Origin of the sequence: Curtobacterium sp. MCBD17_032, from assembly GCF_003234855.1 — a bacterium.
GTDB lineage: Bacteria > Actinomycetota > Actinomycetes > Actinomycetales > Microbacteriaceae > Curtobacterium.
Genome location: NZ_QKTO01000004.1, coordinates 1 through 57,671, shown reverse-complemented (window position 1 = coordinate 57,671; position 57,671 = coordinate 1). Strand labels below are relative to the sequence as shown.

50 protein-coding genes and 1 tRNA gene (1 of these 51 running past the window's edge) are annotated in these 57,671 nt (G+C 72.1%); 4 read left to right on the top strand and 47 right to left on the bottom strand.

Annotation, left to right across the window (positions count from 1 at the left end; translation table 11 throughout):
- The 6 genes from DEI91_RS07890 to polA all read right to left on the bottom strand — a co-directional run.
- Positions 1-166 carry the 5' end (the start) of a class I adenylate-forming enzyme family protein gene (locus tag DEI91_RS07890; protein ID WP_181439530.1) on the bottom strand. The gene continues 1,400 nt to the left of window position 1, outside the view, so only the first 166 of its 1,566 coding nucleotides appear in the window; it begins with the start codon at positions 164-166; its stop codon lies off the left edge, out of view.
- A 22-nt stretch (positions 167-188) separates the two neighbouring features.
- Positions 189-1,256 (bottom strand): hypothetical protein, encoded by a 1,068-nt coding sequence (locus tag DEI91_RS16230; protein WP_181439529.1) that lies wholly within the window; start codon positions 1,254-1,256, stop codon positions 189-191.
- Positions 1,253-1,855 carry a dephospho-CoA kinase gene (gene coaE / locus DEI91_RS07885; RefSeq protein WP_111051772.1) on the bottom strand — a complete coding sequence of 201 codons (603 nt, stop codon included), beginning with the start codon at positions 1,853-1,855 and terminating at the stop codon, positions 1,253-1,255. Before coaE ends, DEI91_RS16230 begins: the two co-directional genes overlap by 4 nt.
- 119 nt (positions 1,856-1,974) lie before the next feature.
- A complete protein-coding gene (gene rpsA, locus DEI91_RS07880) occupies positions 1,975-3,432 on the bottom strand; it encodes a 30S ribosomal protein S1 (protein ID WP_111051771.1) in 1,458 nt (485 codons plus the stop codon).
- 194 nt (positions 3,433-3,626) lie between these two features.
- Entirely contained in the window at positions 3,627-5,306 is a 1,680-nt protein-coding gene (locus DEI91_RS07875; protein ID WP_111051770.1) for a DUF885 domain-containing protein, read from the bottom strand.
- A 95-nt stretch (positions 5,307-5,401) separates the two neighbouring features.
- A complete protein-coding gene (gene polA, locus DEI91_RS07870; protein ID WP_111051769.1) occupies positions 5,402-8,074 on the bottom strand; it encodes a DNA polymerase I in 2,673 nt (890 codons plus the stop codon).
- Positions 8,075-8,159: 85 nt separating this feature from the next.
- On the opposite strand from polA, the gene DEI91_RS07865 reads away from it, so the two are divergent.
- The gene (locus tag DEI91_RS07865; protein ID WP_110825038.1) at positions 8,160-8,591 is read left to right on the top strand and encodes a PaaI family thioesterase; all 432 of its coding nucleotides are present in this window, start codon (positions 8,160-8,162) and stop codon (positions 8,589-8,591) included.
- Positions 8,592-8,617: 26 nt separating this feature from the next.
- Here the strand turns inward: DEI91_RS07865 and DEI91_RS07860 are convergent, their stop codons facing one another.
- The 3 genes from DEI91_RS07860 to DEI91_RS07850 form a co-directional block, all read right to left on the bottom strand.
- Complete coding sequence (locus DEI91_RS07860) at positions 8,618-9,085, bottom strand: GNAT family N-acetyltransferase (RefSeq protein WP_111051768.1); 468 nt, start codon at positions 9,083-9,085, stop codon at positions 8,618-8,620.
- 115 nt (positions 9,086-9,200) lie between these two features.
- Complete coding sequence (locus tag DEI91_RS07855) at positions 9,201-9,806, bottom strand: ANTAR domain-containing response regulator (protein WP_110825040.1); 606 nt, start codon at positions 9,804-9,806, stop codon at positions 9,201-9,203.
- A gap of 97 nt (positions 9,807-9,903) precedes the next feature.
- Positions 9,904-9,983, bottom strand: a tRNA-Leu gene (locus DEI91_RS07850).
- A gap of 105 nt (positions 9,984-10,088) precedes the next feature.
- Here DEI91_RS07850 and DEI91_RS07845 point away from each other — a divergent pair.
- Entirely contained in the window at positions 10,089-10,628 is a 540-nt protein-coding gene (locus tag DEI91_RS07845) for an HdeD family acid-resistance protein (protein WP_181439528.1), read from the top strand.
- Positions 10,629-10,741: 113 nt separating this feature from the next.
- On the opposite strand, the gene DEI91_RS07840 is transcribed toward DEI91_RS07845, so the two are convergent.
- The 18 genes from DEI91_RS07840 to DEI91_RS07755 form a co-directional block, all read right to left on the bottom strand.
- Positions 10,742-11,881, bottom strand: a complete 1,140-nt coding sequence (locus tag DEI91_RS07840; protein ID WP_111051766.1) for a VIT1/CCC1 transporter family protein — start codon at positions 11,879-11,881, stop codon at positions 10,742-10,744.
- 178 nt (positions 11,882-12,059) lie between these two features.
- Positions 12,060-13,505, bottom strand: coding sequence for a pyruvate kinase (gene pyk / locus DEI91_RS07835; RefSeq protein WP_111051765.1), 1,446 nt, complete (start codon positions 13,503-13,505; stop codon positions 12,060-12,062).
- A 99-nt stretch (positions 13,506-13,604) separates the two neighbouring features.
- Positions 13,605-15,062, bottom strand: coding sequence for a glutamate synthase subunit beta (locus tag DEI91_RS07830; RefSeq protein ID WP_111051764.1), 1,458 nt, complete (start codon positions 15,060-15,062; stop codon positions 13,605-13,607).
- Between the two features lie 62 nt (positions 15,063-15,124).
- The gene (gene gltB, locus DEI91_RS07825; protein WP_111051915.1) at positions 15,125-19,642 is read right to left on the bottom strand and encodes a glutamate synthase large subunit; all 4,518 of its coding nucleotides are present in this window, start codon (positions 19,640-19,642) and stop codon (positions 15,125-15,127) included.
- 304 nt (positions 19,643-19,946) lie between these two features.
- Positions 19,947-20,936 (bottom strand): prolipoprotein diacylglyceryl transferase, encoded by a 990-nt coding sequence (gene lgt / locus DEI91_RS07820; RefSeq protein ID WP_111051763.1) that lies wholly within the window; start codon positions 20,934-20,936, stop codon positions 19,947-19,949.
- Between the two features lie 96 nt (positions 20,937-21,032).
- The gene (trpA, locus tag DEI91_RS07815; RefSeq protein ID WP_111051762.1) at positions 21,033-21,827 is read right to left on the bottom strand and encodes a tryptophan synthase subunit alpha; all 795 of its coding nucleotides are present in this window, start codon (positions 21,825-21,827) and stop codon (positions 21,033-21,035) included.
- Entirely contained in the window at positions 21,824-23,038 is a 1,215-nt protein-coding gene (gene trpB, locus DEI91_RS07810; RefSeq protein ID WP_111051761.1) for a tryptophan synthase subunit beta, read from the bottom strand. The genes trpA and trpB overlap by 4 nt, the downstream gene beginning before the upstream one ends.
- Before the next feature lie 44 nt (positions 23,039-23,082).
- Positions 23,083-23,877, bottom strand: a complete 795-nt coding sequence (trpC, locus tag DEI91_RS07805) for an indole-3-glycerol phosphate synthase TrpC (protein WP_111051760.1) — start codon at positions 23,875-23,877, stop codon at positions 23,083-23,085.
- A gap of 4 nt (positions 23,878-23,881) precedes the next feature.
- Positions 23,882-24,121, bottom strand: a complete 240-nt coding sequence (locus tag DEI91_RS07800; protein ID WP_111051759.1) for a DUF6704 family protein — start codon at positions 24,119-24,121, stop codon at positions 23,882-23,884.
- Positions 24,108-24,899 (bottom strand): Trp biosynthesis-associated membrane protein, encoded by a 792-nt coding sequence (locus DEI91_RS07795; protein WP_111051758.1) that lies wholly within the window; start codon positions 24,897-24,899, stop codon positions 24,108-24,110. The genes DEI91_RS07800 and DEI91_RS07795 overlap by 14 nt, the downstream gene beginning before the upstream one ends.
- Positions 24,896-26,428, bottom strand: coding sequence for an anthranilate synthase component I (locus DEI91_RS07790; protein ID WP_111051757.1), 1,533 nt, complete (start codon positions 26,426-26,428; stop codon positions 24,896-24,898). Before DEI91_RS07790 ends, DEI91_RS07795 begins: the two co-directional genes overlap by 4 nt.
- Positions 26,425-26,853, bottom strand: a complete 429-nt coding sequence (gene hisI / locus DEI91_RS07785; RefSeq protein ID WP_111051756.1) for a phosphoribosyl-AMP cyclohydrolase — start codon at positions 26,851-26,853, stop codon at positions 26,425-26,427. Before hisI ends, DEI91_RS07790 begins: the two co-directional genes overlap by 4 nt.
- A gap of 89 nt (positions 26,854-26,942) precedes the next feature.
- Complete coding sequence (gene hisF, locus DEI91_RS07780) at positions 26,943-27,734, bottom strand: imidazole glycerol phosphate synthase subunit HisF (protein ID WP_258365882.1); 792 nt, start codon at positions 27,732-27,734, stop codon at positions 26,943-26,945.
- On the bottom strand, positions 27,731-28,570 hold the full coding sequence (hisG, locus tag DEI91_RS07775) for an ATP phosphoribosyltransferase (RefSeq protein ID WP_111051755.1): 840 nt from the start codon (positions 28,568-28,570) through the stop codon (positions 27,731-27,733). The genes hisF and hisG overlap by 4 nt, the downstream gene beginning before the upstream one ends.
- Positions 28,571-28,632: 62 nt before the next feature.
- Complete coding sequence (locus DEI91_RS07770; RefSeq protein WP_111051754.1) at positions 28,633-28,896, bottom strand: phosphoribosyl-ATP diphosphatase; 264 nt, start codon at positions 28,894-28,896, stop codon at positions 28,633-28,635.
- Between the two features lie 9 nt (positions 28,897-28,905).
- Positions 28,906-29,571 (bottom strand): ribulose-phosphate 3-epimerase, encoded by a 666-nt coding sequence (gene rpe / locus DEI91_RS07765; RefSeq protein ID WP_111051753.1) that lies wholly within the window; start codon positions 29,569-29,571, stop codon positions 28,906-28,908.
- Positions 29,572-29,594: 23 nt separating this feature from the next.
- On the bottom strand, positions 29,595-31,241 hold the full coding sequence (locus DEI91_RS07760) for an RsmB/NOP family class I SAM-dependent RNA methyltransferase (RefSeq protein ID WP_111051752.1): 1,647 nt from the start codon (positions 31,239-31,241) through the stop codon (positions 29,595-29,597).
- Positions 31,238-32,176, bottom strand: coding sequence for a methionyl-tRNA formyltransferase (locus DEI91_RS07755; protein ID WP_111051751.1), 939 nt, complete (start codon positions 32,174-32,176; stop codon positions 31,238-31,240). Before DEI91_RS07755 ends, DEI91_RS07760 begins: the two co-directional genes overlap by 4 nt.
- Before the next feature lie 126 nt (positions 32,177-32,302).
- On the opposite strand from DEI91_RS07755, the gene DEI91_RS07750 reads away from it, so the two are divergent.
- On the top strand, positions 32,303-32,629 hold the full coding sequence (locus DEI91_RS07750) for a hypothetical protein (RefSeq protein ID WP_111051750.1): 327 nt from the start codon (positions 32,303-32,305) through the stop codon (positions 32,627-32,629).
- 118 nt (positions 32,630-32,747) lie between these two features.
- Positions 32,748-33,224 carry a DUF4383 domain-containing protein gene (locus DEI91_RS07745; protein ID WP_110825058.1) on the top strand — a complete coding sequence of 159 codons (477 nt, stop codon included), beginning with the start codon at positions 32,748-32,750 and terminating at the stop codon, positions 33,222-33,224.
- Between the two features lie 127 nt (positions 33,225-33,351).
- Here DEI91_RS07745 and DEI91_RS07740 read toward each other — a convergent pair whose 3' ends face one another.
- The 20 genes from DEI91_RS07740 to alaS all read right to left on the bottom strand — a co-directional run bounded on the left by DEI91_RS07740 (position 33,352) and on the right by alaS (position 57,609).
- Positions 33,352-35,490: a primosomal protein N' gene (locus DEI91_RS07740; RefSeq protein ID WP_111051749.1), complete on the bottom strand. Its 2,139-nt coding sequence runs from the start codon at positions 35,488-35,490 to the stop codon at positions 33,352-33,354.
- Positions 35,491-35,498: 8 nt separating this feature from the next.
- Positions 35,499-36,710: a methionine adenosyltransferase gene (gene metK / locus DEI91_RS07735; protein WP_111051748.1), complete on the bottom strand. Its 1,212-nt coding sequence runs from the start codon at positions 36,708-36,710 to the stop codon at positions 35,499-35,501.
- Between the two features lie 5 nt (positions 36,711-36,715).
- Positions 36,716-36,976, bottom strand: coding sequence for a DNA-directed RNA polymerase subunit omega (gene rpoZ, locus DEI91_RS07730; RefSeq protein WP_111051747.1), 261 nt, complete (start codon positions 36,974-36,976; stop codon positions 36,716-36,718).
- Positions 36,977-37,006: 30 nt separating this feature from the next.
- Positions 37,007-37,915, bottom strand: coding sequence for a guanylate kinase (gene gmk / locus DEI91_RS07725; RefSeq protein WP_111051914.1), 909 nt, complete (start codon positions 37,913-37,915; stop codon positions 37,007-37,009).
- Positions 37,916-37,965: 50 nt separating this feature from the next.
- Complete coding sequence (pyrF, locus tag DEI91_RS07720; RefSeq protein ID WP_111051746.1) at positions 37,966-38,844, bottom strand: orotidine-5'-phosphate decarboxylase; 879 nt, start codon at positions 38,842-38,844, stop codon at positions 37,966-37,968.
- 32 nt (positions 38,845-38,876) lie between these two features.
- A complete protein-coding gene (gene carB, locus DEI91_RS07715; protein ID WP_111051745.1) occupies positions 38,877-42,155 on the bottom strand; it encodes a carbamoyl-phosphate synthase large subunit in 3,279 nt (1,092 codons plus the stop codon).
- Positions 42,155-43,369: a glutamine-hydrolyzing carbamoyl-phosphate synthase small subunit gene (gene carA / locus DEI91_RS07710; protein ID WP_111051744.1), complete on the bottom strand. Its 1,215-nt coding sequence runs from the start codon at positions 43,367-43,369 to the stop codon at positions 42,155-42,157. Before carA ends, carB begins: the two co-directional genes overlap by 1 nt.
- The gene (locus DEI91_RS07705; RefSeq protein WP_111051743.1) at positions 43,369-43,911 is read right to left on the bottom strand and encodes a hypothetical protein; all 543 of its coding nucleotides are present in this window, start codon (positions 43,909-43,911) and stop codon (positions 43,369-43,371) included. The genes carA and DEI91_RS07705 overlap by 1 nt, the downstream gene beginning before the upstream one ends.
- A complete protein-coding gene (locus DEI91_RS07700) occupies positions 43,908-45,263 on the bottom strand; it encodes a dihydroorotase (protein ID WP_111051742.1) in 1,356 nt (451 codons plus the stop codon). The genes DEI91_RS07705 and DEI91_RS07700 overlap by 4 nt, the downstream gene beginning before the upstream one ends.
- The gene (locus DEI91_RS07695; protein ID WP_111051741.1) at positions 45,260-46,219 is read right to left on the bottom strand and encodes an aspartate carbamoyltransferase catalytic subunit; all 960 of its coding nucleotides are present in this window, start codon (positions 46,217-46,219) and stop codon (positions 45,260-45,262) included. The genes DEI91_RS07700 and DEI91_RS07695 overlap by 4 nt, the downstream gene beginning before the upstream one ends.
- Positions 46,216-46,785 (bottom strand): bifunctional pyr operon transcriptional regulator/uracil phosphoribosyltransferase PyrR, encoded by a 570-nt coding sequence (gene pyrR / locus DEI91_RS07690; protein ID WP_111051740.1) that lies wholly within the window; start codon positions 46,783-46,785, stop codon positions 46,216-46,218. Before pyrR ends, DEI91_RS07695 begins: the two co-directional genes overlap by 4 nt.
- Before the next feature lie 77 nt (positions 46,786-46,862).
- Positions 46,863-47,315: a transcription antitermination factor NusB gene (gene nusB / locus DEI91_RS07685; RefSeq protein ID WP_111051739.1), complete on the bottom strand. Its 453-nt coding sequence runs from the start codon at positions 47,313-47,315 to the stop codon at positions 46,863-46,865.
- A gap of 11 nt (positions 47,316-47,326) precedes the next feature.
- Positions 47,327-47,887: an elongation factor P gene (efp, locus tag DEI91_RS07680; protein WP_110825070.1), complete on the bottom strand. Its 561-nt coding sequence runs from the start codon at positions 47,885-47,887 to the stop codon at positions 47,327-47,329.
- Positions 47,888-47,986: 99 nt separating this feature from the next.
- Positions 47,987-49,678 (bottom strand): AarF/ABC1/UbiB kinase family protein, encoded by a 1,692-nt coding sequence (locus DEI91_RS07675; protein ID WP_111051738.1) that lies wholly within the window; start codon positions 49,676-49,678, stop codon positions 47,987-47,989.
- Between the two features lie 57 nt (positions 49,679-49,735).
- Positions 49,736-50,818 (bottom strand): 3-dehydroquinate synthase, encoded by a 1,083-nt coding sequence (aroB, locus tag DEI91_RS07670; protein WP_111051913.1) that lies wholly within the window; start codon positions 50,816-50,818, stop codon positions 49,736-49,738.
- Between the two features lie 11 nt (positions 50,819-50,829).
- A complete protein-coding gene (locus DEI91_RS07665; protein WP_111051912.1) occupies positions 50,830-51,351 on the bottom strand; it encodes a shikimate kinase in 522 nt (173 codons plus the stop codon).
- Positions 51,352-51,389: 38 nt separating this feature from the next.
- A complete protein-coding gene (aroC, locus tag DEI91_RS07660) occupies positions 51,390-52,604 on the bottom strand; it encodes a chorismate synthase (protein ID WP_111051737.1) in 1,215 nt (404 codons plus the stop codon).
- 55 nt (positions 52,605-52,659) lie between these two features.
- Positions 52,660-54,429: an endolytic transglycosylase MltG gene (gene mltG, locus DEI91_RS07655; protein WP_181439527.1), complete on the bottom strand. Its 1,770-nt coding sequence runs from the start codon at positions 54,427-54,429 to the stop codon at positions 52,660-52,662.
- 70 nt (positions 54,430-54,499) lie between these two features.
- Positions 54,500-54,952 (bottom strand): Holliday junction resolvase RuvX, encoded by a 453-nt coding sequence (gene ruvX, locus DEI91_RS07650; protein WP_111051735.1) that lies wholly within the window; start codon positions 54,950-54,952, stop codon positions 54,500-54,502.
- Entirely contained in the window at positions 54,952-57,609 is a 2,658-nt protein-coding gene (gene alaS, locus DEI91_RS07645; protein ID WP_111051734.1) for an alanine--tRNA ligase, read from the bottom strand. Before alaS ends, ruvX begins: the two co-directional genes overlap by 1 nt.
- Positions 57,610-57,671: the final 62 nt, after the last annotated feature.

Genomic DNA, 57,671 nt, shown 5'->3' with positions numbered 1-57,671 from the left:
GGGCGTCCTCCAGGTACGGGCGGTCGCCGTCCTGTTCTGCACGCAGTCGGACGAGGTCGGCGAGGTCGGGCCCCGACGGCGCTCCGTCCACCGCGGGCGCCGCGGGGTCCTCGCGGTCCGGGGCGGGCGGAGCGGAGTGGATGGAGGGATCGCCGTCGTGCTGCACCGTCCCATCGTATTTCCGGCACCTATGACCGCGCGGAGGGAAGGTCCGGGGTGGGGAACCGGTGCAGCATCCACTGCCAGAGCGGGAGCATGCGCGGGTCCCCGTGCTCGTCGAGCGGGGTCGAGTCCTTGATGATCCGCGAGTGGGCGGACCGGGCGTCGCCGCCGGGCAGATCGGTGAGGATCGCGTGCGGATCGGCCCCCGGTGGAGGCGGCGCGGTGTCGGTCCGCCACGGACGGCTCCCACCGGCGGCGCCACCGGGTCCGTCGAGACCGAGCGCCGTCCACGACCCGGTGATCCGGGGACCGTAGTGGTCGCGGACGTCGTCGATCGCGTACACCCGGCTCGCCGGGGTCCTGCCCGGCCGGTCCATCCAGGCCGCGTGGACCGGGCCGACGGACTCCACCGGTGCCGAGAAGGCCAGGGCGCCGAGGACGGGTCGGATGTGGGCGATGTACGCGGCCTCACCGCCGCCCTGGGAGTGCCCGGCGACGACGATGTCCTCCCAGGCGATGTCCTCGTCCCCGCGCACGAACCGCCCCCAGCCGCCGTCGGGGTCCACTTCGTCCAGGTGCGCCACCGCGTCACGGAACCGCGACACGATCGAGCCCGCCGGGGTGACCCTGCTGTACCCGGAACTCCGCGTCCCGTCGAACCGGTTCCGTTGGACCTGTCCGTAGCAGCGCGCGTCGGCCTCGCAGGTGGCCGACAGCGTCTTGCCCAGGTTCCAGTAGTCGAGACCGAGCACGTGGTACCCGTCGCCGAGCGCCGTCGTCAGGAAGCGCTGGTAGTCGGCCGGCTTCGACCGGGTGGCCGGCAGGAACAGCAGCAGCGGCCCGTCCGGTGACGTCCGTGCGGCGAAGTCGTCACGGTTCGGCGACAGACGCTCCCCGTCGATGGACCCGAGGCGGAAGCGGTGGAAGTCGTCGTGCGGTGCCTCGCCCGGTTCGAGCGTGCGGTGCGGCTGCCCCGGTCGTCCGCCCTCGGCGACCCGCTCGGCGCCGAGCACGTTCGCGCCGACGAGCGATGCCAGGCCGATCGCGACCAGGACGAGCACGGCGACGACGAGCAGCCGGTGGTGTGCCCTCATCGGGTGAGACGGGCCCAGACCTCGTCCGCCGAGCGGATCGTGTCCGCGACCGAACCGGTGGCGTCGACCACGTGGTCGGCGAGGGCGAGGCGGTCCGCGTCGGACGCTTGAGCCGCCACCCGACGCTCGGCGTCCGCTCGCGACATGCCCCGGTGTCCGACGAGCCGGTCGACACGGACCGCGGCCGGCGCGTCGACGACCACGACCGCGTCGAAGCGCAGGGGACGGGAGCCCGCCGCCTCGGCCAGCAGCGGCACGTCGTACACGACGAGCGCATCCGGGTCGGCCGCCGCAGCGGCATCGAAGCGCTCCTGAGCGAGGCGCCAGACCTCCGGGTGGGTGATTCCCTCGAGGTCCTTCCGTGCCGCCGGGTCCGCGAACACGATCGAGCCGAGTGCGGGGCGGTCGAGCGCACCGTCGGCCGTCACGACGGCAGGGCCGAAGCGCTCCCGCACCGCGGCGAGGCCCGCGCTGCCGGGGGCGACGGCGTCCCGCGCGAGCTGGTCGGCGTCCACCACCACCGCGCCGTGCTCGGCGAACCGCCTCGAGACCGTCGACTTGCCCGCGGCGATGCCGCCCGTGAGTCCGATGATGCGCACGACGACAGCGTGGCACGGTCGTCTCCGGGAACGCCGGAAGCCCGGCCCCGTCCGTCCCGTGCGGGACGATCAGGACCGGGCTCCGGTCAGTGCGACTCGATCAGTCGATCGAGCGGTGCTCAGTTGGTCGAGCTGAGCTTCTCACGGAGTGCCGCGAGGGACGCGTCGTCGGCGAGGGTGCCGGCGCCGGTCGTCTCGCTCGTGAACGACGACGAAGCGGCGGCCGGGAGGTCGAAGCCACCCTGCGCCTCTTCGGTGAGGGACTTGGCGACCTGGGCCTTGTGGGCCTCCCAGCGGGCCTGGGCGGCAGCGTACTGACGCTCCCACTCCTCGCGCTGGGTGTCGTAGCCCTCGAGCCACTCGTTGGTCTCCGGGTCGAAGCCCTCGGGGTACTTGTAGTCGCCCTTCTCGTCGTACTCGGTCGGCATCCCGTAGAGCGCCGGGTCGAACTCGGTGCTCTCCGGGTCGACGCCCTCGTTGGCCTGCTTGAGGCTGAGCGAGATACGGCGACGGTCGAGGTCGATGTCGATGATCTTGACGAACACCTCGTCGCCCACGGACACGACCTGCTCGGCGAGCTCGACGTGCTTGTTCGAGAGCTCCGAGATGTGCACGAGACCCTCGATGCCGTCCGCGACGCGGACGAAGGCACCGAACGGCACGAGCTTCGTGACCTTGCCCGGCGCGATCTGACCGATCGCGTGGGTGCGGGCGAAGACCTGCCACGGGTCCTCCTGCGTGGCCTTGAGCGAGAGCGACACGCGCTCGCGGTCCAGGTCCACCTCGAGGATCTCGACGGTGACTTCCTGACCGACCTCGACGACCTCGCTGGCGTGCTCGATGTGCTTCCAGCTGAGCTCGGAGACGTGGACGAGGCCGTCGACGCCACCGAGGTCGACGAACGCACCGAAGTTGACGATCGACGAGACGACGCCCTTGCGGACCTGGCCCTTGTGGAGGTTGTTGAGGAACGTGGTGCGCGACTCGGACTGCGTCTGCTCGAGCAGGGCGCGGCGCGAGAGGACCACGTTGTTGCGGTTCTTGTCGAGTTCGAGGATCTTCGCCTCGAGCTCCTGACCGAGGTACGGCGTCAGGTCGCGGACACGGCGCAGCTCGATGAGCGAGGCCGGGAGGAAGCCGCGGAGGCCGATGTCGACGATCAGACCGCCCTTGACGACCTCGATGACCGTACCGGTCACGACGCCGTCGGACTCCTTGATCTTCTCGACGTCGCCCCATGCACGCTCGTACTGTGCACGCTTCTTCGACAGGATCAGGCGGCCTTCCTTGTCCTCCTTCTGGAGGACCAGGGCCTCGACCTCGTCACCGACGTTGACGACCTCGTTGGGGTCGACGTCGTGCTTGATCGAGAGCTCGCGCGAGGGGATGACGCCCTCGGTCTTGTACCCGACGTCGAGGAGGACCTCGTCGCGGTCGATCTTCACGACGGTGCCGGAGATGAGGTCTCCGTCGTTGAAGAACTTCAGGGTCTTCTCGACCTCGGCCAGGAAGTCATCAGCCGAGCCGATGTCGTTGATGGCGACCTGCTTGGGAGCCTTGGTCGTGGTGGTTGTCATGTAGAGATTGCTCCGAACGGACATGAGTCGGGCCAGGCGGCGAGGGAGCGACCCCCGGTCCGCGGTCCGGTCCTGCAGGCCGTGTGACCTGTCGGGCCCGGTGCGAGCCACCGTGGCGATGTGTGTTGTTGGCGCGGATTGCGCCGCACAAGTCTATCCAGCGGGACCGGCGCCCACAACCGGGCGTGTCGCCCTCAGCCGACGAGCGCACTCCGCAGGGTGTCGAGCCCGACCCCGCCCAGCGCGAGGGCCCGGTGGTGGAACGCCTTGAGGTCGAACGACGAGCCCTCGCGGGCCGCCACCTCGTCCCGGATCGACTCCCAGACGCGCTGCCCGACCTTGTACGACGGGGCCTGGCCCGGCCACCCGAAGTAGCGGGCGACCTCGAACTGCACGAACGCGGGGTCCATGTTGACGTTCCGTCCCATGAAGTCGAGGGCGTACTCCCACGTCCACCCGCCCCCGTCGGGGTTGGTCTTCTGCAGGTGCACGCCGATGTCGAGGACCACGCGGGCCGCCCGCATGCGCTGCCCGTCGAGCATGCCGAGGCGGTCCCCGTCGTCGTCGAGGAACCCGAGCTGCTCCATCAGGCGCTCGGCGTACAGCGCCCAGCCCTCGACGTGTCCGGACGGACCGGCGAGCTGGCGCCGCCAGGTGTTGAGCTCGCCGCGGTTGTGCACGGCCTGGCTGATCTGCAGGTGGTGCCCGGGGACGCCCTCGTGGTAGACCGTGGTCTTCTCCCGCCAGGTGCCGAACTCGGTGACGCCCTGCGGGACGGACCACCACATGCGCCCCGGGCGCGAGAAGTCGTCGGACGGGCCCGTGTAGTAGATCCCGCCCTCCTGGGTGGGGGCGATCCGGCACTCCAGGCGCTTTATCGGGTCGGCGATGTCGAAGTACCGGCCGTCCATCGCCCGGATCGACTCGTCGCTGGTCTCCTGCATCCAGGCGCGGAGGGCCTCCGTGCCGTGCAGGGTGCGCGACGGGTCGGCGTCGAGCACCTCGATCGCCCGGGCCACGCTCGCGCCGGACTCGATCCGGTCCGCGATCCGTTCCTGCTCGTCCCGCATCCGGGCCAGTTCCTCGATCCCCCACTCGTACGTCTCGTCGAGGTCGACGACCGCGCCGAGGAACCGGCGGGAGTGCAGGGCGTAGTCCTCCCGACCGACCGCGTCGACCGGGGTCGAGAGCGGCAGGACGTCGTGCTGCAGGAACGCGCCGAAGGACCGGTAGGCGGCCGCCGCGATCTCGGCTCCGCGCGTCAGGTCGGCGCGCAGCTCGTCCGGGACCGGCGCACCGCCCTCGAGCGCGGCGCCGTCGACGAGCTGGCGGAAGAACCCGTCGGCAGCACCGTTCCGGGCGGCCTGCTCGGCGATGAGCTCGACCTGGCGCTTCGCCGCGGTCACCCCCTCGCGGGTGCCCTCGAGCAGGGTCTCCCGGTAGCCCTCGAGGGCGTCCGGCAGGGCGTGCAGCCGCCCGGCGACGTCCTGCCAGTCGTCCGCCGTGGCGGTCGGCATGAGGTCGAACACGTCGCGGAGGGACTGCGCGGGGCTCTGGATGACGTTGAGGTCACGCAGGTGGAGCTTCCGCTCGACAGACTCGACGGTCAGGTCGAGCTCCGCGCCGAGGTCGGTCTTCGTCACGCGGTCGATGTCGTCGCGGGCTCCGGCCGCGTCGAGCGCTCGGCGGGCGGCGCGAGCGGCGTCGGCGAGGGCCGCGGCACCCGCCGGCGACGTGTCGCCGTAGGAGTCGGTGCGCCCGGGGACCCCGATGTACGTGGCGACCGTCGGGTCGAGCTCGACGAGGGTGGTGACCCACTCCTCGGCGACCTGGTCGACGGCGGACGGCTGACGGACGGGACGGTCATCGCTCATGTCCCCGACCCTACCCACCAGCACGGAGCGAGCGGCGGGACGGACGGGAGGCGCGCCTCCCGTCCGTCCCGCCGCTCACCCGGGTGCGACCGCGCTCAGTGCGCCGCAGCCTCCCAGTTCGTGCCGAGCCCGACCGACACGTCGAGCGGGACGGTCAGTTCGGCTGCCCCACCCATGCGGGTGCGGAGGATCTCCTCGACCCGGTCTTGCTCACCGGGCGCGACCTCGAGGATGAGTTCGTCGTGCACCTGCAGCAGCAGCCGGGAGCCGAGGTCGCCGTCGCGCAGGTCCGCGTCGACCCCGAGCATCGCGATCTTCATGATGTCCGCCGCGGACCCCTGGATCGGAGCGTTCAGCGCCGCGCGCTCGGCGTTCTCGCGGAGCACCCGGTTCGGGCTCTTCAGGTCCGGGAACGGGCGGCGCCGGCCGAAGATCGTCTCGGTGTAGCCGTCCTCACGCGCCTGCTCGACCACGTTGCGGAGGTAGTCGCGTACCGCGCCGAACCGGGCGAAGTACTCCGTCATGAGGGTGCGGGCCTCGCTCTGCTCGATGCGGAGCTGCTTCGAGAGCCCGAACGCGCTGAGGCCGTACGCCAGGCCGTAGGACATGGCCTTGACCTTCGTGCGCATCTCCGGGCTGACGTCCGCCGGTTCGACGCCGAACACGCGGGCACCGACGAAGCGGTGCAGGTCCTCGCCCTCGTTGAACGCCTGGATCAGACCGGCGTCCCCCGACAGGTGCGCCATGATCCGCATCTCGATCTGCGAGTAGTCGGCGGTGAGCAGGGTCGTGTACGGCTCGGCCACGGCGAACGCCGACCGGATACGACGCCCGACGGCCGTCTTCACCGGGATGTTCTGCAGGTTCGGGTCGGTCGAGGACACCCGCCCGGTGCTCGTGCCGGTCTGCTCGTACCGGGTGTGGATGCGACCGTCGACGACCGCTGCGTCGAGGGTGTCGACGATCTGCCGGAGCTTCGTGGCGTCGCGGTGCTGCAGCAGCAGACCGAGGAACGGGTGCGGGTGCTGCTCCTGCAGGTCGGCCAGGCTCGCGGCGTCCGTGGAGAACCCGGTCTTCGTCTTCCGGGTCTTCGGCATCGCGAGCTCGGTGAACAGGACCTCCTGCAGCTGCTTCGGCGACCCGAGGTTGACCTCGTGCCCGATCTCCGCGAAGGCCTGCTGCGCGAGGTCGGCGGCGCGCTCCCCCAGCTCGTGCGACAGCCCGGTGAGCACCGGTCGGTCGATCCCGACACCCGTGGTCTCCATCCGCGCGAGCACGGCCGTCAGCGGGAGTTCGATGTCGTCGAGCACGGTCAGCGAGCTCGGGTCGATCCGGGCACGGAGGGCCGTGGTGACGCGGAGCACGTACCAGGCGTGCACGCCGACGTTGACCGGGTCCGTCTCCGGCACGAGCTGGTTCGGGTCGGCGGTCGGAAGCTCCTCGCCCAGTTCCTGGTACACGAGGTCCGCGAGGGGCTGCCCCTGCTTGCCGGGGTTCGCGAGCCACCCGGTGATGCGGGCGTCTCCTGCGACGCCCGCGACCGTGAACCCCGCGGTCCCGAGCGCCTTGATCGCGGCTTTGGCGTCGTGGAAGTGCTTCGGGGCGTCCGAGGCGAACCACGTGGCCAACTGCTCGTAGTCGAGCGCCCCGCTGCCGCCCGGCACGAGGACGGCGTCGTCGTGGGTGGCGATGCCGATCGCGCTGAGCCGACCGTCGATGACCTCGACCGCGACGCCGTACCCGTTCTCGGCGTCGGCCGCGCCCTTCCGCTCGAGCCAGTGGCCGAGTTCCTCGTCGATGAGGGTCTTCACCGGCGGGGGCGTGGGTCCGGCGTCCTCGACGGAGCCCTCGGTCGTGCCGGCCTCGGTCGACTCGCTCCCACCGATGACCTTGAACACGCGGTCGAGCAGCGTGCGGAACTGCAGCGTCGCGAAGAGCTCGCGCACCGCGGTCTCGTCGAGCGGGCGGAGGGCGACGTCACCGGGTCCGACCGGCAGCTCGACGTCGGTGACGAGCCGGTTGAGCTTCCGGTTCCGGATCGCCCGGTCCTTCTGCTCGCGCAGGTTGTTCCCGACGACGCCCTTGATCTCGTCGGCGTGTTCGAGCACGCCGTCGAGCGACCCGTACTGCGTGATCCACTTGACGGCGGTCTTCTCGCCGACCTTGTCGATGCCGATCAGGTTGTCGCTGGTCTCGCCGACCAAGGCGGCGATGTCCGGGTACTGGTGCGGCTCGATGCCGTAGCGCTCGTACACCTTGTCGCGGTCGTACCGGGTGAGCTCGGACACGCCGCGGACGGACGGGTACAGCAGCGTGACGTCGTCGTTCACGAGCTGGATGGAGTCGCGGTCGCCGGACACGACGTACACCTGGTACCCCTGGTCGGCGCCCTGCTTCGAGAGGGTCGCGAGGATGTCGTCGGCCTCGAAGTCCTCCTTCGTGACGGTGGTGATGCCCATCGCCTCGAGCGCCTGCTGCAGGAGCGGGATCTGGCCCTTGAACTCCGCGGGGGTCTCGGAGCGCGTGCCCTTGTAGTCCTCGTACTCCCGCGTGCGGAACGAGAACCGGGAGATGTCGAACGCGACCGCCAGGTGCGTCGGCTTCTCGCGCTGGAGGAGCATGAGCAGCATCGAGATGAAGCCGTGGATGGCGTTCGTGTGCTGCCCCTCGCGGTTCACGAAACTGTCGACCGGGAGGGCGTAGAACGCCCGGAACGCGAGCGAGTGGCCGTCGATGACCATGAGGGTAGGCTTTGCGGAGTCCGACACCCGGACAGCCTACCGACGGCCCCCGACGGCCGGCCCCGGGCCGGCTCCGAGGACGGCGGGCAGGACCACCGCCCGAGGAGCACGCATGACCGACGCGACCACCACCACCGGCTCCCCCGAGGGCCTCGCCGAGTACGCCGACCGCGGCATGGGCGAACTCGCGGAGAAGATGGGCATGGTCTTCACCGAACTCTCCGCCGAGCGTGCCGTCGCGAGCATCCCCGTCGAGGGCAACCGCCAGCCGGTCGGGCTCCTGCACGGTGGCGCGTACGTCGTCCTCGCCGAGAGCCTCGGGTCGATGGCGGCGAACATCCACGCTGGCCCGGGCCGCTACGCCATGGGCATCGAGCTGAGCGCCTCGCACTCGCGCAGCGCGACGAGCGGCCGTGTGACCGGCACGTGCACCGCGATCCACCTCGGCGGCACGCTCACCACGCACGAGATCGTCCTGACCGACGACGAGGGTCGCCGCTGCTCGACCGTGCGCATCACGAACATCATCCGCGACGCCCGCTGACCGGGTCGACCGCGCCCGCGCGCCGGTCAGTCCTCCGGTGGCGCCTGCAGCAGCCGCGGGGCATCCCCGAACCCGAGCCGCCGGTACAACGACTCACCCACCACGCTCGAGTGCACCGTCGTGCGCTCCGCCCCGGCCTCGTCGGCCAGGTCGAGCACCGCCCGGACCAGCCGCTGCGCGATGCCGCGGCCCCTGGCCTCCGGTGCGACGTAGACCGTCTGCACGTCCGCCGTGCTGCGCGCCGGCCGGTCCGGCGTCGGCGGCCGGGCGACGATCGCCAGCCAGGCCATGCCCACGACGACCCCGCCGTGCTCGGCGACCACGCACCGATGCGTCTCCGGGTGGGCCGCCGCGAACCGCGTCACCGCCACCCGGTAGGACGCGGGCGTCCCGACCGGCGCGATGCCGTCCTCGTCCACGCGCCACCGCCACCGCAGGTCGGCCACCGCCGGCATGTCGTCGGCCCGGGAGGCCCGGATCACCACGTCGTCCATGCCTCCAGCCTGCCAGGTGGTCGCGCGGGGAGGGAAGGCCGCCCCGGTCGGGGCAGGACGCACGGAAGGCGCCGTCCCGGTCCGGGAGGGCGCCTTCCTGAGCGGTCGCGGGCGACTACTTCTTCGCGCTGAGCTGCTCGATGATCGCCTTGGCGACGTCGTGCATCGTCAGCCGGCGGTCCATCGAGGCCTTCTGGATCCAGCGGAACGCCTCGGGCTCGGTGAGGCCCATCTTCTCGTTGAGCAAGCCCTTCGCGCGGTCGACGAGCTTGCGGGTCTCGAAGCGCTCGACGAGGTCGGCCACCTCGGCTTCGAGCGTGATGATCTGCTGGTACCGCGAGAGGGCGATCTCGATCGCGGGGAGCAGGTCGTTCGGGGTGAAGGGCTTGACGACGTACGCGAGCGCACCGGCCTCGGTCGCACGCTCGACGAGCTCCTTCTGACTGAACGCCGTGAGGAGCACGACCGGTGCGATGTGGTTCTTCGACAGCTTCTCGGCCGCGGAGATGCCGTCGAGCTGCGGCATCTTGACGTCCATGATCACGAGGTCGGGACGCAGGTCGGTCGCGAGCTGCACCGCGGTCTCACCGTCGCCGGCTTCACCGACCACGTCGAACCCGTTGTCGCGGAGGATCTCGACGATGTCGAGGCGGATGAGCGACTCGTCCTCGGCGACGACGACGCGACGGGGTGCGGCTGCGGTTGCTTCTGTGTCACTCACGACGAAGAGCCTACTAGACGCGCGATCCGAGGGCGGCATCCGGAGCCGATCCGGAACGGGCGACGGGGACCGGACGAGGTCGGCCGGGACGACTGTGTACGAGTGGCGGGACTCGAACCCGCACGCCAGAGGCAGAGCATTTTGAGTGCCCCGTGTCTACCATTCCACCACACTCGCGAGCGCACTCAGCGTACCAGCCACCGCAGTGACGACCCACCCGGACCGCGGGACCCGCGCACGGTACGGTCGGAGGTCCGGCAGACCAGTCAGGGAGGAGCCACGGTGGACTCACGCGCCGTCCGCACGTTCCGTGCGTTCGTCATCGTCACCGCCGCGGTCGCGGTCGCGGCCGGCATCGTCGCCGTCGTGTGGCCCCGGCCGACGCTGGTGCTCGTCGCGCTCCTGTTCGGTGTGTACCTCGTCGTGGCCGGGTCGATGCGTGTCTTCGCCGCCGCCCGAGGACACGGAACGTCCCCCGTCTGGCGCTGGACCTCCGGCGTCGTCGGTGCGCTCGTCGGGCTCGCCGGACTCGTGACGCTCGTCGACCCCGCGGTGCCACTCGTCGTGTACGCGGTGCTCGCCGGGGTCGGGTTCCTCGTCGAGGGCGTCGCGGCACTCGTCGGTGCACTGGTCGGCCACCCCGGGTCGTCCCGGGTGCCGTCCGTCGTGAGCGGCGTGCTGTCCCTGCTGTGCGGTGTCGCCGTGCTGCTCGCCCCGACCCTCGCCCTCGAGGTCTTCACCGTCCTGGCGGGCATCGCCCTCGTCGGCGTGGGCAGCGCGGCGCTGCTCCTCCTGCCCGCCCGCGCCGCCGCCCGACGCTGAACCGCCCGTCCGCTGCACCACCGGCCTCCCGTCGGCCCGTGGTGCAGGCCGACCCGGTGCGTCAGGCCGATCCCGTGCGTCAGGCCGACCGGTGCGTCAGGCCGACCGGTGCGTCAGGCCGATCCGGTGCCGAAGAGCAGCCCGAGGACGTACGTGACGGCCGCAGCCCCGAAACCGATACCGAGCTGACGGAGTGCCCGTCGGAGCGGTGACGCCCCGCTGAGCACACCGACCACGGCGCCGGTGCCGAGGAGGGCGAGGCCGACGAGCGTGGACGCCACCCCGATCGCCGCCCACCCGTCGAGCCCGACCAGGTAGGGCAGGACCGGGATCACCGCGCCGGAGGCGAAGAAGCAGAAGCTGGAGAGCGCCGCACCCGTACCGGTGCCGACCGCCTCGTGCTCGTCGGTCCCCTCGGTGGCGGCCGGGCGTGGCAGCGCGGAACGGCTCCGCACGACCGGGAGGCCCCCGGTCGCGGGGCTCGCGAGCAGGGCGGCGAGCACCTCGTCGGCGTGGGCGGCTGCCTCGTCCTCGGACATGCCCCGCGCCCGGTAGACGAGCGCGAGCTCGTTCGCGTCCACGTCGAGGTCGGCGACCGCGCGCTGCGCCTCCGGGTGCGGGGCCGATGCGTCGAGGAGCTCCCGCTGCGACCGGACCGACACGTACTCCCCCGCCCCCATGGACAGCGCCCCGGCGAGCAGGCCGGCGACGCCGCTCAGCAGGACGACGTGCCGGTCCGCCCCGGAGGCACTCACGCCGATGATGAGCGCGAGGTTGGACACGAGTCCGTCGTTGGCACCGAAGACCGCCGCACGGAAGGTGCCGGACAGCCGCATCCGGCCGCGGTTCGCGAGCCCGCGTACCACCTCGCCGTGGATCCGCTCGTCGGCCGCCATCTGCGCGGTCGCGTCGGCGTCGTCCGCGTACGGCGAGCGGTCCTCGGCGCGCTGCATGAGGGCGAGCACGAAGACCGATCCGAACCGCGCCGCCAGCGCGGCGAGCACCCGGGTACGGATGCTCCCCCGCAGCGGTCGTCCGACGTCGTCCCCGAGGAGGTCGCGCCAGTGCTGCTCGTGACGACCCTCGGCCTCCGCCAGGGCGACGAGGATCTCGCGCTCCTCGCCGGTGCGTCGCGACGCGAGGTTCCGGTAGACGGCGGCCTCGGCGCGCTCGTCGGCCAGGTAGCGACGCCACCGCTGCACGTCGGCGCGGGACCGTGTCGCCGGGTCGGACCGGAGGCTCGGATCGGCCATACGACGCTCCTCGCGTGTTCGTGTCGGACGGGCCCGACCGGTGTGGACGGGACCACGGTACCCGGGTGCGGGCGAGACCCGACGGGTGACGGGCCTCCCCTCCGGGGACGACGGAGGCCGCCACCCGACGGGTGACGGCCTCCGGGTCGGCGTCGGTCGCGGACCGACGCGGCGGTGCTCAGTCGCGGACGTACGCGGGAGCCGCCTCGGCGTGGGCGTCGCCGACGCGGTGCACCCGGAGGTCGTTCGTCGACCCCTCGAGTCCGGGAGGCGAACCGGCCGTGACGATGACCCGGTCACCGGGGACGGCGAGGCCGTTGCCGATGAGGACGTCGTCGACCTGCGAGAACAGCTCGTCGGTGTGGGTCTTGCGGTCCACGAGGTAGGACCGGACGCCCCACGTCATCGCGAGACGACGACGGGTCGCCTCGTTCGGGGTGAAGGCGATGATCGGCAGGCCGTGCCGCAGCCGCGACATGCGACGGGCGGAGTCACCGGACTCTGTGAACACGCAGAGGTACGACGCCTCGGTGAACTCCGCGATCTCGACGGCGGCGAGGGTGATCGCACCCCCGAGCGTGCGCGGCTTCGTGCCGAGCGGGGCGATGCGTTCGAGGCCGTGGTCCTCCGTCGACTCGACGATGCGGGCCATCGTGCGGACGGTCTCCACCGGGTACTCACCGACGCTCGTCTCACCGGACAGCATGACCGCGTCGGCGCCGTCCAGGACGGCGTTCGCGACGTCGGACGTCTCGGCGCGGGTCGGGATCGGGGACGAGATCATCGACTCGAGCATCTGCGTCGCGACGATGACCGGCTTGGCCATGCGGCGGGACAGTTCGACGGCGCGCTTCTGCACGATCGGGACGGCCTCGAGCGGCAGCTCGACACCGAGGTCACCGCGGGCGACCATGATCGAGTCGAACGCGTCGATGATCTCCTCGAGCGCGTCGACCGCCTGCGGCTTCTCGACCTTCGCGATCACCGGGAGGCGCTTGCCCTCCTCGTCCATGATCTCGTGTGCACGCTCGACGTCCTTCGCGTTGCGCACGAACGAGAGCGCGATGAGGTCCGCGCCCATGCGGATGCCCCAGCGGAGGTCGGCTTCGTCCTTCTCGCTGAGCGCGGGGACGTTCACCGCGACACCGGGCAGGTTGATGCCCTTGTTGTTCGAGACGGTCCCGGCGACGACGACCTCGGTGCGGACGCGCACGCCGTCGGTGTCGAGGACGCGGAGACGGACGCGACCGTCGTCGATGAGCAGCGGGTCACCCGGCTTGACGTCCTGCGGCAGGCCCTTGAACGTCGTCCCGCAGATCTCCTTCGAGCCGGGGACGTCCTCGGTCGTGATCGTGAAGACGTCGCCGACCGCCAGTTCGTGCGGGCCGTCGGCGAACTTGGCCAGGCGGATCTTCGGACCCTGCAGGTCGACGAGGATCGCGACCGGCTTCCCCAGCTCCTCGGCCGCGCGACGCACGTTCTCGTAGTTGGCCTCGTGCACGCTGTAGTCACCGTGGCTGAGGTTCAGGCGGGCCACGTCGACCCCGGCCTGGATGATCTGCTTGACGACCTCGTAGTCCGAGGTGGCAGGTCCGAGCGTCGAAACGATCTTTGCGCGTCTCAATGGATTCCTTCGTGTGGTGGAGGTGGCTTCGTGGAACGACGAGAGGCCACCAGCACCCTATCGAGTGCTGGTGGCCTCTCGTCTACGCGGTGGTGTCCATCAGACCGTGATCGCCCGGTCGGTCGCCTTGACCGGGGCCGGCAGGATCGTCGACCCCTCGAGGTACTCGTCGACCTTCGCGGCGGCGGCACGCCCCTCGGCGATCGCCCACACGATCAGGGACTGCCCGCGGCCGGCGTCGCCGGCGACGAACACCCCCGGCTCGTTCGTGGTGTAGTCCGCCTGGCGGGACACCGCGCCCGACACCGTGGTCGGGAGGCCGAGCTGCGGCTCGATCGTGTCGGTCTCCGGACCGGTGAACCCCATCGCGATGAGCACGAGATCCGCCGGAATCTCCCGCTCGGTCCCGGCCTTCGGGACACGGCGGCCGTCGACGTACTCGGTCTCGGCGACCCGGAGCGCGCGGACCTCGCCGGCGTCGTTCGCGAGGAACTCGACGGTGGTGGCGAGGAACATGCGCTCCCCGCCCTCCTCGTGCGCGCTCGTGACCTCGAACACCGTGGCGAACATCGGCCACGGCTGGTGGGACGGGCGCTCCAGCGGCGGCTGCTTGCCGATCGCCAGGTTCGTCACGCTGAGCGCACCCTGGCGGTGGGCCGTGCCGATGCAGTCGGCGCCGGTGTCACCGCCGCCGATGACCACGACGTGCTTGCCCTCGGCGCTGATCTGGTTGTCGACGACGGTGCCCGCGTTCGCCTTGTTCTGCTGGACGAGGTAGTCCATGGCGAAGTGCACACCGGCGAGGTCGCGACCCGGGATCGGGAGGTCACGCGGCACCGTCGCGCCCGTGGCGACCACGACCGCGTCGTACCGGGACTTGAGGTCGTCCCAGGTGATGTCCCGGCCGATCTCGACGCCGGCGCGGAAGCGGGTGCCCTCGGCCTGCATCTGGGCGAGGCGGGCGTCGATCTGCCGCTTCTCCATCTTGAAGTCCGGGATCCCGTAGCGGAGCAGCCCGCCGATGCGGTCGTCCCGCTCGTACACCGCGACGGTGTGCCCGGCGCGGGTCAGCTGCTGCGCGGCAGCGAGCCCGGCCGGACCGGAGCCGACGACCGCGACCGTCTTGCCGGTCAGGCGCTCCGGCGGGTGGGGCGTGACCCAGCCGTTCTGGTACGCCTCGTCGATGATCGAGACCTCGACCTGCTTGATGGTGACCGGCGGCTGGTTGATCCCCAGCACGCAGGACGCCTCGCACGGAGCCGGGCACAGTCGCCCCGTGAACTCCGGGAAGTTGTTCGTCGCGTGCAGCCGCTCGATCGCCTGGCGACCCTCGCCACGCCACGTGAGGTCGTTCCACTCCGGGATGAGGTTGCCGAGCGGGCAGCCCTGGTGACAGAACGGCACGCCGCAGTCCATGCAGCGCCCGGCCTGTCGCTTGAGCGCGCCGGACTCCTGCTGCTCGTAGACCTCTTTCCAGTCCATGAGCCGCAGTGGGACGGGACGGCGGGCCGGCAGTTCACGTTCCTGGACCTTCAGGAACCCCTTGGGGTCAGCCACGGGTCACCTCCTGGGTGAGGGTGCGGGTCGAGCGGGAGTGGAGGCGGCGGGTGCGCGCGTGATCAGCCACCGGTGACCTCCAGGATGCGGTTCCAGACGACGGTGCCGTCCGGGTCGAGGCCCTCGTCGACGGCCTGCCGACGCGTCTCGAGCACCGCCGCGTAGTCACGCGGGAGCACCTTGACGAACTCGGACAGGTCCCCCGAGTCGAGCAGACCGGCGGCGATCGTCGAGCCGGTCTCGTCGGCGTGCCGGCGGAGCAGGTCGGTGACGATCGCGACGTCGGCGCTGTCGAGCGGTTCCAGGCGGAGCTCACCGGACGCGAGCGCATCGGTGTTGACGAGCTCGCGACGGAGTCCGCGGACGTAGGCCGTACCTCCCGACATGCCCGCGCCGAGGTTCCGGCCGGTCTCGCCCAGGATGAGCGCGAGCCCGCCGGTCATGTACTCGAGTGCGTGGTCGCCCACGCCCTCGACGACCGCGGTGGCGCCGGAGTTGCGGACCAGGAAGCGCTCCCCCACGATGCCGCGGATGAACATGCTGCCCTGGGTCGCGCCGTAGCCGATGACGTTGCCGGCGATGACATTCTCGGACGGGTCGAAGCCCGCGTCCGCCGCCGGGCGGACGACGATCTCGCCACCGGACAACCCCTTGCCGACGTAGTCGTTGCTGTCGCCCACGAGCCGCAGGGTGATGCCGGCCGGCAGGAACGCGCCGAGAGACTGACCCGCGGAGCCGCGGAGGGTGATGTCGATCGACCCGGACGGCAGGCCGTTCTCCCCGTGCCGGAGCGTCACCTCGTGGCCGAGCATCGTCCCGACCGCGCGCTCCGTGTTGCGGATCGGCAGGTCGAGCGTCAGCGTGCCGCCGTGCTCGAGCACGTCGGACGCCTCGGCGATGAGCCGGTTGTCGAAGTGCTGCTCGAGCTCGTGGTCCTGCGCGCGGCGCCGGGTGCGCGGCTCGTCCTCGGCGAAGTCCGGCCCCTTGAGGACGGGTTCGAGGTCGAGTCCGGACGCCTTCCAGTGCGCGACGGCACGGTCGACGTCGAGCACGTCGGCGCGTCCGATGGCCTCGTCGAGGCTGCGGAACCCGAGCTCCGCCAGCAGCTCGCGGACCTCCTGCGCGATGAACTCGAAGAAGTTCACGACGAACTCGGGCTTGCCCGAGAACCGCGCCCGGAGCTCCGGGTTCTGCGTGGCGACGCCCACCGGGCAGGTGTCGAGGTGGCAGACGCGCATCATGATGCAGCCCTCGACGATGAGCGGGGCCGTCGCGAAGCCGTACTCCTCCGCACCGAGCAGGGCCGCCACGAGCACGTCACGACCGGTCTTCATCTGGCCGTCGACCTGCACCGTGACGCGGTCGCGCATGCCGTTCAGCATGAGCGTCTGCTGCGTCTCCGCGAGACCGATCTCCCACGGGGTCCCCGCGTGCTTGAGCGAGTTCAACGGGCTGGCACCGGTACCGCCGTCGTGGCCGGAGACGAGCACGACGTCGGCCAGGGCCTTCGTCACGCCCGCTGCGACCGCGCCGATCCCGGACTGGCTGACGAGCTTGACGTGCACGCGGGCCGAGGGGTTGGCGCGCTTGACGTCGAAGATCAGCTGCTTGAGGTCCTCGATCGAGTAGATGTCGTGGTGCGGCGGCGGCGAGATGAGGCCGACGCCCGCGGTGGCGTGCCGCGTCCGGGCCACCCACGGGTAGACCTTCTGCGGGGGCAGCTGCCCGCCCTCGCCCGGCTTCGCACCCTGCGCCATCTTGAGCTGTATGTCAGTGGCGTGCGTCAGGTACATGCTCGTCACGCCGAACCGGCCGGACGCGACCTGCTTGATCGCGCTCCGCCGCTCGGGGTCGAGCAGGCGCTCGACGTCCTCGCCGCCCTCGCCCGTGTTCGAGCGACCACCGAGGCGGTTCATGGCGATCGCGAGCGTCTCGTGGGCCTCCTGCGAGATCGACCCGTAGGACATCGCGCCGGTGTTGAAGCGCTTGACGATCTCCGCGATCGGCTCGACCTCGTCGAGCGGCACCGGCTTGCGCGTGCCGTGCGTGAAGCCGAACAGACCGCGCAGCGTCATGAGTTGCTCGGACTGGTCGTCGACCGCCTTCGAGTACTCGCGGAAGACGTCGTACCGACGGGCGCGCGTGGCGTGCTGCAGACGGAAGACCGTGTCCGGGTTGAAGAGGTGCGGAGGGCCCTCGCGGCGCCACTGGTACTCGCCGCCGGTCTGCAGGCGCTCGTGTGACAGCACCGCGCCGTCCTGCGGGTACGCCTGCGCGTGCCGTTCGGCGTTCTCCGCGGCGATCACGTCGACGTCGACACCGCCGAGGATCGAGGACGTGCCGGTGAAGTACCGGTCGACGACCTCCTGGCTGAGTCCGACCGCCTCGAAGGCCTGGGCGCCGGCGTAGCTGGACACCGTCGAGATGCCCATCTTCGACATGATCTTCAGGACGCCCTTGCCGAGCGCCTTGATGACGTTCTTGACGGCCTGCTCCGGCGTGAGGCCGGTGATCATGCCCGAGCGCACGAGGTTCTCGCACGTCTCCATCGCCAGGTACGGGTTGATCGCGGAAGCGCCGTACCCGATGAGCGTCGCGACGTGGTGCACCTCGCGGACGTCGCCGGCCTCGACGATCAGACCGACCTTCATGCGCTGCTCGGTGCGGATCAGGTGGTGGTGCACCGCGGCGAGCAGCAGCAGGCTCGGGATCGGGGCGTACTCGGCGTTGCCGTCACGGTCCGACAGGACGATGAACTGCTTGCCCGACTCGATGGCTGCGTCCACTTCGTCGCAGACGGCACTGATCCGCTGCTCCATCGCGGTCTCGCCGGCGTCGACGCGGTAGAGCCCGCGGACGGTCACGGTGAGGTGCCGCCCGGACGCGGTCTCGAAGTGCTGGATCTTCGCGAGCTGGTCGTTGTCGATCACCGGGAAGTCGAGCACGATCTGCTTCGCGTGCTCGGGACCGGCGGCGAGCAGGTTGCGCTCCGGTCCGAGGCCGAGCCCCATCGAGGTGATGACCTGCTCGCGGATCGAGTCGAGCGGCGGGTTCGTCACCTGGGCGAACTGCTGCGTGAAGTAGTCGAAGAGCAGGCGAGGGCGCTGGGACAGCACCGCGATCGGGGTGTCGGATCCCATCGCGCCGAGCGGTTCGGCCCCGGTCTGCGCCATCGGGCGGAGCAGGATCCGGACCTCTTCCTCGGTGTACCCGAAGGCACGCTGCCGCCGGGTGACGGAGGCCGGGGTGTGCACGATGTGCTCGCGCTCCGGCAGGTCGTTCAGGTTGATGCGACCGGACTCGAGCCACTCGGACCAGGGACCGGACGCGGCGAGTTCGCGCTTGACCTCGTCGTCCTCGATGATCCGGCCGTTCTCGGTGTCGACGAGGAACATCCGGCCCGGGCGCAGCCGGCCCTTGCGGACCACCTTCGAGGCGGGGACGTCGATGACGCCGGTCTCGCTGCCCATCACGATGAGGCCGTCGTCGGTGACGAGGAAGCGTCCGGGACGCAGGCCGTTGCGGTCGAGCGTGGCACCGACGAGCGAGCCGTCGGTGAAGGTGATCGCGGCGGGGCCGTCCCACGGCTCCATGAGCATCGAGTGGTACTCGTAGAAGGCGCGGAGGTCCGGGTCCATGTCGACCTGGTTCTCCCAGGCCTCGGGCACCATCATCGACATCGCGTGCGGCAGGGACCGCCCGGTCAGGGTCAGGAGCTCGAGCACCTCATCGAACGAGGCGGAGTCGCTCGCACCCGGGCTCACGATCGGCAGCAGCGGCGCCATGTCGCCGAGGAGCTCGCTCTCGAGCTGCGACTGGCGGGCGCGCATCCAGTTCCGGTTACCGCGGACGGTGTTGATCTCCCCGTTGTGGGCGAGGGAGCGGAACGGCTGCGCGAGCGGCCATGACGGGAAGGTGTTCGTCGAGTAGCGCGAGTGCACGATCGCCAGGCGGGACGCGAAGCGCTCGTCGCTGAGGTCGGGGTAGAACGGCTCGAGCTGGAGTGTCGTGACCATGCCCTTGTAGACCATGGTGCGGCTCGACAGCGACATGAAGTAGAGCTCGCTGCCCTGCTCCGCACGCTTCCGGAGTCGGAACGCCTGGCGGTCGAGCTCGATGCCGGAACGCGGCGCGCCGTGCTCGTCCGTGTGCGTGGACGCGACGAAGACCTGCTCGAACGCGGGCATCGCCGCACGCGCCAGGGTGCCGAGGACCTCGGGCCGGACCGGCACCTCACGCCAGCCGAGCACGCGGAGCCCCTCGTCGGCCGCGAGTGCCTCGACGGTCGCCTTCACGGCGGCGCGCGCGTCGGCGTCGAGCGGCAGGTAGGCGGTGCCGACCGCGTACTGGCCGGCGTCGGGCAGGGCGAACGGCGCGACGGCGCGGAAGAACGCGTCCGGGACCTGACAGAGGATGCCCGCACCGTCACCGGTGCCGGCGTCCGAACCGACGGCACCGCGGTGCTCGAGGTTCCGGAGCGCGCCGAGCGCGGCGTCGACGATGTCGTGCCCGGGCGTGCCGCGGAGCGTCGCGACCATGGCGAGACCGCAGGCGTCCTTCTCGTTCGCCGGGTCGTACATCCCGGCGGCGTCGGGGACCGCCGAGAAGCGTCGGTGCGGCGAGCGGAGCCCGGTCCGGGACGACGAGTCCGTCGCGCCGTTCGGGACTGCAGAGGGCTGAGATGGCAGGAGCGCCATGGGGAACCGTCCTCACGAGGAAGTGGAACAGGGACAGCGGTGGCCCGGTGGTGCGTTCCGCCCGAGCGGGCGGGACTGGTGCCCGTGCTCGCCGCCAGGAGGTGTCCGGGCGGCGTGCGAGGAGTGGGGCCCGCTTGTGGCGGACCGCGATCGCGGTGTGGTGCTGGGTTCGGGAGAGGTCGGGACCTCAGTGTCGGTCGGCTGCGATGGCGACCGGCTCCGGATCGGCGACACCGGTCGTGGTGTCGTGCTCCGAGTAGGTGTCGTCCGAGTCTACATCGGACTTCGAGCGGGGCTCGCGACCCGGCAGGTACGGGCTCGGCTCCTTGCCGAGGTGACGACGGGACTGCACCCAGAAGACCAGCAAGCCCAGCAGGATCGCGGCGAAGGACATCCAGACGTTCGTCCGGACCCCGCCGAAGGTCTCGCTCGTGTCCACGCGGATCGACTCGAGGACGGAGCGGCCGACGCCGTACCAGATGAGGTAGAGGGCCATCACACGACCCCACTGCAGGCGGAACTTCCGGTCGAGGAGCAGGATGACCACCGCACCGACGACGTTCCAGATGATCTCGTACAGGAAGGTCGGGTGGAACAGGACGCCCTCGGGCAGGCCCGCCGGGTACGCCGGGTTGGTCGACTCGATCTGCAGCCCCCACGGCAGGCTCGTCGGCATGCCGAACAGCTCGTGGTTGAAGTAGTTGCCGAGGCGGCCGGCGGCCTGGGCGAGCAGGACGCCGGGCGCGGCGGCGTCGATGAACGCCGAGAACCGCAGGCCGGTCTGCCGGCAGCCGATCCAGGCGCCGAGCGACCCGAGGATCAGCGCGCCGAAGATCGCGAGCCCGCCCTCCCACACGTAGAACACCGAGAGCGGGTCGATCCCGGGACCGAAGTAGTCGTCGACGTGCGTGAGCACGTGGAACAGGCGGCCGCCGATGATGCCCGCCGGCACCGCCCAGATGGCGATGTCGATGATGATCCAGCGCTCGGCACCGCGCGCGTTCAGCCGGGAGTTCGTGAGCAGCACCGCGATGACGATCCCGACGAGGATGCAGATCGCGTACGCGTGGATCCGGAAGTCGAGCGGCATCGAGATGCCGAACGTGCTCTGCAGCCAGGCGGTCAGGTCGAAGTACTGCCACGCCGTGCTCGGGCTCGGGATGCTCAGGAGGGACATGTGGGTGCAGTCGCCTTTCACGGGGGCTGGAGTCGCCGGTCCTGGTGGTGCCGGGGGCCGGTCGGCCCCGATCACTGTAGCGCGGGTGGACGCGGCTCAGCGTCGGGCGGCACCTGACGACAGGTCGGCCGCCCGCGTTGCGACGCCGGCGACCCCGAGGTCCGCGAGCGCCCGGACGAACGCGGAACCGACGATCGCGCCGTCCGCGTACTCGAGCACCTCGGCGACCTGGTCGGCTGTCGAGATGCCGAGCCCGACGCAGGTCCGCTGCACGCCGGCGTCCCGCAGCCGGGACACCACCGTGCGCGCTGCGCTGTCGACGCCGGCCCGGGCACCCGTGACGCCCATGGTGGAGACCGCGTAGACGAACCCTCGGCTCCGGTCGACGGCCTGCTTCATGCGGGTGTCCGTCGAGGACGGGGCCGCGAGGAACACCCGGTCGAGCCCGGTCCGCTCGGACGCGTCGATCCACTGCTGACCCTCGTCCGGGATCAGGTCGGGCGTGATGAGACCGGCGGCTCCGGCGGCGACGAGATCGTCCGCGAACCGGTCCACGCCGTACCGCAGCACGGGGTTCCAGTACGTCATCACGAGGACGGGGGTGTCGACGCGCTCGGTGATCGCGTGCACGGCGTCGAAGACCTGCGCGACCTTGAAGCCGTTCGCCAGGCTCTCCTCCGCGGCGCGCTGGATGACCGGCCCGTCCATCACGGGGTCGGAGTACGGCAGACCGAGTTCGATGACGTCCACGCCGTTCTCGGCCAGGGCCACGGCGGCGTCGATGCTCGTCTGCAGGTCGGGGTAGCCCGCGGGGAGGTAGGCGACCACGGCGCCGGCGCGCTCGTCGTTCGCGCGGTCGATCGTCGCGGCGACCGTCTTGTTCGTGCTCACGACTGCACCGCCGTCTCGTCGAGGATGCCGAAGTACCGACTCGCGGACGCCACGTCCTTGTCGCCGCGTCCGGACAGGTTCACGAGGACGACGCCCTCCGGTCCGAGCTCCTTGCCGAGCTTGATCGCACCGGCCAAGGCGTGCGAGGACTCGATCGCCGGGATGATGCCCTCGGTCCGGCTCAGCAGGCGGAACGCCTCCATCGCCTCGGTGTCCGTGATCGGCTCGTAGGTCGCCCGGCCGATCGAGGCCAGGTAGGCGTGCTCCGGTCCGACGCTCGGGTAGTCGAGCCCTGCCGAGATGCTGTGGCTCTCGATCGTCTGCCCGTCCTCGTCCTGCATCAGGTACGACTTCGCGCCCTGCAGGACGCCCTCGCGCCCGAGGGTGATGCTCGCGGCGTGCCGTCCGGTCTCGACGCCGTCGCCGCCGGCCTCGAAGCCGTACAGGCGGACCGACTCGTCGTCGAGGAAGGCCTCGAAGATGCCCATCGCGTTCGAGCCGCCGCCGACGCACGCGGCGACGACGTCCGGCAGGCGTCCGACGCGGTCGAGGACCTGCTGACGTGCCTCTTCCCCGATCACCTTGTGGAACTGCCGGACCATCTCCGGGAACGGGTGCGGCCCGGCCACGGTCCCGAGCAGGTAGTGCGTCGAGTCGACGTTGGCGACCCAGTCGCGCAGGGCCTCGTTGATGGCGTCCTTGAGCGTGCGCGAACCGGTCTCGACCGGGATGACCTGGGCGCCGAGCAGCCGCATGCGGGCCACGTTCAACGCCTGGCGCTCGGTGTCGACGGCCCCCATGTACACGACGCAGTCCATGCCGAAGAGGGCGGCGGCCGTGGCGGTCGCCACACCGTGCTGCCCGGCCCCGGTCTCCGCGATCAGCCGGGTCTTGCCGAGGCGGCGGGCGACGAGCGCCTGGCCGAGCACGTTGTTGATCTTGTGCGAACCGGTGTGGTTCAGGTCCTCGCGCTTGAGGACGACCCGGGCACCGCCGGCGTGCTTCGCGAACCGCGGCACCTCGGTGATGATCGACGGCCGACCGGTGTACTCGCGCTGGAGCGTGTCGAGCTCGTCCCGGAAGGACTGGTCGGCCCAGGCCTCCCGGAAGGCGGCTTCGAGCTCGTCGAGCGCCAGGACGAGCGACTCGGGGACGAAGCGCCCACCGAAGTCGCCGAAGTACGGGCCTTGCAGGTCACGGAGTGAGGTCACGGTGGTGCTCCCGGGAGTGTCCGGCTGAGGAGCCGGACGGGTGGTCAACCGTCGATGAACGACGCGAGCGTGGCGGCGGGGTCGGCGCCGGTGACGAGCGCTTCCCCGACGAGGACGACGTCCGCCCCGGCGGACCGGTAGTGCGCGACGTCGGCGGGGGTCTTCACGGCCGACTCGGCGACACGCACGACCCCGTCGGGGATGCGGTCGGCGAGCGAGCCGAACAGGTCGCGGTCGAGTGAGAAGTCGGTGAGGTCGCGGGCGTTCACGCCGAGGATGCGCGCACCGGCGTCGAGCCCGCGCGAGACCTCGTCGGCGGAGTGTGCCTCGACCAGGACGCGCATGCCGAGGTCCTCGGCGAGGCCGTGCAGCTCCACCAGCGCGGGCTGGGCGAGTGCGGCGACGATGAGCAGCACGATGTCCGCCCCCGCTGCGCGCGCTTCGACCACCTGGTACGGGTCGGCGATGAAGTCCTTGCGGAGCACCGGCACGGACACCCGGGCCTTCACCGACTCGAGGTCGGCGAGCGACCCGAGGAACTTCCGCCCCTCGGTGAGGACGCTGATCGCCGAGGCGCCGCCGCGCTCGTAGTCCGCGGCGAGGGACGCCGGGTCCTCGATCGGTGCCATCGACCCGCGGGACGGGCTGGCGCGCTTCACCTCCGCCAGGACCTTGACGCGGTCCCCCGGCGCGAGGAACGCGAGAGCGTCGAGCGGCGACGCGACCCGGTCGAGGTCCCGCTCGACGTCCGCGTACGGCCGGTCGAGGCGACGGGCCGCGGCGTCGTCGAGCGCGCCGGCGACGAGGGTCTCGAGGAGGTTGGCCCCGGGCGCGGTCACGCGCTCACTCGCCGTGGTGCTTGGGGACGAACTTCGGACCGTTGACGCCGTAGCCGGCCTTGCCCATGACCGCGCCGACGACGAGACCGATGACCACGATGGCAGCGGAAGCCCACACGCCCCAGGCCATGTCGAACCAGAAGAAGAGCGTCCCGGCGGCGAAGCCGATCAGCATGATGACGACGGCCGTCCAGGCCGCCGGCGAGTGGCCTTCGCCGAGTTCTGCGGGCTCAGTGTTGCTCACGGTGCTCCTCGTTGTCGCTGGCGCCGCCGGTCGGGCGACGCTCCGACGATCCTACCGCGTCCGTGGTCCGGACCCGCCCGTCGGCGGTGTCCCCCGCGGTCGGGTCGACACCCGCACTGAGGTCGTCCCAGTCGACGACGGCGTCGCGGACGACGGGCGCCCGGGACCCGGTCCGGGAGCCGGTACCGTCCGACGTGCCGGCGCCGTCGGACGTGCCGGTGCCGTCCGACGCGTGGGAGCCGGAGACGTCCGCTGCCGACGCCGACCCGGGTGTGGCGGCGTCGCCGTACTTCCGACTCGGTCCGGGCCAGGACCGCTGCACGACGAGCACGACCACGCCGAGCAGCGCGGCGAGCACGCCGCCGACGATGCCCACCAGGGGCCAGATGCTGACGTCGACGCTCGTGACGACCTGCCGGACGGCGCCGATGTCGCTCACGCCGGCGACCGACCCGACGGCACTGCGCGCGGCGGCGACCGGGTCGGACAGCGCGGTGACCCCGGTGCCGACGACGGCCACACCGAGCAGGACCTGTACGACCGCGAGCACGACCCGGACCGCACGGCCGGCGATCGTCAACGCGAGGAACAGCGCGAGACTCGCGATCGCGACCGCGGTGTACTGCGGCACGACCGTCGCGCCGTCGGCGGCCACGGTCGTCACGACCGCCGCGGAGGAGTCGAGGTGCACGGTGAACCAGGTCTGCGTCCACGCGAGCATGACGAGGCCCGCGACCGCGAGTCCCGCGATGACGACGAGCGGACGGGAGCGCTTCACCGGAGGACCCCGGTCATCCGGTTGGCGGTCGCGACGGCACGCAGCGGCGCCGCGGCCTTGTTGACCGCCTCGAGGTGCTCGCTCGTCGGGTCGGAGTCGGCGACGAGTCCGGCGCCGGCCTGGACCCGGGCGACGCCGTCCTGGATGAGCGCGGTGCGGATCGCGATCGCGACGTCGGCGTCCCCGGCGAAGTCGAAGTACCCGACGACGCCCGCGTAGGCACCGCGCGCCGCCGGTTCGAGCTCGTCGATGATCTGCAGTGCCCGCGGCTTCGGTGCCCCGGAGAGCGTGCCGGCCGGGAAGGTCGCGCGGAACACGTCGATCGCGGACGCCCCGGGCCGGACGGCACCCTCGACGCTCGACACGAGGTGCATGACGTGGCTGAAACGCTCGACCGTCATGAACTCGGTGACCGCGACCGTGCCCGGCTCGCACACCTTCTGCAGGTCGTTGCGGGCCAGGTCGACGAGCATGAGGTGCTCGGCCCGTTCCTTCGGGTCCTGCAACAGCTCCTCACCGAGGCGGACGTCCTCCTCGGTGGTGGCACCGCGGGGCCGGGAGCCGGCGATCGGGTGCGTCATCGCCCGGCCGTCCTGGACCTTCACGAGCGCCTCCGGCGACGCGCCGACGATCCAGAAGGGCTCGCCGTCGGTGCCGGTCAGGGACAGGAAGTACATGTACGGGCTCGGGTTGAGCGTCCGCAGCACGCGGTAGACGTCCAGCGGGTCGGCCGTGACGTCGGAGTCGAACCGCTGCGAGATGACCACCTGGAAGACGTCGCCGTCGCGGATGTACCGCTTCGACCGCTCGATCGCCGCCGCGTACTCCTCCGGGGTGGACCGGGAGCGTGCGGTCGGTTCGGCGATGTCGAACGCCTCGGCGACGGTGGCGACGCTCGGCTGCACGAGGTCGGCCTGCATCCGGTCGAGTCGGGTCTGGGCGTCGGACCACAGCGTGTCGGCGTCGTCCGTGCCGTCGTGCAGGGCGCTCGCGACGAGCAGCACGAGCCCGGTGCGGTGGTCGAGCGCGGCCAGCTCGGCGACGAAGGACAGCGCCTGGCCGGGCACGTCGAAGTCCGCCGGTGGGGCGTCGGGCAGGTGCTCGAGCTGGCGGACGGCCTCCCACCCGATGAACCCCACCGTGCCGCCGACGAGCGGCGGGGTCCCGGGCACGCGGGGGGTGGCCCACCGCTCGTGCAGGCGGGCGAGGACCTCCAGCGGAGCGCCGTCGAGGGACCCGACGGCACGTTCCGCCGACAGGCCGGTGTCGATCCAGGCCGCCCGGTCGCCCTCCTGCGTCAGGACGCCGAAGCTCCGCACGCCGACGAAGGACCAGCGCGACCACAGCCCACCCTGTCCGGCGGACTCGAGCAGGAACGACCCGGGGCGTCCGTCGGCGAGCTTCCGGTAGACGCCGACGGGCGTCTCGCTGTCGGCGAAGAGCGCACGGACGACGGGGACGACGCGGTGCCCCTCGGCGACCAGCCGGTCGAAGTCGGCACGGCTGGTGGTGCGGGGTGCGTCGCTCACCGGTCGGACCCCGCCGCGGGCTCGGCGGCGTCGCCGGAGCCGGTCGGCGCGTCGGCCGGTGCGGACGCCGTCACCGGGTCGAGCGGGTCGACGTCGAAGCAGCTGTGCGCACCGGTGTGGCAGGCCGCCCCCACCTGGTGCACCGTCACGAGCAGGGTGTCGTCGTCGCAGTCGAGGGCCGCACCGCGGACGTACTGGGCGTGCCCGGACGTGTCGCCCTTGCGCCAGTACTCGCGCCGGGACCGCGACCAGAAGGTCACCCGACCCTCGGTCAGGGTGCGGCGGAGGGCCTCCCGGTCCATGTAGCCGAGCATGAGGACGTCCTTCGACGATTCCTCCTGCACGATGGCGGGGAGCAGTCCGTCCGCACCAAAGCGCGCGCGGTCGAGGACCGCTCCGGTGCTGGTGCTGGTGCTGTCGGTCATGAGACCACCAGCCTACGGCCCGGCGCGGGCGGCGACCGGCGCGGCGGTCCGACCCGGCCGGGAGGCCCGTCCCGGGCGGTCCGGCCGGCTCAGCGGACGACGTGCCCGGTGGCGCGCAGCGCGTCCTTGACGTCGCCGACGGTCATCTCGCCACGGTGGAAGACGCTCGCCGCGAGGACCGCGTCTGCTCCGGCGTCGATGGCCGGTGCGAAGTGCTCGACGCGTCCCGCACCTCCTGAGGCGATGACCGGCACCGAGGACACCGCGCGGACCGCGGTGACGAGCTCGAGGTCGAACCCGTTCTTCGTGCCGTCCGCGTCGATCGAGTTGACGAGGAGCTCGCCCGCGCCGCGCTCGACCGCGTCGCGCGCCCAGGCGATCGCGTCGATGTCGGTCTCGGTGCGGCCGCCGTGGGTCGTGACGACGAAGCCCGAGGCGGTGCGGGCGGAGCGCTTGACGTCGAGGGAGAGCACGACCGCCTGCGAGCCGAACCGGTCGGCGATCTCGGTGACGAGCTCGGGCCGGGCGATCGCGGCGCTGTTCACGCCGATCTTGTCCGCACCGCACTGCTGCAGCCGCGAGACGTCGTCGACGCTCCGGACACCACCCCCGACGGTGAGCGGGATGAACACCTGCTCGGCGGTGCGGGTGACGGTGTCCCACATCGTCGCGCGGTTCTCCACCGTCGCCCCGACGTCCAGGAAGGTCAGTTCGTCCGCGCCCTGCTCGTAGTACCGCGCGGCGAGCTCGACGGGGTCCCCGGCGTCCTGCAGGTCGAGGAAGTTGACGCCCTTGACGACCCGACCACCGGACACGTCGAGGCACGGGATGACACGGACGGACACGCCGCCGAGGGCGGTCGCGACGGGCGCGTCGGTCACAGGCGTGCGGCGTGGATCGGGCTGACGAGGATGGCCCGCGCGCCGAGGTCGTAGAGCGCGTCCATGATGAGGTTCGCGTCCTCGCGCGGGATCATCACCCGGACCGCGGACCAGTCGCGGTCGTGCAGCGGTGAGACGGTCGGTGACTCGATGCCCGAGGCGATCGCCGTCGCCCGTTCGAGCAGGGCGGACGGGATGTCGTAGTCGAGCATGACGTACCCGCGGGCGACCAGCACGCCCTGCAGGCGCCGGCGGAGGACGTCGATCCCGGCGATGGTCTCGTCCGTGGTGATGAGCACCGCGGTGGACTCGAGGATGACCGGGCCGAAGATCTCCAGCCCCGCCGCGCGGAGGGTGCTGCCGGTGGACACGACGTCCGCGACCGCGTCGGCGACACCGAGGCGGACCGCGCTCTCCACGGCGCCGTCGAGCTTCACGAGCGTCGCGGTCACGCCGTGCCGCGCGAGGAACTCGCCGACGAGTCCGGGGTAGCTCGTCGCGACCCGGACACCATCGAGGTCCTGCAGCATGGCGTAGCGACCGGGGGGCCCGGCGAACCGGAAGGTCGAGTCGGCGAACCCGAGTGCGTCGACCTCGTGCGCGGCCGAGCCGGAGTCGAGCAGCAGGTCACGGCCGGTGACGCCGACGTCGAGCGCGCCCGAGCCGACGTAGGTCGCGATGTCGCGCGGGCGGAGGAAGAAGAACTCGACGCCGTTGCGCTCGTCGAGCAGGTGGAGCGCCTTCGGGTCACGGCGACCGGCGTACCCGGCCTCCCGGAGCATCTCGGAGGCGGTCTCGGACAGGGAGCCCTTGTTGGGCACGGCGATGCGGAGCATCAGGGGTCTGCTTCCTGGTGGAGGGTCGGTGACGGGTCTGCGGTGCGCTGGACCAGCGCTCCCTACAGATGTCGCCAGACGTCCGCCGGGGTGAGGCCCTTCGCGACCATGAGCACCTGCAGGTGGTACACGAGCTGCGAGATCTCCTCCGAGGTGCGCTCGTCGCCCTCGTACTCGGCCGCCATCCAGACCTCGGCGGCCTCTTCCACGATCTTCTTGCCGATCTGGTGCACGCCGGCATCCAGTTCGGCGACGGTGCCGGAGCCCTCCGGGCGCGATGCGGCCTTCTCGGTCAGCTCCGCGAACAGGTCGTCGAACGTCTTCACGCTGCCAGGCTACCGGTCCGCGAGGGCACGCTGCGCCGCCGCCCGGAGATCGGCGATGCGGGCAGCCGGCTCGCCGCCGTACACCGCCGAGCCGGCGACGAGGGTGTCCGCGCCGCTGCGCACGGCCTCGGGCACGGTGTCGACCGCGATCCCGCCGTCGACCTCGAGCCAGACGTCGAGCCCCGACGCGTCGACCGCGGCGCGCGCGTCGGCGAGCTTCGGCATCACCTCGGGCATGAACGACTGCCCGCCGAAGCCGGGCTCGACGGTCATGAGCAGGACCATGTCGTAGGCGTCGAGGTGGTGCAGCACCGACGTGATCGGCGTCCCGGGCTTCACGGCGACGGCGGCGCGGGCCCCGTTCGACCGGATCGCGGCCGCGGTGGCCACGGGGTCGGTCGCCGCCTCGAAGTGGAACGTCACGCTGGCCGCGCCGGTCTCAGCGTACTTCGGCGCCTCGGTGTCGGCGTCGGTGATCATCAGGTGGACGTCGAGCGGGACCGGCGAGACCTGCTGCAGGCGCTGCACGATCGGCAGCCCGAGCGTCAGGTTCGGCACGAAGTGGTTGTCCATGACGTCGACGTGCACCATGTCGGCGGTCCCGATGCGCTGGAGCTCGCGCTCGAGGTTCGCGAAGTCGGCGGACAGGATGCTCGGCGAGATGCGGATCGTCACCCGTCGAGCCTACCGGCCGCGGTTCAGGCCGTTCGGCGGACGAGTGCGATGAACATCGCGTCGGTGCCGATGCGGTGCGGCCAGAGCTGCACCGTCCGACCGTCCGCGACCCGCGGGTCCCGTGCTGCCACCGAGCGGACCACGGACGCCGTGTCGAGCTGCTCGAGCTCGTCGCCGTGGCGGCGCATCAGGGCGTCGACCTGCCCGCGGGTCTCCGCGAGGTGCGGCGAGCACGTCACGTAGGCGAGCGTGCCGCCGGGTGCGAGGACCCGGACCGCGGCCTCGAGGAGCTCCTCCTGCAGCACGGCCAGCTCGGCGACGTCCTCGGGCTGCTTCCGCCAGCGGGCCTCCGGGCGGCGGCGGAGCGCACCGAGCCCGGTGCACGGCGCGTCGAGCAGGATGCGGTCGAACCGGACGCCGGAGCCGTCCTGACCGTAGCGGCGGCCGTCGCCCTCGACCACCGTGACGGTGTCCCGGAAGGCGCGGAGGGCCTCCCGGACGAGTCCCACCCGGGCCGGGACGAGCTCGTTGGCGACGAGGGTCGCCCCGGCCTGTGCGGCCTCGGCCGCCAGGAGCGCGGCCTTGCCGCCGGGACCGGCGCAGAGGTCGAGCCACCGCTCGCCGGGCCGGACCTCGGAGGACCGGGAGAGCGCGAGCGCGGCGAGCTGCGAGCCCTCGTCCTGCACGCGGAGGCGGCCGGCCGCGACGCCGGGGACGCGTGCCGGGTCGCCGGCGACCCCGCGGATGCCGACCGGTGAGACGGGCAGGTCGGGCGCGACCGGTGCGGTCGCCGGCGCGGTGTCTCCACCGGCGGTGTCGCCACCGGCGGTGTCCTCGGCGGCGGTGTCGTCGCCGACCGCGTGGTCGCCGGTCGTGTCGTCGTCGGCGGGACCGACGGGAGGCCCGTCGCCGGAGGCGTCGTCCTCGCCCGTGGCGCGCGCGGTCGCCTGCTCGACGTCCTCCGCGGTGGCGACGCCGGGCAGTGCCGCGAGCTGGACCCGGGGTGCCTCGTTGTCGGCCGCCAGGAGTGCGACGAGTTCGTCGCGGGAGCGCTCGGCGGCGAGGGCGTCACGGAACGCCGACACGACCCAGACCGGGTGCGACCACCGCGTCGCGAGCAGTGCCTCGCCACCGAGGCCCGCCGTCACCAGGGCGTCCCACTCCTCCGGGGTCTTCGCGGCGACCTTCCGCATCACGGCGTTGACGAAGCCGGTCGCCCGGGCGACCCCGACCTCACGGGCGAGTTCGACCGTCGCGGACACGGCCGCGTGGGTCGGCGTCCGCATGGCGAGCAGCTGGTGGACGCCGAGGCGCATCACGTCGAGCACGTCGGCCTCGATGAGGTCCGCGCGACGTCCGGAGGCCAGGGCGACGACGGCGTCGTACCGGCCGATCATCCGGATGGTGCCGTAGGTCAGCTCCGTCGCGAAGCCGGCGTCGCGGGCACTCAACCCGGCGCGGCGGATGCGGGTCGGCAACAGGAGGTTCGCGTAGGCGTCGTCGACCTGCACGGCACGGAGCACGTCGAACGCGACCCGGCGGGCGCTGACCTGGCGGGCTCCCTGGGGGCGACCCCCGGTCCGACGTCCGCCGGCACCGGGTCCGCCGCTGCGCCGACCCTCGTCACCGCTCCCCTGTCGGCCCCGCGGCCGTGCCTGTCCCGCGCTCATGCGAGCACCTTCCCGTCGAGCGGACCGAGCCCGCGGGCCCAGGCCGCGGCGTCCATCGCCTTCTTGCCGGCCGGCTGCACCTCGCGGAGCACGAGCGGCTCGTCCGCCGTGCCGACCAGCAGCACACCGTCCACCAGTCGGAGCGCACCGGGGGCGGGACGCGGGGCGGTCTCCCCTGCGCCTCCCGGTCCGACCCGGCCCGCGCGGAGCAGCTTGACCCGGGTCTCGCCGAGCAGCGCGAACGCGCCGGGCTCGGGGGTGACCCCGCGGAGTCGTGCGTGCACGACGGCGGCGGGGGCGGCGAAGTCGGTGCGGCCGTCCTCGAGCGTCAGCTTCGGCGCCGTCGTCGGCTCGCCCACCTGGTCGACAGCGACCGCGGTGCCGGCGGCGAGGTCGTCGACGACCCGGACGACGAGCTCCGCGCCGCGCTCCGCCATCGCGCTGAGGACGTCGCCCGCGGTCGCCTCGGGGTCGATCGTGAACGGCTCGGTCGCGAAGACCGGGCCGGCGTCCAGGGCCTCGACGAGCTGGAACACCGTCGCCGCGGTGGTCGTCTCGCCGGCCATCACGGCGCGCTGCACCGGGGCGGCGCCGCGGTACGCGGGGAGGTCCGAGAAGTGCAGGTTCACCCATCCGAGCCGCGGGGCGTCGAGGGCCGGACGGCGGAGCAGCGCCCCGTACGCGACGATCACGCCGAGCTCGACGTCGAGGTCCGCGATCCGGGCGGTCACCTCGTCGTCCACGCGGGCGGCCTCGATCACCGGGAGCCCGAGCTCCGACGCGACCTGCGCGACCGGCGTGGGGGTGAGCACGCGCTTCCGTCCCTGCGGCGTCGGCGGCCGGGTGAGCACCGCCGCGATCTCGTGGTCGGACGCCGCCAGAGCGCGGAGGGTGGGGACCGCGGCAGCGGGGCTGCCGGCGACGACGAGACGCATCGGACCAGTCTCCCACGAGACCCGGACGGGACGGGCGGCCGAGGTCGCGCTCGGTCCGCGCCGGGACTGGGTGTGTGCGGAGGCGGTCCTGCCTACGGTCGCTGGCACCTCGACGGAAGGACCACCATGACCAGCGACGCACTGCCCCTGCCCGACTTCGACCACCTCCCGCTCGGCAACCTCGCCGAACACGTCCGCCCGCTCGACCGCGACCAACTGCAGACCCTGCTCGACCACGAACGGGGCCACGGCGACCGACTGCCGGTCGTGCAGGTGCTGACCTCCCGCATCGCAGCCCTCGACGCCGGCGCCGAGCCGACCGGGACGGTGCCCGAGCACCTGCCCGAGGTCCAGCAGGGCACCACCTCGCCCGGCGTCACGCCCGCGACCTCCGGCCCGGTGGTCAACCCGCCGTCGCACGGCGACCCGACCAACCCCGCCCAGCCGCGCTGAGCCCGGCAGCCGGAGGTCCGTCGGCGGCTCCGTCCCCGTGACGAGGGTCCGCGGCACCTCCGGACGTCCCCGTCGTCGCACGGGTACGGTCACAGGCAATCCGCTGAAAGGAACGACCATGTCAGACCGACTGTCCACCCCCGCTCCCACCAGCTTCGCCGAGACGCCCGTCCAGAAGGGCGCCCTCGTCGTCGGGATCGTCTTCCTGCTCGTCGGCCTCGCCGGCTTCGTCCCCGGCCTCACGACCGGTGACCTGGGCGGTGCCGGCAACGACTCGATGGGCATGCTGCTCGGCATCTTCCAGGTGTCGGTGCTGCACAACATCGTCCACCTGCTGTTCGGTGTCGTCGGGGTCCTCGCAGCACGTCGTGCCAGCGGGTCCCGGTTCTACCTGGTGATCGGCGGCGTCGTGTACTTCGTCCTCTGGATCTACGGCCTCTTCACCGCGAACAGCGACAGCGCGGCGAACTTCGTGCCGCTCAACTCGGCCGACAACTGGCTGCACCTCGTCCTCGCGATCGGCATGGTCGCGCTCGGCGTCGTGCTGTCCCGCGGCCGTCGCGCACCGGTCGGTGCGGAGCGCACTGCTCGCTGACCCGCGGCGGTGACGGACGGGAGGCTCGTGGCGAGATCGCCACGGGCCTCCCGTGCGTCCGGGCCGCACAGCGCGGGGGCGCGTACGGTGCGTGGGCCCGTGGAGCGCGAGGCCCATGCAGCCCGGTTCAGACCTCGGAGAAGGGCTCGGCGTCGTCCATCCGGACCCGGAGCGCCGGAGCCGCCCGCCGCTTCGTGCCACCGGCGACGACCCGTCGCGTCGAGGAGCGCCGGATGACCTCCGCCTTGAGCGTCGCCGCGACCTCGGCGCCGTGCCCGTACGGGAACCGCACGATCGCGCGGACCGTCCCCGGCGTCGGGTCCTCCACCGGGACGGGCCCGAGGACGGGCCCCACCGGAGCGTCGCCGAGTGCCTCGACCGCGCCGGTGACGGCCTCGTCGGTGCCGGTGAGGGTCGCGACCCGGACGGCCGGCGGGAAGAACAGCTCGCGGCGGTCGGTCAACTCGTCGTGCGCAGGCAGGTCGAGCCGCCAGAGTGCCATCGCGTTCGCGAGCTTCCCGCCGATGCCGACCAGGTAGACCGGAGCACCGGGCGCGCCCTTGGCCGCGGCGTTCGCCCACACGCGCAGGACGTCCTCCTGCACCCGGAGCCCCTCCCGCGCCAGCATCCGCTCGCCGTCGAGGAGCAGGACGCACGCGTACCCGCCGGCGACGTCCGGCTCGGCTCCGCGGGTCGCGACGACGACGGCGGGACGCGCCGGGACCTCGTCGATCGGGCGGGACCCGTCGGCGACGACGATGCGGGTGTTCGGGAAGGCCCGGCCGAGTTCGTCGGCGGTGCGCTGTGCCCCCTGGCCGACCGGCTTGAGCGTGCCGTTGCCGCACGTCGGGCAGCGGTAGCCGGCGGCGAGGGAGCCGCAGAACCGGCACTGCGGGGTCGACCCAGCATGCGGACTGCCGAGCGGGCCGCCGCAGACCCGGCAGTGCGCGCGCTCCCCGCACTCGGAGCAGACCAGACCCGTCCCGAACCCGGGGTTCGACACCTGGACGAGGACCGGACCCTCACGACTCGCCTCGCGCGCCGCCCGCCACGCGCTGCTCGGGATCCGGGCCTGCGCGGCGTACCCGTCGGCGTTCGTCTGGTGCGCCGTCGGCACGACCTTCGGCACCCGGACCCGGTGGGGAGTGAGCTCCTGCAACCAGCCGAGCTCGACGAGCCGCTGCACGTCGGTGCTCCGGGCGTGCGAGAGCATGAGCAGCGCCGCGCCCGACTGCGCGGTCCGCACGAGGGCGACGTCCCGGGTGTGCACGTACGGTGCACGCTGCTCGGCGAAGGACGGGTCGCCGTCGTCCCACAGCGCGATGAGCCCGAGCTCGGCGGCCGGGGCGTACACGGCGGCCCGGCTGCCGATCGCCACCACGGGGTGGGTCCGGGCGGTCAGGAGCGCGCGGGCCCGCTGCCCGTTCGTCTGCTTGGCGTCGAAGCGGACGACCCGCTCCGGTGGCACGAGGACGTGCAGCGCACGCTCGAGGTCGGCGACGTCCCGGAAGTCGGGGACGGCGAGCACGGCGGAGCGCTCGCCCGCCAGGGTGTGCGCCGCGGCCTGGGCCAGGGTCGCGGCCCAGCCCGGCACCCAGACGCCGTCAGGCGCGTCCGCGGCGACCGGCTGCGGACCGCCGTCGGCGGGAGCAGGGCCGTCCGCTGTCGGGTCGGCGTCAGCGCCGGCGTCAGCGTCAACGTCAACGTCAGCGCCGACGTTTGGCGCCGTCGCGGGCGTCGGTGCCGGTGCCGGTGCCGCGAGCAGCACCGGGTGCGGGACGGCACTGACCGCCGCACGGCCACCGGCGTCGATGACGGCCTCGAGCGCGCCGTCCGCGTACCCGGTGACCGGGACCGCCTCGACCGCCGGCGGTACGTGTTCCGGGTCCCGCTCGAGCCAGGCCTTCTCTGGCCGGACCTGCCGGGTCGGCACCGCGAGCCGCAGCACGTCGCTCGCGACCCCGGCGGCACGGTCGGCCACGGCCCGCGCGAGTCGCCAGACCTCGGGCGCGAGCACCGGCACCGGGCTCACGAGTTCCTCGATGACGCTGAGTTCCCCCGGGAAGTCGTGCTCCGGCGACAGGGCGTCGTCCGGCACGACCTCGACCACGTAGGCGTCGGTCATGCGCGCACCGGAGCGCAGCGGCACCTTCACGCGGACCCCCGGCACGCAGTCGTCCTCGAACTCGGCCGGCACCCGGTAGTCGAACAGACGGTCGAGCTGCGGGAGCGGCGAGTCGAGGACGACGCGCGCGACGGTGGCCACGGAGGGCCTCAGGCGGTGGCGGGGACGAGTCCTGCCGCCGTGCGGAGCTCCTCGACGCGGTCGAGCTGCTCCCAGGTGAAGCCGGGCAGGTCGCGACCGAAGTGCCCGTAGGTCGCCGTCTGCGCGTACTTCGGCGTGAGCAGGTCGAGGTCGCGGATGATCGCGGCCGGTCGGAGGTCGAACACCTCGGTGATCGCGGCTTCGATCGTGGCGTCGTCGACGTGGCCGGTGCCGAAGGACTCGACGTACAGACCGACCGGCTTGGCGCGACCGATCGCGTAGGCGACCTGCACCTCGAGCCGGTCGGCGAGTCCCGCCGCGACGGCGTTCTTGGCGACCCAGCGCAGGGCGTACGCCGCCGAGCGGTCCACCTTCGACGGGTCCTTGCCGCTGAACGCGCCACCGCCGTGCCGCGAGGCCCCACCGTAGGTGTCGACGATCACCTTGCGCCCGGTCAGGCCGGCGTCGCCCTGGGGCCCGCCGATCTCGAACCGACCGGTCGGGTTCACGATGACGTCCACACGGGACGAGTCGAGGTCCACCAGGTCGAGGACCGGACGGATGACGTGCTCGGTGATGTCGGCCGTCAGCTGCTCGAGCGTGACGCTCGGCGCGTGCTGCGTCGACAGCACGACGGTCTCGACGGTCTTCGGCGTGACGCCGTCGTACCCGACCGTGACCTGGGTCTTGCCGTCCGGGCGCAGGTAGGTGAGCTCACCGGACTTGCGGACCGCTGCGAGCTTCTCCGCCAGGCGGTGTGCGAGCCAGATGGCGACGGGCATGTACTCGGGCGTCTCGTTCGTCGCGAAGCCGAACATGATGCCCTGGTCGCCCGCGCCCTGCCGGTCGAGCGGGTCGACGCCAGCACCCGAGCGGGTGTCGAGCGACTCGTCGACGCCCTGCGCGATGTCCGGGGACTGCGCGCCGATGGAGATCTCGACGCCACAGGTGCGGCCGTCGAAGCTCACGTCGGACGAGTTGTACCCGATGCCGGTGATGACGTCACGGACCAGCTGCGGGATCTCGACGTAGCCTGAGGTGGTGACCTCGCCAGCGACGTGCACGAGTCCGGTCGTCACCATCGTCTCGACGGCGACCCGGGCGTGCGGGTCAACGGTGAGCAGGGCGTCCAGGATCGCGTCCGAGATCTGGTCGCAGATCTTGTCGGGGTGGCCTTCGGTCACCGATTCCGACGTGAACAGACGGAGTGCGCTCGTCACCGGGATCAGGCGGTGGGCTGCTGCTTGGTGACGGTCAGCTTGTCCTCGTTGATCTCGTGGAGCGCGACCGAGAGCGGCTTGTCGTCGATCGTCGAGTCGACGAGCGGACCGACGTTGTCGAAGAGCGAGCCCTCGTGCAGGTCGGCGTAGTAGTCGTTGATCTGCCGGGCGCGCTTCGACGCGAAGATGACGAGCGCGTACTTCGACTCGACCTTGCTGAGCAGGTCGTCGATGGGCGGGTCGATGATGCCCTGGGGGTTGGCCATGGGGATGCTCCTCACAAGTCGGTGCACCCGTCAGGGCGCAGAGAACAAGTCTACGACCTCGCGTGCCGCCGTGCTGACATCCGAGTTCACGATCCGCACGTCGAACTCGTCCTGTGCGGCGAGCTCGACCTTGGCGGTCTCGAGCCGTCGGGCCTGCTCCTCGGCGGACTCGGTGCCGCGGCCGATGAGCCGACGGACGAGTTCGTCCCAGGTCGGCGGCAGCAGGAACACGAGCACCGCTTCGGGCATGGCGTCCCGCACCTGACGGGCGCCCTGCAGGTCGATCTCGAGCATGACCTTCTCGCCGGCGTCGAGCGCACGGTCGATCGGCGGCCGCGGGGTGCCGTACCGGTACGAGTTGTGCACGGTGGCGTACTCGAGCAGTTCGCGGTCGCGGATCATCCGGTCGAACTCGGCGTCGTCGACGAAGTAGTAGTGCACGCCGTCGACCTCGCCCGGGCGGGGCTTGCGGGTCGTCGCCGAGACGCTCAGGTTGACCTCGGGGTACTGCTCGCGGATGTGCGCGCTCACCGTGCCCTTGCCGACCGCCGTCGGCCCCGCGAGCACGACGAGCTTCGACGCACCACGCTTGCGGCCACGCGCCGCCAGCCAGTCCGCGAGCTCGGTGCGCTGCCGGCTCCCGAGTCCACCGAGCCGCTTCGACGGCGCGATGCGGAGGGCACCCATGACGGCCTCGGCACGGGCCGGTCCGACGCCGGGCAGGCTCGTGAGGAGGTCCCGTACCCGGAGGGACCGCTCGGCGGCGGTCGTCGCGACCACCGACTCGTCCTCCGACCACGCGGCCTTCGCGACCTCGAGTGGGGAGCGCTCCCCCGACGCGACCGCTGCCTTCACCGCTGCGCGTGCGCGTCGCGCCGCGACCGCGGCCTTCGCGGCCGCCACGCGGTCGACCTCCGGCGGGTTGCGGTGCGCGGGCAGCTCGGCCCGGTCGTCCGCTGACGTGTCGGGTGCTCCCCCGGTCTGCTCGCTCACGCGGCCACCGCCAGTGCGCGGCTGATCCGGTCTGCTCGGTCCGCCACCAGGCCGACGACGCCGTCCGGGCCGTCCACGAGGAGACCGCGCGACTCGTTGACGAGGACCTGCTCGGCGCGGCTGCCGTACAGCGCGCGGAGGTCCTCGATGCATGCACCCTGTGCACCGAACCCCGGCGCGAGCACCGGCGCGGCGCCGATGTCGTCGGCGGTGATGCCGAAGTCGTCGAGGTCGAGCGTCGCGCCGAGCACGAGCCCCACGTCCCCCAGGGCCTGGTCGGCCGTCGTCCGGTTCTCGTCTGCCACGTCCACGACGATACCGGCCGCCACGGTCCGACCGGCACGTGGCCCCTCGGCCACCACCGCCGTCTGCAGCACCCGTGCCTCCGGGTTGCTCGTCGCGGCGAGCACGAACACGCCGGCGCCGTTCGCACGAGCCACGCCGATGGTCCCGGTGAGCGAGCCGTAGCCCAGGTAGGGCGAGACGGTCATCGCATCCGCGGCGAACGGCCCGTCGCGGTCGAGCCAGGCGAGCGCGTAGTCGTCGCCGGTCGACCCGATGTCGCCGCGCTTGACGTCGGCCACGACCAGGAGGCCCGCATCGCGTGCACGACGGATGGTCGCGTCGAGCGCCCGGAAGCCCGGCACCCCGGCTGCCTCGAAGAACGCGATCTGCGGCTTCACGACGGCGGCACGGCCCGCGGCCGCGTCGACGAGGGTCGCGCCGAAGGCGGTCAGGCCCGCCTCGTCACGGCCGAGCCCCCACGCCGCCAGGGTGGCGGCGTGAGGGTCGATCCCGACGCAGAGCGCAGAGCGCTCGTCGATCGCAGCCGCGAGCCGGACGCCGAAGGGGGTCGGGCCTTCCCCCGCCGGCACGGCCGGCGGTGTGGGCCCACCGGGTCCCCTGGTCACCAGCCGGCCCGCTCGAGCGCGTAGTCCTGCAGGCTCCGGACGCTGTGCGGCGTCCCGATCGTCTCGATCGCCGCGACCGCCGCGCCGAGCTGCGAGATCGTCGTGAACAGCGGCTTGTCGGCCGCCACGGTGGCCGCACGGATCTCGTACCCGTCCGCACGACCTGACGCACCGCTCGGCGTGTTGATGACGATGTCGACCTCGTTGCGGGCGAGCAGGTCGACGACGCTCTCCTGCCCCTGGCTGTACTTGCCGACCGTGCCGACCAGGATGCCGTTGCGGCGGAGCACCTCCGCGGTGCCCTCGGTGGCGATGATCCGGAAGCCGAGCTGCTGCAGGCGGTGCACCGGCAGCACGATGGCGCGCTTGTCGGTGTCGGCGACACTCACGAAGACCGTGCCGCTGGTGGGGAGCCCGCCGTACGCGGCCTCCTGGCTCTTCAGGAACGCCCGCGGGAAGTCCCGGTCGATGCCCATGACCTCACCCGTCGAGCGCATCTCCGGGCTGAGCACGGAATCGACGACCTGTCCGTCCGCGGTGCGGAACCGGCGGAACGGGAGCACGGCCTCCTTGACGGCGACCGGCGCCTGCGCCGGGACGAACGCGCCGTCGCGGGCGGGCAGCATCCCCTCGTCGACCAACCCGTCGATCGTCGAGCCGGTCATGATGCGCGCGGCGGCCTTCGCCAGGGCGATGCCCAGTGCCTTCGACACGAACGGCACCGTGCGGCTGGCACGCGGGTTCGCCTCGAGGACGTAGAGCACGCCCGCACCGATCGCGAACTGCACGTTCAGAAGGCCGCGGACGCCGACGCCGCGCGCGATCTCCTCGGTCGCGTCCACGACGGCCTGGATCTCGGCGCGACCGAGGCCGACCGGGGGCAGGGTGCAGGACGAGTCACCGGAGTGGATCCCGGCCTCCTCGATGTGCTCCATGATGCCGCCGACGTACAGCCGCTCGCCGTCGTACAGCGCGTCGATGTCGATCTCCACCGCGTCGTCGAGGAAGCGGTCCACCAGCAGCGGCAGGTCCGGGCCGATGATCGCCTGGTCGGCCATCCGGTCGAAGTAGTCGGCGAGGGCGGCGGAGTCGTAGACGATCTCCATGCCGCGCCCACCGAGCACGAAGGACGGGCGGACGAGCACCGGGTAGCCGATGCCCTCGGCGACGGTGGTCGCGCTCGCCAGGTCGTGGGCGGTGCCGTTCTTCGGGGCGAGGAGGCCGGCGTCGTCGAGGATGCGGGAGAACGCCCCGCGCTCCTCGGCGAGGTCGATGGCGTCCGGGCTCGTGCCGAGGATCGGGATGCCGGCGGCCTCGAGCGGTTTCGCGAGCCCGAGCGCGGTCTGCCCACCGAGCTGCACGACGACGCCGACCACCTCCCCCGAGGCCTGCTCGGCCGCGATGACCTCGAGGACGTCCTCGGCCGTGAGCGGCTCGAAGTACAGGCGGTCCGAGGTGTCGTAGTCGGTCGAGACCGTCTCCGGGTTGCAGTTCACCATGATCGTCTCGAACCCGGCGTCGCTCAGCGCGAAGGACGCGTGCACGCAGGAGTAGTCGAACTCGACGCCCTGGCCGATGCGGTTGGGGCCGGAGCCGAGGATGACGACCTTCTTGCGGTCGCTCGGGGCGACCTCGGTCTCGGTGTCGTACGACGAGTAGTGGTACGGCGTCAGGGCCGGGAACTCGCCGGCGCAGGTGTCGACCGTCTTGAACACGGGGCGGATGCCGAGCGCGTGCCGCTGGTCGCGGGCCTCCTGTTCGGTGATGCCCCGGAGCGCGGCGATCTGCACGTCGCTGAAGCCGTGCTCCTTCGCCCAGCGGACCGTGTCGGCGTCGAGCGTCGCGGCGTCCCGGACCTCGGCCGCGACCTCGTTGATGAGGACGATCTGGTCGATGAACCAGGGGTCGATGCCGGTGGCGTCGAAGACCTCCGCCGTGGTGGCGCCGGCGACGAGGGCCTGCTGGACCGTGACGATCCTGCCGTCCGTCGGGATGCGCGACGTCTCGAGCAGGGCGGCCTTGTCGAGCTGGTCCGCCGGGACGTCCCAGTGGAAGCTCGACCCGCGCTTCTCGAGCGACCGGAGCGACTTCTGCAGCGCGGTGGCGTAGTTGCGGCCGATGGCCATCGCCTCGCCGACGCTCTTCATCGTCGTGGTGAGCGTCGCGTCGGCGGCGGGGAACTTCTCGAACGCGAAGCGCGGGGTCTTCACGACGACGTAGTCCAGCGTCGGCTCGAAGCTCGCCGGGGTGACCTGCGTGATGTCGTTCTGGATCTCGTCGAGCCGGTACCCGATGGCGAGCTTCGCGGCGATCTTCGCGATCGGGAAGCCCGTCGCCTTCGACGCGAGGGCCGACGAGCGGGAGACGCGCGGGTTCATCTCGATGACGATCACGCGACCGTTCGAGGGGTCGACCGCGAACTGGATGTTGCAGCCCCCGGTGTCGACGCCCACCCGACGGATGATGTCGATGCCGATGTTCCGCATGTTCTGGTACTCGCGGTCGGTCAGCGTCAGCGCCGGGGCGACCGTGATCGAGTCACCGGTGTGCACACCGACCGGGTCGACGTTCTCGATCGAGCAGATGACGACCGTGTTGTCGGCGTTGTCCCGCATCAGCTCGAGCTCGTACTCCTTCCAGCCGAGGATCGACTCCTCGAGCAGGACCTCCGTCGTCGGGGACGACTGCAGGCCGTCGCCGACGAAGCGGACGAGCTCCTCCTCGTTGTAGGCGAAGCCCGAGCCGAGCCCGCCCATCGTGAAGGAGGGCCGGACCACGAGCGGATAGCCGAGGTCCTGCGCGAACTCCTTCGCCTCCTCGAGCGTGTGCGCGATGTGGCTGCGGGCGACGTCCGCGCCCGACTCGAGGACGAGCTCCTTGAAGAGCTGTCGGTCCTCACCGCGCTGGATGGCGTCGACCTTCGCGCCGATCAGCTCGACGCCGTGCTTCTCGAGGATGCCGGCCTCGTCGAGCGCGATCGCGGCGTTCAGCGCGGTCTGCCCACCGAGCGTCGGCAGGACCGCGTCGGGCTGCTCGATCCGGATGATCTCCTCGAGCGACGCGTTGGTGATCGGTTCGATGTACGTCGCGTCGGCGAAGTCGGGGTCGGTCATGATCGTCGCCGGGTTCGGGTTCACGAGGATGACCCGGACGCCCTCGGCGCGCAGGACGCGGCACGCCTGGGTGCCGGAGTAGTCGAACTCGGCGGCCTGCCCGATGACGATCGGACCGGAGCCGATGACCAGGACGGAGCTGATGTCGGAGCGCTTGGGCATCAGTTGCCCTCCTTCGTGGTGTCGGCGGTCGTGACGTCGGCGGCGGGGGTGGTCGCGTCGGCGGTGGCCGCGTCGAGCGGCTCCCCCTGTCGTCGGGCGAGGACCATGTCCCGGAAGCGGTCGAACAGGTACATGCTGTCGTGCGGTCCGGCGGCCGCCTCGGGGTGGTACTGCACGCTGAACGCGGGGATGTCGAGCGCGCGGAGGCCCTCGACCACGTTGTCGTTGAGCGAGTAGTGCGACACCTCGACCCGGCCGAAACCGACCGGCGACTCGAGGGTCTCCCCGACCGGGGCGTCGACCGCGAAGCCGTGGTTCTGGCTCGTGATCTCCACCTTGCCCGTCGTCGTGTCGAGCACCGGCTGGTTGATCCCGCGGTGGCCGAACGGCAGCTTGTACGTGCCGAAGCCGAGCGCGCGGCCGAGCAGCTGGTTGCCGAAGCAGATGCCGAAGAACGGTCGGCCGTCGCGCAGGCTGTCCTGCAGGAGCGACACCTGGGCGTCGGAGGCGGCCGGGTCACCGGGACCGTTCGAGTAGAACAGCGCGTCCGGGTCGAGCTCGCGGAGCCGCTCGACGGTGACGTCCTGCGGCAGCACGTGCACCTCGAAGCCGCGCTCCGAGAGGTACCGGGTGGTCGACGCCTTGACACCGAGGTCGAGGACCGCCAGCGTGCCGATTCGCTCGCCGACCGGCTGGACGACGTACTCCTCGGCCGTGGAGACCTCGGCGGACAGGTTCTTGCCCGTCATGCCGGTCTGCTCGGTGACGAGGCGCAGCTGCTCGTCGGCGTCGAGCGTCGCGTCGGCCCCGCTGAAGACACCGCCCTTCATCGCGCCGGCGTCGCGGATGCGCCGGGTCAGGGCCCGGGTGTCGATCCCGGAGATGCCGACGATGCCGTCGCGCACGAGGTGCTCGTCGAGCGAGGCGTTGGCCCGGTGGTTCGACACCACCCGGCTGGGGTCGCGCACGACGTACCCGGCGACCCAGATGCGCCGGGACTCGGGGTCCTCGTCGTTCACCCCCGTGTTGCCGATGTGCGGTGCCGTCTGCACCACGATCTGGCCCGCGTACGACGGGTCGGTGAGCGTCTCCTGGTAGCCGGTCATGCCGGTCGCGAAGACCACCTCGCCGAGCGTGCGCCCGCGGGCGCCGTAGGCCCAGCCGTCGTACCGGGTGCCGTCCTCGAGGACCAGTACGGCCCGTTCGCGTGTCATCAGTTCGTCCCTTCGCCCGCGGTGTGCGGGGAGTCGTTCGTCGTCGCCGGTCCCTGCAGCGCGCGGAGCGCGTCCGCGTCGCCCTGGGGGAACCGGAAGTAGGTGTCGAGGTCCGTCGCAGCTGCGGCGCCGGTCGCCGTCCATCGCAGTCGGACCAGTCCCCCGGGCTCGACCACCCGGTCGATGGCCCACGTGGCCCGGTCGGCACCGCGCACCGCGCTCCGGGCGATCCATCGGTCGTCCGTGCCGGCGTGGTGCAGCACGACGCCGGACCGGTGGACCGTCACACCGCCGCGGCCGCGGAACCCGAGGCCGCCGGCCGTGATGCGTTCGAGCGGCTCGTCGGCGCGGGTCGTCGCGACGGTGAACCCGTCCCACGACCCGACCACGGGCCCGGGGTCCGCTGGGACCGGGACGGCAGGCACGGCCTCCGCCTGCCGTCGGCTGCGCGTCCGCCACGTGCGGGCCATCGCGACGAACAGCGCCGCAACCGCGAGCAGGATCACCCCGCCGAGCAGCCAGCGCGCCGTGTCACCGCTCATGCGGTCGCCGCCCGCTCGTGCGCGGCCCGCGCCGCGACCGTCCCGGCGTCGAGGAGCTCCCCGTCGAGGACGGTGGGCATGCCGTGGTGGAACGTGGCGACCACCCGGCCGGGCAGGCGCATGCCGAGGTAGGGCGAGTTCTGCGACTGCCCGTGCAGGTCGGCCACCGAGAAGTCCCGCACGGCGGCCGGGTCGTACAGCGTGACCTCCGCCGGTGCGCCCTCGGCGACCGCGTGCCCGTGCCCGGCGACCTGGCCGATCCGGGCCGGCGCGGAGGAGAGGACCCGTGCCACGTCCGCCCAGTCGAGTCGGCCGTCCGCGACCACGGCCGCGTGCACGACGCTGAGCGCCGACTCGAGCCCGACCATGCCGTTCGCGGCGGCGGGCCACTCGCAGTGCTTGGCCTCCGCCGGGTGCGGTGCGTGGTCGGTGGCGACGATGTCGATCGTGCCGTCGGCGAGGGCGGCGCGGAGCGCGTCGACGTCCTCGCGGCTGCGGAGCGGCGGGTTCACCTTGTAGCGGGCGTCGTACCCGGGCGCACCGTCGTGGCCCGCGATGAGGTCCTCGGTCAGGACGAGGTGGTGCGGGGTGACCTCCGCCGTGACGTCGATCCCGCGGGACTTGGCCCAGCGGATCACCTCGACGCTGCCCGCCGTCGAGACGTGGCAGACGTGCAGCCGGGCACCGACGTGGTCGGCGAGCAGGACGTCGCGCGCGATGATCGACTCCTCGGCCACGGCGGGCCATCCGGCGAGGCCGAGCTCGGAGGACAGGCGGCCCTCGTTCATCTGCGCACCGATGGTCAGGCGGGGCTCCTGGGCGTGCTGGGCGAGCACCCCGCCGAAGCCCTTGATGTACTCGAGCGCGCGCCGCATGAGCAGCGGGTCGGCGACGCACGAGCCGTCGTCCGAGAAGACCCGGACGGCCGCGCGTGAGGTCGCCATCGCGCCGATCTCGGACAGGTGCGTGCCCTGCAGCCCCTGGGAGACCGCGCCGATCGGACGCACCGTGACGTAGCCGGCGTCCTCCCCGAGCGCCTGCACCTGCTCGACGACCCCGGCGGTGTCGGCCACCGGCGAGGAGTTCGCCATCGCGTTCACCGCGGTGAACCCGCCGGCGGCGGCGGCCCGTGAGCCGGACAGCACGGTCTCGGACTCCTCGTGGCCGGGTTCGCGGAGGTGGGTGTGCAGGTCGACGAGACCGGGCAGGGCGAGCAGCCCGTCGGCGTCGACGACCGTGGCACCGGCCGTGTCGAGACCGGACCCGACCGCGGTGACGAGCCGACCCTCCAGGCGGATGTCGGCGCGGGTGCCGTCGACCAGCTGCGCGCCGCGGATGAGGTGTGCGGTCATGCGACGGTCTCCTTCTCGTGGTCGCCGGTGAGGGCGAGGTAGAGCACGGCCATCCGGACCGAGACGCCGTTCGCGACCTGCTCGACCACGGTCGAGCGGTCGTCGTCAGCGGCCACGCCGGCGATCTCGAGCCCGCGGTTCATCGGACCGGGGTGCATCACGAGCGTGCGCGCGGGCAGCCGGGCGAACCGTGCGGCGGTGAGCCCGAAGTGCCGCGTGTACTCGCGGGGGTTCGGGAAGAACGCGTCGTTCATCCGTTCCTGCTGGATCCGGAGCGTCATGACGACGTCGGGGTCCTCGGCCAGTGCGGCGTCGAGGTCGTGGTGCACCGCGGCGCCGAAGGGCCGGTCCACCGCGGGCAGCAGCGTCGGCGGCGCGGCGAAGGTGACGTGTGCGCCGAGGGTCCGGAGCAACCAGGCGTTGCTCCGCGCCACGCGGCTGTGCAGCACGTCCCCGACGATGAGCACGCGGACACCGTCGAGGCCCTGCCCCCGGCTCGCCGAGCCGTGCAGTCGGCGGCGCATCGTGAACGCGTCGAGGAGCGCCTGCGTGGGGTGCTCGTGCGTGCCGTCGCCGGCGTTCACGACCGGGACGTCGATCCAGTCGGCCTCGGCCAGGACGCGCGGGGCTCCGGACGCGCCGTGCCGGATGACGATGCCGTCGATGCCCATCGCGTCGAGGGTCTGCACGGTGTCCTTGAGGGACTCCCCCTTCGAGACGCTCGAGCCCTTCGCGGCGAAGTTGATGACGTCGGCCGACAGGCGCTTCGCGGCGGCCTCGAACGAGATCCGGGTGCGCGTCGAGTCCTCGAAGAACAGGTTGACGACCGTGCGCCCGCGCAGGGCCGGGAGCTTCCGGACCTCGCGCGTGTTCACCTCGGCCATCTCCTCGGCGACGTCGAGGATGCGGACGGCGTCGTCACGGGACAGGTCCGCCGTGGAGAGCAGGTGCCTCATGCCGCACCGCCCTGCTCGATGACTACCTCGTCGACACCGTCGGTCTCGGTCAGGTGCAGCGAGACCCGCTCGTCGCCCGCGGTCGGCAGGTTCTTGCCGACGTGGTCGGCCCGGATCGGCAACTCGCGGTGGCCCCGGTCGACGAGGACCGCCAGGCGGACGGCGCGTGGGCGGCCGATGCCCTGCAGCGCGTCGAGCGCCGCTCGGACCGTCCGGCCGGAGTAGAGGACGTCGTCGACCAGGACGACGACCTTGCCGTCGACGCCGCCGGCGGGGATGACCGTCCGGTGCGGGGACCGACCGATGCCCCGACCGAGGTCGTCGCGGTACATCGTCACGTCGAGGGCTCCGACGCGCTCGGTGCCGATGCCGCCGGACGCGGACTCCCACCCGGGTTCGATCCCCGCGAGGACGCGACCGAGTCGCTCGGCGAGGACGGCGCCGCGGGTCGGGATGCCGAGCAGCACGAGGTCCGAGCCGCCGTGGTTGGCCTCGAGGATCTCGTGTGCAATGCGTGTCAGGGCACGCGTGATGTCGGACTGCTGCAGGACCGTTCTGGTGCCCACGCCGACCTCCTTCCTCGTCTCTCTGGACGACCCCCGCCTCACTGGACGGCATCAAAGGATGCTGGTTGCGTTCGAGCCTAGCGGGACTCCTGGTCCTCCGCGACCGACCGACCGGACGGTCCGCGGCCCTCCGCGACGGCGCCGAGGACGCCGTTCACGAAACCGGCCGAGTCGTCGGTGGACAGCGACTGCGCGAGCTCGACGGCCTCCGCGATCGCCACGGCGTCGGGGACCTCCGGGTTGAACCGGATCTCCCACACGCCCATCCGCAGGATGCAGCGGTCGAGGACCGGCATCCGGGCGATCGACCAGCCCTGCGCGTGGTCGGTGATGACGCCGTCGATCTCGTGCCGGGCCTCGTCGATGCCGGTCACGATCTGCCGCGCGTAGTCCCAGCTGGAGGCCCGCTCCGGCTGGTCCAGGTGGCGGACCGTCTCGGTCGCGAGGACGTCCGCGATCGGCAGCTCGCGCACCTCGGCCACGTACAGCATGTCGAGGGCGCGCTTGCGGGCCTTCGAACGAGCACTCATACGGTCAGCGCCTAGTCGTTGACGCGGCCGAGGTAGTTGCCGTCGCGGGTGTCGACCTTGACCTTGGTGCCGGACTCGAGGAAGAGCGGGACCTGGATCTGGTACCCCGTGACGATCGTCGCCGGCTTCGTGCCGCCGGAGGAGCGGTCGCCCTGCAGGCCCGGCTCGGTCTCGATCGTGGTGACGATCGAGGTCGGGAGCTCGACGTAGAGCGGGTTGCCCTCGTTCATCGCGATGGTGACCTGCGCGGACTCGAGCAGGAAGTTGCGCGCGTCGCCGACGACGGCGGCCGGGACGTTGACCTGGTCGTAGGTGTCCTGGTCCATGAAGACGTACGAGTCGCCGTCCTCGTAGAGGTACTGGAAGTCGCGACGGTCCACCGTGGCGGTCTCGATCTTCGCGCCGGCGTTGAAGGTGCGGTCGACGACCTTGCCGGAGACGACCTGCTTGAGCTTGGTGCGCACGAAGGCGCCGCCCTTGCCCGGCTTCACGTGCTGGAACTCGACGACCGACCAGAGCTGCCCGTCGATGATGAGAACGGCGCCGTTCTTGATGTCAGTGGTACTCGCCATGGGTCTTCCGTTCGATGGTGTTGTGAAGGTGTCCAGGCTCGTGGAGCCCCGGACGAGTGTAGCGGACGGGGCCCGGCGTGCCGGGACCGGGCCGACGGCCTACTGCCGTCGGCGTGCCAGCCACGCGTCGACCGCCGCCCACGTGAGCAGCACGACGCACGTGCCGCCGAGCAGTGACCCCGCCACGAGGGTGCTGATCACCGCCGTCGGCCGGGCCGGTGCCGCCAGGTAGACCACCGCCAGGAGGCCCGCCCCGGCCCCCAGCAGCACGAGCAACACCCGACGGATCATGCCCGACACGGTCTGCCGGTCGCGCCGGTCGCTCAGCAGCCGGATGTTGACCGACAGCCGACCGGCCTCGACCGCCTCGGTGATCTTGTCGATGCGGCGCGGCAGCCGCCGCGCCGAGGTCACCAGCCCGAAGAGCTCGCGGACGAGGACGCTCCGCACCGCGGCGGGCCGGAGCTGGTCGCGGATCTGCTCCGCCGCGAGGCCACGCGACTCCTCGAGCAGGTCGAACGACGGCGCGAGCGTGCGGAGCGTCCCCTCGAAGATCGCCAGCGCGCGGGCGGCCGCCACGAAGTCGGCCGGAGCACGCAGCCGGTAGCGACCGAACACCTCGACCGCGTCGTCCACGGTCTCGACGCCGATCCGCGCGCCCGGACCGAGTTCCTCGGCGACGAAGCGCGCCATGTCGCGCCGGAAGTCCGCCTCGTCCTCGGGGTCGCGGACCGGCGCCATCCGGAGGACTGCGTCCGCGATGCGCGAGGTGTCGTCCTGCAGGTAGGCGGCGAGCAGTTCCTGGACCGTGTCCCGGAGGCCCGGGTCGAGCCTCCCGACCGATCCGAAGTCGATGAGTGCCGGCCGTCCGTCGGGCAGGAGCAGGACGTTCCCCGGGTGCAGGTCCGCGTGGTAGACGCCGTCGAAGACGACCTGACGGAGGAACGCGCGGAGGACCGAGCGCATCGGCTCGTCGAGGTCGCGGTCGGAGCGCTCCGCGCGGATCGCGCTGAGCGTGTCGCCCTCCAGGAACTCCATCACGAGCACGCGTCGCGTGGACAGGTCGCGGTACGGCTCCGGGAACCGCACCTCGTCGGGACGCGCGCTCCGGGCCTGGGCCGCGCGGAGCGACTCGAGGTTCCGCAGCTCCGCGGTGAAGTCGACCTGTCGGACGAGGTCGGCGCCGTACTGCTCGGCCACCTCGACCACGCCGAGCTGCCGCGCCTGCGCGGAGGTCCGGGTGAGGAAGCGCACGAGCCGCAGGGCGATGTCGACGTCCCGCCGGACCGCGGCGTCGATGCCCGGACGCTGCACCTTGACCGCGACCGCGGTGCCGTCGGCGAGCCGTGCGCGGTGCACCTGCGCGATGGAGGCCGCGGCGACGGGCTCCGGGTCGAAGGACGCGAACACCCCGGCCACCGGCGCGCCGAGCTCGGCCTCGAGCAAGGCGGCGACCTCGTCGGGCGCGGCGGGACGCACGCTGCCCTGCAGGAGCGCGAGGCGCTCCGTCCACTCGTCGGGCAGCAGGTCGTCGCGTGTGGACAGGACCTGGCCCATCTTCACGAAGCCACCGCCGGCCTCCTCGAGCGCCAGGCGCAGGTGGTCGGCCTGGTCCCGGCGGAGGTCGGCCGTGGCCGGCTCCCGCGAGAAGTCGAGCCGACGGATCGGCAGGAGCCCGTGGCGCCGTGCGATCCCGAGCACCTCGGCGAACCGACGGGCGCGACCGCGGGCGGTCCCCGCGTCCGGACGCTGCTGGGTGGAGAAGTCGCTGAGACGGGGCGGGTTCGGCACGTCCTCAGTCTGCTCCGTGGGCCTGGGGCGGACCGGGGTGCCGGGCGCCGTCGGACCTCAGGCGCCGACTTCCTGGTAGGCGGTGAAGAGCAGGTGGTCCTCCGGGCCCTCGAGCGTCACCGGCTTGCCGATCCCGTCGAGGATGATGAACCGGAGCATGCCGGCGCGTGCCTTCTTGTCCCGACGCATGGTCGCGAGGAGGCTCTGCCACCGTCCGAGCGGGTAGGTGGTGGGGAGCGAGAGCGAGTCCAGCACCGCCCGGTGTCGGTCGACGGTGGCGTCGTCCAGGTGGCCGGTCAGCCGGGCGAGTTCCGCGGCGAAGACCATGCCGACGGCGACCGCGGCACCGTGTCGCCACTGGTACCGCTCGGCGTGCTCGATCGCGTGACCGAGGGTGTGTCCGTAGTTGAGCACCTCGCGGCGGCCCTGCTCGGTGAAGTCCTCCGAGACGACCTGCGCCTTGAGCGCGATCGCGAGCTCGACCACGCGGCGGAACTCGGGCGTCGTCGGGTCGGTCACACGGTCGACGTCCGCCTCGATGACGTCGAGGATCTCCGGCACCGCGATGAATCCGGCCTTGACGATCTCGGCGAACCCGGCCAGGACCTCGTTCCGCGGCAGCGTCCGGAGCAGGTCCAGGTCGGCGACGACCGCGCGCGGTGCGGCGAACGCGCCGACGAGGTTCTTGCCCTCGTTCGTGTTGATGCCGGTCTTGCCGCCGACGCTCGCGTCGACCATGCCGAGCACCGTCGTCGGCATCGACACGTACGGCACACCACGGAGCCAGGTCGCGGCGACGAACCCGGCGAGGTCCGTGACGGCACCGCCGCCGAGCCCGATCACGGCGTCCGTCCGGGTGAAGTCGGACTGACCCATGACCTGCCAGCAGAACGAGGCGACCTCGATCCGCTTCGCAGCCTCGGCGTCCGGTACCTCGGCGATGAGGGCCTCGAGCCCTGCGTCGACGAGCAGCTGTCGGAGGTCCTCGGCCCGGGCGCCGAGCGTCGGCGCGTGCACGATGAGGACCTTCGCGACGCGGGGTCCGAGGAGCGCGGGGACGGCACCGAGCAGGCCGTTGCCGACGACGACGTCGTAGCCGTCATCGCCGCCGACGCGGATGGCGGTGGTGCCCTCGGGCAGGGTCGACTCGGTCACGGTGCTCCTTCGTCGGTGGTGGTGGGGCTGCTGGCGTCGCCGTGCGTCGGCCCGCCGCGGCGGACCCAGGCGACGACGTCCTCTGCCACGCGGGACATCGGGCGACGGGAGGTGTCGAGCACGAGGTCGGCCAGGCGGTCGTAGGTGGGGGCACGCTCGTCGAGGATCGCCTGCCACGCCGCGATGCCCCCGGTGGCGATGAGCGGACGGTCGCTGCCGAGGATCCGGGGCGCGACCGCCTCGGCCGAGACGGTCAACAGGACGACGTGGGCGCCCGTGATCGCCGCACGCGTCGCGGCGTGCATGACCGCTCCCCCACCGAGGGAGACGACACCGCCGGTCTCGACCGCGCGACGGACCGCCGCGGCCTCGAGCTCGCGGAACACCGGCTCCCCGCGCTCGGCGAAGAGCCGCGGGATCGGACCGTGCTCCCGCGCGATCATCCGGTCGGTGTCGGTGAACGGGACGCCGAGCGCCTTCGCGACGCGTCGGCCGACGCTCGACTTCCCGGCACCCATCGGTCCGATGACGACCACGGGCCGGGGCGCGGCCGTGTTCACCGTGCGGGCGTGTGCGCGGTCGCCCCGGCCGTCCGGAGCGTCTCCGGGATCGCCGCGAGGTAGCCCTCGAGGTTCCGCTTCGTCTCGGCCACGCTGTCACCGCCGAACTTCTCGAGCACGGCGTCGGCGAGCACCAGGGCGACCATCGCCTCGGCGACGACGCCGGACGCCGGCACCGCGCAGACGTCGGAGCGCTGGTGGTGCGCGCTCGCGTCCTCGCCCGTCGCGACGTCGATGGTCTGCAGCGCGTGCGGGACGGTGGCGATCGGCTTCATCGCGGCACGGACGCGGAGGACCGTCCCGGTGGACATGCCGCCCTCGGTGCCGCCCGCACGGTCGCTCGTGCGCACGATCGCACCGTCGGCGCGCTGCAGTTCGTCGTGCGCGGCGGACCCGCGGCGAGCCGCGGTCGCGAAGCCGTCACCGACCTCGACGCCCTTGATCGCCTGGATGCCCATGATCGCCGCTGCCAGACGCGCGTCGAGCCGACGGTCCCACTGCACGTGCGAGCCGAGTCCCGGCGGGACCCCGTAGAAGAGCACCTCGACCACGCCGCCGAGGGTGTCGCCGTCCTTCTTCGCGGCCTCGACCTCGGTCACCATCCGGGCGGAGGTCGCGGGGTCGGCGCAGCGGAGCTGGTCGTCGTCGAGGCGGTCGACGTCGGCGGGCACGGGCAGTGCGGCGTCCTCCGGCACGCGGACCGTACCGACCTGCAGCGTGTGCGCGACCGAGGTCATCCCGAGTTCGGCGAGGAACGACTTCGCCACGGCGCCGAGTGCGACCCGGGCCGCGGTCTCACGGGCGGACGCGCGCTCGAGGATCGGTCGGGCCTCGTCGAAACCGTACTTCTGCATCCCGACCAGGTCGGCGTGCCCCGGGCGCGGGCGGGTCAGCGGGGCGCCACGGCCGCGCGAGGCGTCGGTCTGCTCGACGGGCTCGGGGTTCATCACCTCGACCCACTTCGGCCACTCGGTGTTGCCGATGCGGATCGCGATCGGGCTGCCCATCGAGAAGCCGTGTCGGACGCCGCCGGACAGGTGCAGCTCGTCCTGCTCGAACTTCATGCGGGACCCACGGCCGTAGCCGAGCTTGCGGCGCGCGAGGTCGGCGCGGATGGACTCGTACGACACCGGGACGCCGGCCGGGAGGCCTTCCATCATGGCGATGAGTTCGGGTCCGTGGGACTCACCAGCGGTCAACCAACGAAGCATGGGGCCATCCTCCCACAGCGCACGGTCGTGCGAGGTGCGTGCGCTGTGGGAGGGACTACTGGTACTCCGGGTGTGCCCGCAGCCAGCTCCGGAAGCGTTCGACCGCGACGAGGTGCTGGTCGTACGTGTCCGAGAACACCGTCTCGCCGGTCTCGAGGTCGACGGTCACGAAGTACAGCCAGTTGCCCGTGGCCTGGTGCACGACCGCGTCGATCGCGATGTCGCCGGGGTTCGAGATCGGGGCCGGCGGCAGTCCGTCGTGCTGGTAGGTGTTGTACTCGTTCGACGCGTCGGCGCGCTCGTCGTCCGTCGTCGTCACGGTGTGCGTGTTCCCGGTGCCGTACGCGACGGTCGCGTCGGACTGCAACCGCATGCCGTCGTCGAGTCGGTTCTGGAACACCCGCGCGACCTTCGGGTAGTCGGCGGCGAGACCGGCCTCCTTCTGCACGAGCGAGGCGAAGACGACCACACGCTCCTGGTCGGCCGGGGCGACGCCGGCCTTCTCGAGCCGCTGCTTCATCGTGTCGACCATCGCCTGGAAGTACTGCTTCGCCGTCCAGTCGGGCCGGATCGGGTACGTCGCGGGGAACAGCCACCCCTCGAGCGTCGTGACGCCCGCCGGCAGACCGTAGGCCGCGACGTCCTCCGCCGCGGCGGAGACCTCGTCCTTGCTCAGACCGGCCTTGGAGACCATGCCGGCCTCGATGTCCTGCAGCGCCGTGCCCTCGGGGATGACGAGGGTCGGGTCCTCGACGCGGTTGGCCTCGTCCTGCAGCGCCGAGAGCGCGGCCTTCGAACTCATCTCCTTCTTGAGCGCGTAGGACCCGGGCTGGAACTGGATCTCCGGAGACGCGAGGAGCAGCTCGTAGAACGCGCTCGAGGTCTTCACGACACCGCTGCGCTGCAACGTCGCGGCGACGTCCTCGCCGATGTCCCCTTCCTTGATCGTGATGGTCACCTTCGAGGTGCCGTCGCCGGTGTAGTCGTCGCTCTCCTGCGCTCCGGAGATCGCGCTCATCACCGCCTGCACCTTCGGCGCGGCGAACGCGTAGGCACCGCCGGCTGCGGCGAGCACCAGGGCGACGATGACGATCCCCGCGATGAGCGGCCCCTTGCGGCGGGCCGGGCGCTCGTTCCGCGGCGGACGGGAGGCTCCCCCGCGTCCGCCGCGCCGGCCACCGTCGTCGCCGCCGCCACCGCGTCCGTCGTCACCGTCACCGTGTCCGGCGTCGCCGGCACCGCCGTCGGCAGCACCGCCGTCGCGAGGGACCCGGCCGTCGTCGACCGGGACGACGGTCGCGGTGTCGTCGTCGTGCGCGGTGTCGAGGTCGGTGCGCCGCTGGTCGGTCACCGCGGTGCCCCGCTGCTCGGCCGGGCCGGCGTCGACGCCCTGCCAGGTGCCGCGGCGGCGGACGGGAGCGTCGCCGGCCTCGGCGTCGCCCTGGGCCCGTCGACCGGAAGCCGCGGGCACGGGTCCGCTGTGCAGCGTGCCGCCGAGCAGGGCGTGCACGTCGGGGTGCAGGTCGTCACGCTCCAGGGCGTCACGCTCCTGCCCGTCGGGCCCGACCGCCGGACCGGCGCCGACGACGGGACGCGGGGCGGGCCTCCCGGCTCCACCTGCCGAGCGGTCGTCGGGAGCCGCCGTCGGCGCTCCGGTCAGAGACGCCGCCTCCTGCCGCTCGCGTGCCGCACGAGCGGCTCGGCGGGAGAGCGGTGCGGACCCGCTGCCCTCGCCGGAGCCGTCGGTCGGGGTCCCGGTGCGCCCACGGCGCTCGGCGTCGTTGCCGGTCGCGATGATCGCGTTCCAGTCCAGATCGTCTGCCAACGGTCCTCGGTCTCTCGGTCGGGAACTCCGCGGCTCCGGGTCGCGGGTGCGACGTCGGGAGGGCAGCCGATCAGGGGAGCTCGGCCCCGGGCGGGGCGCCGGATGCACGCTCGTGGTCGAGCGCATGTTGCAGAATGATAACAGCGGCCGCTTGGTCGATCACGGCCCGGGACTTCTTCGTGTTCTTGCCGGCCTGGTGGAGGCCCCGCTGGGCCGTGACCGTGGAGAGCCGCTCGTCCACGAGCCGGACCGGGCGGTGCGCGGCGATGCGGGTCGCGAAGTCCCGGGCGTCCGCCGTCGACGCGGTCTCCCCGCCCGACATGGACAGCGGGAGACCGACGACGACCTCGAGCACGTCGTACTCCTCGGCGATCGCCAGGATCCGCCCGAGGTCGGACGAGTCGTCCCGCCGCACGGTCTCCACCGGGGTCGCGAGCAGACCGTCCCGGTCGCACACCGCGACCCCGATCCGGGCGCGGCCGACGTCGACGCCGAGCCGCCGCCCGGACCGGATCGCCACGATCAGGCCGCGATGCGGTCGGTCACGGCACGGAGCGCCGCCGGGAGGGCCGACGCGTCGGTCCCACCACCCTGCGCGAGGTCCGGCTTGCCGCCACCGCCACCGCCGAGCACGCCGGCCGCCTCCTTCGCGAGCGGACCGGCCTGCACGCCCGCGGCCCGGGCTGCGTCGTTCGTGGCGACGATCACGACCGGCTTGCCGCCGACGACGGCGCCGAGGACCACGACGGCCGCATCGGCACCGAGCTGGCCGCGCACACCGGTGGCGAGCGAACGGAGGTCGTCGCTCGCCGACAGCCCGTCGACGACCTGTGCCACGACCGAGACGCTGCCGACCCGCTGGGCCGTACGGGCGATGGCCGGCACACGCTGCTGCAGGTTGGCCGACTCGAACTCCGCGATCCGCTTCTGGGCGGTCTTCAGGTCGTCGAGGAGCGTCTGCACACGACCCGGCAGGTCGTCGCGCTGCGCCTTGAGTGCGCTCGACAGTTGCGAGACGATCGTCCGCTCCACCGCGAGCTCGCGGAAGCCCTCGAGTCCGACGAGCGCCTCGACGCGGCGGTTCGTCGATCCGACGCTCGCCTCACCGACGAGGTTGACGAGGCCGACCTGCGCGCTCGACGCGACGTGGATGCCACCACAGAGCTCACGGGACCAGGGGCCGCCGATGTCGACCATGCGGACCTCGGCGCCGTACTTCTCGCCGAACAGGGCCTGCGCGCCGAGCGCCTTCGCCTCGTCGATCGGCAGGATGCGGGTCGACACCTCGAGGTCTGAGCGGATCGCGGTGTTCACGACCTCCTCGATCTCCGAGCGCGTCTCGAGCGACACCGGCTGGCTCCACGAGAAGTCCAGGCGCATGTAGCCGGCCTTGTTGTACGAGCCGGCCTGGAGCGCCTCCGGGCCGAGGACGTCCCGGAGCGCCGCGTTCACGAGGTGTGTCGCGGAGTGGGCCTGCGTCGCGCCGCGGCGGTACTCGGCGTCCACGACCGTGGTGGCCGCGTCGCCCACACCGACCTCGCCCGAGCGCACCTGCACGGTGTGGCTCCACAGGCCGGAGACCGGACGCTGGACGTCGAGGACCTCGAGGTCGAAGCCGTTGCCGACGATCGAACCCTGGTCGGCGTCCTGTCCACCGGACTCGGCGTACAGCGAGGTCTCGTCGAGGATCACCTCGGCGATGTCACCGGCGACCGCGCGGTCCACGCTCCGCCCGTCGACGATGAGGCCGAGCACGCGGCTCTCGGCCTGGAGGGCCTCGTAGCCGAGGAACACCGTCTCACCCGCCGCGCGGAAGGAGCTGTAGACGCTCAGGTCCGCGAGCGCGGTCTTCTTGCTCTTCGCGTCGGCCTTCGCGCGGGCGCGCTGCTCGGACATGAGGGTCTCGAACGCGGAACGGTCCACGTGGACGCCGGCCTCCTCCGCCATCTCCATGGTCAGGTCGATGGGGAAGCCGAAGGTGTCGTGGAGCAGGAACGCGGTGTCCCCGCCGATCGCCGGGCGGCCGTCCTGCTTGGCGCGGTCGACGGCGACGTCGAGGATGGTCGTGCCCTGCGCGAGCGTCCGGAGGAAGGTCTCCTCCTCCGCGTAGGCGATCCGTGCGATGCGGTCGAACTGCTCGCCGACCTCGGGGTAGGCGTCGCGCATCGCGTCGCGTGAGGCCGGGAAGAGCCGGGGGAAGGTCGCACCCTCGACGCCGAGCAGGCGCATCGCGCGGACGGTCCGACGGAGCAGTCGGCGGAGGATGTACCCGCGACCCTCGTTCGACGGCGAGACGCCGTCGGCGATGAGCATGAGTGCCGAGCGCACGTGGTCCGCGACGATGCGCATGCGGACGTCGTCCTCGTGGTCCGCGCCGTAGCGTCGTCCGGACACCTCGGCCGCCTCGTCGAGCACCGGACGCACCTGGTCGATCTCGTACATGTTGTCGACGCCCTGCTTGATGAAGGCGACGCGCTCGAGCCCCATGCCGGTGTCGATGTTCTTGTTCGGCAGCTCGCCGGTGATCGCGAAGTCGTACTTCGACCGCACGTCGGCGATCTGGTACTGCATGAAGACGAGGTTCCAGATCTCGACGTAGCGGTCGTCGTCCGTCGCCGGACCACCGTCCACGCCGTACTCGGGGCCGCGGTCGAAGAAGATCTCCGAGCAGGGACCGGCCGGACCGGGCTGCCCGGTGGACCAGTAGTTCGTGTCCTTGCCGAGCTTCTGGATGCGGTCGTCGGGCAGGCTCGAGTGACGCTTCCAGAACGCGATCGCCTCGTCGTCCTCCTCGTAGACCGTGACCCAGAGGTCGTCCGCCGAGAACCCGAGACCGCCGTCGGACTCCGGGTTCGTCAGGAACTCCCAGGCGTACTGGATCGCCTGCTCCTTGAAGTAGTCCCCGAACGAGAAGTTCCCGTTCATCTGGAAGAACGTGCCGTGCCGCGGGGTCTTGCCGACCTCTTCGATGTCGTTCGTGCGGATGCACTTCTGCACGCTCGTGGCACGGGGGTACGGCGCCGGGATGAGCCCGGTCAGGTACGGGATGAACGGCACCATGCCGGCCACCGTGAACAGCAGCGACGGGTCGTCCGAGACGAGCGACGCGGAGGGGACGACGGTGTGGCCGCGGTCACCGAAGAACTGGAGCCAACGGCGGCGGATCTCTGCGGTCTGCATGGTGCTTCCTGTAGGGCGTGGACGGTGGTCCGGCGACGGACGACGACCGCTACGTCGAGATC

Coding starts and splice junctions, on each gene's coding strand:
- DEI91_RS16230 (WP_181439529.1), bottom strand. CDS start 1,256: ATGAGGGCACACCACCGGCTGCTCGTCGTCGCCGTGCTCGTCCTGGTC.
- rpsA (WP_111051771.1), bottom strand. CDS start 3,432: ATGACAACCACCACGACCAAGGCTCCCAAGCAGGTCGCCATCAACGAC.
- DEI91_RS07875 (WP_111051770.1), bottom strand. CDS start 5,306: ATGAGCGATGACCGTCCCGTCCGTCAGCCGTCCGCCGTCGACCAGGTC.
- DEI91_RS07865 (WP_110825038.1), top strand. CDS start 8,160: ATGACCGACGCGACCACCACCACCGGCTCCCCCGAGGGCCTCGCCGAG.
- DEI91_RS07860 (WP_111051768.1), bottom strand. CDS start 9,085: ATGGACGACGTGGTGATCCGGGCCTCCCGGGCCGACGACATGCCGGCG.
- DEI91_RS07840 (WP_111051766.1), bottom strand. CDS start 11,881: ATGGCCGATCCGAGCCTCCGGTCCGACCCGGCGACACGGTCCCGCGCC.
- gltB (WP_111051915.1), bottom strand. CDS start 19,642: ATGTACGACCCGGCGAACGAGAAGGACGCCTGCGGTCTCGCCATGGTC.
- lgt (WP_111051763.1), bottom strand. CDS start 20,936: ATGTCCCTCCTGAGCATCCCGAGCCCGAGCACGGCGTGGCAGTACTTC.
- hisI (WP_111051756.1), bottom strand. CDS start 26,853: ATGACCGACAGCACCAGCACCAGCACCGGAGCGGTCCTCGACCGCGCG.
- hisG (WP_111051755.1), bottom strand. CDS start 28,570: ATGCTCCGCATCGCCGTGCCCAACAAGGGCTCCCTGTCCGAGACCGCC.
- DEI91_RS07760 (WP_111051752.1), bottom strand. CDS start 31,241: ATGAGCGCGGGACAGGCACGGCCGCGGGGCCGACAGGGGAGCGGTGAC.
- DEI91_RS07755 (WP_111051751.1), bottom strand. CDS start 32,176: ATGCGTCTCGTCGTCGCCGGCAGCCCCGCTGCCGCGGTCCCCACCCTC.
- DEI91_RS07750 (WP_111051750.1), top strand. CDS start 32,303: ATGACCAGCGACGCACTGCCCCTGCCCGACTTCGACCACCTCCCGCTC.
- DEI91_RS07745 (WP_110825058.1), top strand. CDS start 32,748: ATGTCAGACCGACTGTCCACCCCCGCTCCCACCAGCTTCGCCGAGACG.
- rpoZ (WP_111051747.1), bottom strand. CDS start 36,976: ATGGCCAACCCCCAGGGCATCATCGACCCGCCCATCGACGACCTGCTC.
- carB (WP_111051745.1), bottom strand. CDS start 42,155: ATGCCCAAGCGCTCCGACATCAGCTCCGTCCTGGTCATCGGCTCCGGT.
- carA (WP_111051744.1), bottom strand. CDS start 43,369: ATGACACGCGAACGGGCCGTACTGGTCCTCGAGGACGGCACCCGGTAC.
- DEI91_RS07705 (WP_111051743.1), bottom strand. CDS start 43,911: ATGAGCGGTGACACGGCGCGCTGGCTGCTCGGCGGGGTGATCCTGCTC.
- DEI91_RS07700 (WP_111051742.1), bottom strand. CDS start 45,263: ATGACCGCACACCTCATCCGCGGCGCGCAGCTGGTCGACGGCACCCGC.
- DEI91_RS07695 (WP_111051741.1), bottom strand. CDS start 46,219: ATGAGGCACCTGCTCTCCACGGCGGACCTGTCCCGTGACGACGCCGTC.
- nusB (WP_111051739.1), bottom strand. CDS start 47,315: ATGAGTGCTCGTTCGAAGGCCCGCAAGCGCGCCCTCGACATGCTGTAC.
- efp (WP_110825070.1), bottom strand. CDS start 47,887: ATGGCGAGTACCACTGACATCAAGAACGGCGCCGTTCTCATCATCGAC.
- DEI91_RS07665 (WP_111051912.1), bottom strand. CDS start 51,351: ATGGGTGCCGGGAAGTCGAGCGTCGGCCGACGCGTCGCGAAGGCGCTC.
- aroC (WP_111051737.1), bottom strand. CDS start 52,604: ATGCTTCGTTGGTTGACCGCTGGTGAGTCCCACGGACCCGAACTCATC.
- alaS (WP_111051734.1), bottom strand. CDS start 57,609: ATGCAGACCGCAGAGATCCGCCGCCGTTGGCTCCAGTTCTTCGGTGAC.